This is a genomic window from Pseudomonas sp. RA_35y_Pfl2_P32 (assembly GCF_963970735.1).
Taxonomy (GTDB): Bacteria; Pseudomonadota; Gammaproteobacteria; order Pseudomonadales; family Pseudomonadaceae; genus Aquipseudomonas.
Genome location: NZ_CAXAQF010000030.1, coordinates 1 through 53,962 on the forward strand (window position 1 = coordinate 1; position 53,962 = coordinate 53,962).

The 53,962-nt window shown below is 60.6% G+C and carries 53 protein-coding genes, 1 tRNA gene and 1 pseudogene; 20 read left to right on the plus strand and 35 right to left on the minus strand.

The window, feature by feature from the left end; genetic code table 11:
- Positions 1-207 precede the first annotated feature (207 nt).
- The 3 genes from AACY45_RS24465 (at position 208) to AACY45_RS24475 (ending at position 2,457) form a co-directional block, all read left to right on the plus strand.
- Positions 208-867: a tetratricopeptide repeat protein gene (locus AACY45_RS24465; protein WP_339547859.1), complete on the plus strand. Its 660-nt coding sequence runs from the start codon at positions 208-210 to the stop codon at positions 865-867.
- A 283-nt stretch (positions 868-1,150) separates the two neighbouring features.
- Positions 1,151-1,990 (plus strand): tetratricopeptide repeat protein, encoded by an 840-nt coding sequence (locus AACY45_RS24470; RefSeq protein ID WP_339547939.1) that lies wholly within the window; start codon positions 1,151-1,153, stop codon positions 1,988-1,990.
- On the plus strand, positions 1,987-2,457 hold the full coding sequence (locus tag AACY45_RS24475) for a hypothetical protein (RefSeq protein WP_339547861.1): 471 nt from the start codon (positions 1,987-1,989) through the stop codon (positions 2,455-2,457). The genes AACY45_RS24470 and AACY45_RS24475 overlap by 4 nt, the downstream gene beginning before the upstream one ends.
- 368 nt (positions 2,458-2,825) lie before the next feature.
- Here AACY45_RS24475 and AACY45_RS24480 read toward each other — a convergent pair.
- The 18 genes from AACY45_RS24480 to AACY45_RS24565 all read right to left on the minus strand — a co-directional run bounded on the left by AACY45_RS24480 (position 2,826) and on the right by AACY45_RS24565 (position 16,707).
- Positions 2,826-2,901 (minus strand) — tRNA-Lys (locus tag AACY45_RS24480).
- Between the two features lie 63 nt (positions 2,902-2,964).
- Entirely contained in the window at positions 2,965-3,657 is a 693-nt protein-coding gene (gene queC / locus AACY45_RS24485) for a 7-cyano-7-deazaguanine synthase QueC (RefSeq protein WP_339547863.1), read from the minus strand.
- 1 nt (position 3,658) lies between these two features.
- On the minus strand, positions 3,659-4,306 hold the full coding sequence (gene queE, locus AACY45_RS24490) for a 7-carboxy-7-deazaguanine synthase QueE (RefSeq protein ID WP_339547865.1): 648 nt from the start codon (positions 4,304-4,306) through the stop codon (positions 3,659-3,661).
- A gap of 167 nt (positions 4,307-4,473) precedes the next feature.
- Complete coding sequence (gene ybgF / locus AACY45_RS24495) at positions 4,474-5,289, minus strand: tol-pal system protein YbgF (RefSeq protein ID WP_339547867.1); 816 nt, start codon at positions 5,287-5,289, stop codon at positions 4,474-4,476.
- A gap of 6 nt (positions 5,290-5,295) precedes the next feature.
- A complete protein-coding gene (pal, locus tag AACY45_RS24500; RefSeq protein WP_003178634.1) occupies positions 5,296-5,793 on the minus strand; it encodes a peptidoglycan-associated lipoprotein Pal in 498 nt (165 codons plus the stop codon).
- Positions 5,794-5,845: 52 nt separating this feature from the next.
- Positions 5,846-7,126, minus strand: a complete 1,281-nt coding sequence (gene tolB / locus AACY45_RS24505) for a Tol-Pal system beta propeller repeat protein TolB (RefSeq protein ID WP_174244593.1) — start codon at positions 7,124-7,126, stop codon at positions 5,846-5,848.
- A 17-nt stretch (positions 7,127-7,143) separates the two neighbouring features.
- Positions 7,144-8,223, minus strand: a complete 1,080-nt coding sequence (gene tolA, locus AACY45_RS24510) for a cell envelope integrity protein TolA (RefSeq protein ID WP_339547869.1) — start codon at positions 8,221-8,223, stop codon at positions 7,144-7,146.
- Complete coding sequence (gene tolR, locus AACY45_RS24515; RefSeq protein WP_339547941.1) at positions 8,223-8,675, minus strand: protein TolR; 453 nt, start codon at positions 8,673-8,675, stop codon at positions 8,223-8,225. The genes tolA and tolR overlap by 1 nt, the downstream gene beginning before the upstream one ends.
- A gap of 23 nt (positions 8,676-8,698) precedes the next feature.
- On the minus strand, positions 8,699-9,394 hold the full coding sequence (tolQ, locus tag AACY45_RS24520) for a protein TolQ (protein WP_034149144.1): 696 nt from the start codon (positions 9,392-9,394) through the stop codon (positions 8,699-8,701).
- The gene (ybgC, locus tag AACY45_RS24525) at positions 9,384-9,851 is read right to left on the minus strand and encodes a tol-pal system-associated acyl-CoA thioesterase (protein WP_027619828.1); all 468 of its coding nucleotides are present in this window, start codon (positions 9,849-9,851) and stop codon (positions 9,384-9,386) included. Before ybgC ends, tolQ begins: the two co-directional genes overlap by 11 nt.
- A gap of 136 nt (positions 9,852-9,987) precedes the next feature.
- On the minus strand, positions 9,988-11,049 hold the full coding sequence (gene ruvB / locus AACY45_RS24530; RefSeq protein WP_339547872.1) for a Holliday junction branch migration DNA helicase RuvB: 1,062 nt from the start codon (positions 11,047-11,049) through the stop codon (positions 9,988-9,990).
- On the minus strand, positions 11,050-11,661 hold the full coding sequence (gene ruvA, locus AACY45_RS24535; protein WP_339547874.1) for a Holliday junction branch migration protein RuvA: 612 nt from the start codon (positions 11,659-11,661) through the stop codon (positions 11,050-11,052).
- Positions 11,662-11,780: 119 nt separating this feature from the next.
- Positions 11,781-12,305 (minus strand): crossover junction endodeoxyribonuclease RuvC, encoded by a 525-nt coding sequence (ruvC, locus tag AACY45_RS24540; protein ID WP_008147379.1) that lies wholly within the window; start codon positions 12,303-12,305, stop codon positions 11,781-11,783.
- A 157-nt stretch (positions 12,306-12,462) separates the two neighbouring features.
- Complete coding sequence (locus tag AACY45_RS24545) at positions 12,463-13,209, minus strand: YebC/PmpR family DNA-binding transcriptional regulator (RefSeq protein ID WP_339547877.1); 747 nt, start codon at positions 13,207-13,209, stop codon at positions 12,463-12,465.
- 113 nt (positions 13,210-13,322) lie between these two features.
- Positions 13,323-15,098 carry an aspartate--tRNA ligase gene (aspS, locus tag AACY45_RS24550; protein WP_166591764.1) on the minus strand — a complete coding sequence of 592 codons (1,776 nt, stop codon included), beginning with the start codon at positions 15,096-15,098 and terminating at the stop codon, positions 13,323-13,325.
- A 107-nt stretch (positions 15,099-15,205) separates the two neighbouring features.
- Complete coding sequence (locus tag AACY45_RS24555) at positions 15,206-15,427, minus strand: FmdB family zinc ribbon protein (protein WP_010457489.1); 222 nt, start codon at positions 15,425-15,427, stop codon at positions 15,206-15,208.
- A gap of 175 nt (positions 15,428-15,602) precedes the next feature.
- Complete coding sequence (locus tag AACY45_RS24560; RefSeq protein WP_339547880.1) at positions 15,603-15,938, minus strand: ribbon-helix-helix domain-containing protein; 336 nt, start codon at positions 15,936-15,938, stop codon at positions 15,603-15,605.
- A 295-nt stretch (positions 15,939-16,233) separates the two neighbouring features.
- Positions 16,234-16,707, minus strand: coding sequence for a Dps family protein (locus AACY45_RS24565; protein ID WP_339547882.1), 474 nt, complete (start codon positions 16,705-16,707; stop codon positions 16,234-16,236).
- Positions 16,708-17,087: 380 nt separating this feature from the next.
- Here AACY45_RS24565 and AACY45_RS24570 point away from each other — a divergent pair, with 380 nt between their 5' ends.
- The gene (locus AACY45_RS24570) at positions 17,088-17,693 is read left to right on the plus strand and encodes a cold-shock protein (RefSeq protein WP_339547884.1); all 606 of its coding nucleotides are present in this window, start codon (positions 17,088-17,090) and stop codon (positions 17,691-17,693) included.
- Positions 17,694-17,790: 97 nt separating this feature from the next.
- On the opposite strand, the gene AACY45_RS24575 is transcribed toward AACY45_RS24570, so the two are convergent.
- Positions 17,791-17,997, minus strand: coding sequence for a SlyX family protein (locus tag AACY45_RS24575; RefSeq protein ID WP_339547886.1), 207 nt, complete (start codon positions 17,995-17,997; stop codon positions 17,791-17,793).
- A 3-nt stretch (positions 17,998-18,000) separates the two neighbouring features.
- Positions 18,001-18,426 carry an HIT family protein gene (locus tag AACY45_RS24580; RefSeq protein ID WP_339547888.1) on the minus strand — a complete coding sequence of 142 codons (426 nt, stop codon included), beginning with the start codon at positions 18,424-18,426 and terminating at the stop codon, positions 18,001-18,003.
- Between the two features lie 913 nt (positions 18,427-19,339).
- Between AACY45_RS24580 and AACY45_RS24585 the strand changes: the two genes are divergently transcribed.
- Positions 19,340-20,638, plus strand: coding sequence for an OprD family porin (locus AACY45_RS24585; RefSeq protein WP_339547890.1), 1,299 nt, complete (start codon positions 19,340-19,342; stop codon positions 20,636-20,638).
- A 247-nt stretch (positions 20,639-20,885) separates the two neighbouring features.
- Here AACY45_RS24585 and AACY45_RS24590 read toward each other — a convergent pair whose 3' ends face one another.
- Together AACY45_RS24590 and AACY45_RS24595 are read right to left on the minus strand one after the other, a co-directional pair.
- Positions 20,886-21,722 (minus strand): mechanosensitive ion channel family protein, encoded by an 837-nt coding sequence (locus tag AACY45_RS24590; RefSeq protein WP_339547892.1) that lies wholly within the window; start codon positions 21,720-21,722, stop codon positions 20,886-20,888.
- A 136-nt stretch (positions 21,723-21,858) separates the two neighbouring features.
- Entirely contained in the window at positions 21,859-22,344 is a 486-nt protein-coding gene (locus AACY45_RS24595) for a YajQ family cyclic di-GMP-binding protein (protein ID WP_166591756.1), read from the minus strand.
- 144 nt (positions 22,345-22,488) lie between these two features.
- On the opposite strand from AACY45_RS24595, the gene AACY45_RS24600 reads away from it, so the two are divergent.
- Genes AACY45_RS24600 through AACY45_RS24610 form a run of 3 tightly spaced genes read left to right on the plus strand, consistent with a single transcriptional unit; the run spans position 22,489 to position 26,072 of the window.
- Positions 22,489-23,406 carry a putative 2-dehydropantoate 2-reductase gene (locus AACY45_RS24600; protein WP_339547894.1) on the plus strand — a complete coding sequence of 306 codons (918 nt, stop codon included), beginning with the start codon at positions 22,489-22,491 and terminating at the stop codon, positions 23,404-23,406.
- A gap of 45 nt (positions 23,407-23,451) precedes the next feature.
- Entirely contained in the window at positions 23,452-25,488 is a 2,037-nt protein-coding gene (locus tag AACY45_RS24605; protein WP_339547896.1) for an ATP-binding protein, read from the plus strand.
- A 2-nt stretch (positions 25,489-25,490) separates the two neighbouring features.
- On the plus strand, positions 25,491-26,072 hold the full coding sequence (locus tag AACY45_RS24610) for a cob(I)yrinic acid a,c-diamide adenosyltransferase (protein ID WP_339547898.1): 582 nt from the start codon (positions 25,491-25,493) through the stop codon (positions 26,070-26,072).
- Between the two features lie 75 nt (positions 26,073-26,147).
- On the opposite strand, the gene AACY45_RS24615 is transcribed toward AACY45_RS24610, so the two are convergent.
- From AACY45_RS24615 to secA, 4 genes are all read right to left on the minus strand, one after another.
- Positions 26,148-27,092 (minus strand): Nudix family hydrolase, encoded by a 945-nt coding sequence (locus tag AACY45_RS24615; protein WP_339547900.1) that lies wholly within the window; start codon positions 27,090-27,092, stop codon positions 26,148-26,150.
- Positions 27,089-27,721: a glutathione S-transferase family protein gene (locus AACY45_RS24620; protein WP_339547902.1), complete on the minus strand. Its 633-nt coding sequence runs from the start codon at positions 27,719-27,721 to the stop codon at positions 27,089-27,091. Before AACY45_RS24620 ends, AACY45_RS24615 begins: the two co-directional genes overlap by 4 nt.
- A 100-nt stretch (positions 27,722-27,821) precedes the next feature.
- A complete protein-coding gene (gene argJ / locus AACY45_RS24625; RefSeq protein WP_339547904.1) occupies positions 27,822-29,039 on the minus strand; it encodes a bifunctional glutamate N-acetyltransferase/amino-acid acetyltransferase ArgJ in 1,218 nt (405 codons plus the stop codon).
- Between the two features lie 138 nt (positions 29,040-29,177).
- Entirely contained in the window at positions 29,178-31,913 is a 2,736-nt protein-coding gene (gene secA / locus AACY45_RS24630) for a preprotein translocase subunit SecA (protein WP_339547906.1), read from the minus strand.
- Positions 31,914-32,220: 307 nt separating this feature from the next.
- Between secA and AACY45_RS24635 the strand changes: the two genes are divergently transcribed.
- Positions 32,221-32,676, plus strand: a complete 456-nt coding sequence (locus AACY45_RS24635) for a DUF721 domain-containing protein (protein WP_095165711.1) — start codon at positions 32,221-32,223, stop codon at positions 32,674-32,676.
- Between the two features lie 41 nt (positions 32,677-32,717).
- Here the strand turns inward: AACY45_RS24635 and AACY45_RS24640 are convergent, their stop codons facing one another.
- On the minus strand, positions 32,718-34,205 hold the full coding sequence (locus AACY45_RS24640) for a helicase HerA-like domain-containing protein (protein ID WP_339547908.1): 1,488 nt from the start codon (positions 34,203-34,205) through the stop codon (positions 32,718-32,720).
- A gap of 191 nt (positions 34,206-34,396) precedes the next feature.
- Here AACY45_RS24640 and AACY45_RS29360 point away from each other — a divergent pair.
- Both AACY45_RS29360 and AACY45_RS29365 read left to right on the plus strand, forming a co-directional pair.
- A pseudogene (locus tag AACY45_RS29360) lies at positions 34,397-35,428 on the plus strand (HAMP domain-containing protein); the annotation flags it as partial.
- A 93-nt stretch (positions 35,429-35,521) separates the two neighbouring features.
- Complete coding sequence (locus AACY45_RS29365; RefSeq protein ID WP_445261220.1) at positions 35,522-36,286, plus strand: methyl-accepting chemotaxis protein; 765 nt, start codon at positions 35,522-35,524, stop codon at positions 36,284-36,286.
- An 18-nt stretch (positions 36,287-36,304) separates the two neighbouring features.
- Here AACY45_RS29365 and AACY45_RS24650 read toward each other — a convergent pair whose 3' ends face one another.
- The gene (locus tag AACY45_RS24650) at positions 36,305-36,478 is read right to left on the minus strand and encodes a hypothetical protein (RefSeq protein ID WP_339547912.1); all 174 of its coding nucleotides are present in this window, start codon (positions 36,476-36,478) and stop codon (positions 36,305-36,307) included.
- A gap of 72 nt (positions 36,479-36,550) precedes the next feature.
- The gene (gene purU / locus AACY45_RS24655) at positions 36,551-37,399 is read right to left on the minus strand and encodes a formyltetrahydrofolate deformylase (protein WP_095165714.1); all 849 of its coding nucleotides are present in this window, start codon (positions 37,397-37,399) and stop codon (positions 36,551-36,553) included.
- A gap of 346 nt (positions 37,400-37,745) precedes the next feature.
- Between purU and mvaT the strand changes: the two genes are divergently transcribed.
- On the plus strand, positions 37,746-38,120 hold the full coding sequence (mvaT, locus tag AACY45_RS24660) for a histone-like nucleoid-structuring protein MvaT (RefSeq protein ID WP_005790963.1): 375 nt from the start codon (positions 37,746-37,748) through the stop codon (positions 38,118-38,120).
- 100 nt (positions 38,121-38,220) lie between these two features.
- Here the strand turns inward: mvaT and sbcB are convergent, their stop codons facing one another.
- Positions 38,221-39,648, minus strand: coding sequence for an exodeoxyribonuclease I (gene sbcB / locus AACY45_RS24665; protein ID WP_339547914.1), 1,428 nt, complete (start codon positions 39,646-39,648; stop codon positions 38,221-38,223).
- Positions 39,649-39,833: 185 nt separating this feature from the next.
- On the opposite strand from sbcB, the gene AACY45_RS24670 reads away from it, so the two are divergent.
- The 6 genes from AACY45_RS24670 to AACY45_RS24695 are packed head-to-tail and all read left to right on the plus strand — an operon-like array spanning position 39,834 to position 46,588.
- The gene (locus AACY45_RS24670) at positions 39,834-40,559 is read left to right on the plus strand and encodes an RDD family protein (protein ID WP_339547916.1); all 726 of its coding nucleotides are present in this window, start codon (positions 39,834-39,836) and stop codon (positions 40,557-40,559) included.
- Positions 40,556-41,536 carry a stage II sporulation protein M gene (locus tag AACY45_RS24675; RefSeq protein ID WP_339547918.1) on the plus strand — a complete coding sequence of 327 codons (981 nt, stop codon included), beginning with the start codon at positions 40,556-40,558 and terminating at the stop codon, positions 41,534-41,536. The genes AACY45_RS24670 and AACY45_RS24675 overlap by 4 nt, the downstream gene beginning before the upstream one ends.
- Entirely contained in the window at positions 41,523-43,061 is a 1,539-nt protein-coding gene (locus AACY45_RS24680; protein WP_339547920.1) for a DUF4129 domain-containing protein, read from the plus strand. The genes AACY45_RS24675 and AACY45_RS24680 overlap by 14 nt, the downstream gene beginning before the upstream one ends.
- Positions 43,058-44,218, plus strand: a complete 1,161-nt coding sequence (locus AACY45_RS24685) for a DUF4350 domain-containing protein (protein WP_339547922.1) — start codon at positions 43,058-43,060, stop codon at positions 44,216-44,218. The genes AACY45_RS24680 and AACY45_RS24685 overlap by 4 nt, the downstream gene beginning before the upstream one ends.
- Positions 44,215-45,216 carry an AAA family ATPase gene (locus AACY45_RS24690; RefSeq protein ID WP_339547924.1) on the plus strand — a complete coding sequence of 334 codons (1,002 nt, stop codon included), beginning with the start codon at positions 44,215-44,217 and terminating at the stop codon, positions 45,214-45,216. Before AACY45_RS24685 ends, AACY45_RS24690 begins: the two co-directional genes overlap by 4 nt.
- A gap of 40 nt (positions 45,217-45,256) precedes the next feature.
- Complete coding sequence (locus AACY45_RS24695) at positions 45,257-46,588, plus strand: DUF58 domain-containing protein (protein WP_339547926.1); 1,332 nt, start codon at positions 45,257-45,259, stop codon at positions 46,586-46,588.
- Positions 46,589-46,606: 18 nt separating this feature from the next.
- On the opposite strand, the gene AACY45_RS24700 is transcribed toward AACY45_RS24695, so the two are convergent.
- Positions 46,607-46,966 (minus strand): PilZ domain-containing protein, encoded by a 360-nt coding sequence (locus AACY45_RS24700; protein ID WP_339547928.1) that lies wholly within the window; start codon positions 46,964-46,966, stop codon positions 46,607-46,609.
- A gap of 231 nt (positions 46,967-47,197) precedes the next feature.
- The gene (locus tag AACY45_RS24705) at positions 47,198-47,569 is read right to left on the minus strand and encodes a tetratricopeptide repeat protein (protein ID WP_339547930.1); all 372 of its coding nucleotides are present in this window, start codon (positions 47,567-47,569) and stop codon (positions 47,198-47,200) included.
- Positions 47,570-47,725: 156 nt separating this feature from the next.
- On the opposite strand from AACY45_RS24705, the gene pyk reads away from it, so the two are divergent.
- Positions 47,726-49,177, plus strand: a complete 1,452-nt coding sequence (pyk, locus tag AACY45_RS24710) for a pyruvate kinase (RefSeq protein WP_095165807.1) — start codon at positions 47,726-47,728, stop codon at positions 49,175-49,177.
- A 100-nt stretch (positions 49,178-49,277) separates the two neighbouring features.
- Here pyk and AACY45_RS24715 read toward each other — a convergent pair whose 3' ends face one another.
- The 3 genes from AACY45_RS24715 to AACY45_RS24725 are packed head-to-tail and all read right to left on the minus strand — an operon-like array spanning position 49,278 to position 52,089.
- On the minus strand, positions 49,278-50,027 hold the full coding sequence (locus AACY45_RS24715; RefSeq protein WP_339547932.1) for an enoyl-CoA hydratase-related protein: 750 nt from the start codon (positions 50,025-50,027) through the stop codon (positions 49,278-49,280).
- A 27-nt stretch (positions 50,028-50,054) separates the two neighbouring features.
- A complete protein-coding gene (locus tag AACY45_RS24720) occupies positions 50,055-50,990 on the minus strand; it encodes an iron-sulfur-binding ferredoxin reductase (protein ID WP_339547934.1) in 936 nt (311 codons plus the stop codon).
- Positions 50,983-52,089: a GGDEF domain-containing protein gene (locus AACY45_RS24725; RefSeq protein ID WP_339547936.1), complete on the minus strand. Its 1,107-nt coding sequence runs from the start codon at positions 52,087-52,089 to the stop codon at positions 50,983-50,985. The genes AACY45_RS24720 and AACY45_RS24725 overlap by 8 nt, the downstream gene beginning before the upstream one ends.
- 312 nt (positions 52,090-52,401) lie before the next feature.
- Here AACY45_RS24725 and AACY45_RS24730 point away from each other — a divergent pair, with 312 nt between their 5' ends.
- A complete protein-coding gene (locus AACY45_RS24730) occupies positions 52,402-53,925 on the plus strand; it encodes a fumarate hydratase (RefSeq protein WP_007945624.1) in 1,524 nt (507 codons plus the stop codon).
- The last annotated feature ends 37 nt before the right edge of the window (positions 53,926-53,962 follow it).

A 53,962-nucleotide genomic window follows, 5' to 3' on the forward strand; every position in this document is an offset into this window, starting at 1 on the left:
ACAAGGGGCGGTGTGATGCAGAGGCAAACTTCGATGAATGGAATTACGTGATGGATACAAACTGGAAAAATAAAAACAAAAATGAACCGCTGATCGCCCACTTGACACGCTTCTGGGATGTGGAGACACCGTATGCCAAAGCGATCGACTAAAGCGATCTCACTTTGTGCCCTCATTTTTTCCACCTTGTTGAGCGGAGCTCCGGCTATGGCCTATCCCACGTTTACCTGTGCGTACGAAAAAGACCATAACCCACCGCTGGATGCGGAAGCTGAACGCTGGTTTCAACAGGCCCGCGCGCTCGAAAAAACTCGAGGGGTAAAAAACTGGCGAAGCATCGTCGGGCTGTACGAGAAAGCCATCGCTAAAGATCATTGGAAGGCGATGCACAACCTGGCGGGGCTCTATCGCACGGGCTGGCCCGGACAGCCTGGCGTTGAAAAAGATATCAGCAAGATGCTCGACCTCTACGAGCGTATGGTAAAGCTCAAAGTCCCGCTGGGTTATTACAATTGGGCTGTGGTGGCGGAGCGTGGGCGTGGGGTGTTGAAATCGGCCCGGATGGCCAGTTCCTATATGTTTCAGGCTGCGCAGTTAGGTAGTCCTCTGGCACAAGTTAGAATCGGAAACTACTTCTCATTTGAGTTGCCGCGAGATAAGCAAGACGACCAGATGGCCGAAGCATACTTTCGATGCGCTGGAGCTCAACACGTCCCAGAAGCGATTATAGAAACGGCCTCGTTTTATAAAATCGTTAAAAAAATAAACCTCTTGCATTGTTTTACTATCAACGTGCCGCATCGCTGGGTAGTTCAACGGGATTTAGCTATCTTACTGGAGCATTTTCGGCTCAGCCGGAACCTATAGATAACTTCGGTTATCAACCGGACCCAAAGCTTCATGAGCTGTATGTCAGCCTATGGGAGCAGCTAGATGCTAATCCAGACTTACGCTTCCCTAACCTCATGAAAGACCACCCATTGCCTGCTCACCCAAGACAAGGTTTTGACGCCGAGCATCCGGACCGCCGACCTGAAATATGAGTTATTTCACTCAGCCGGAAAAGCCTCGGCTCCTGCGTGGGCGGTTCATTAAGGCGACGTTTTTTTGTGCCGCCGGCCTGTTGGGAATACTCAATGGCACTTCGGCTATGGCCTATCCCACGTTTACCTGTGCCCACGAAAAAGACCATAACCCACCGTTGGATGCGGAGGCTGACCAATGGTTTAAACGGGCTCGTTATCTGGAGGGAGAGTTGGGGCATTGGCCCGAGGTAGTCGCACTCTATGAAAAAGCCATTGCTAAAGATCATTGGAAGGCGATGCATAATCTCGCTCAGCTGTATCGCGTCGGTGAGCCGGGATCAGAAAAAAACCCCGGAATAGCAATCGATACCAGCAAGATGCTCGACCTCTACGAACGTATGATAAAACTCAAAGTCCCGCTGGGTTATTACAATTGGGCTGTGGTGGCGGAGCGTGGACGTGGGGTGTTGAAATCGGACCGGATGGCTAGTTCCTATATGTTCCAGGCTGCGCAATTGGGCAGTCCCTTAGCACAGGTTCAATTAGGCCGGTACTTCGCTTTTGCGCTCCCAAGGGATAAACAGGATGATGACATGGCCGAGCGTTATTACCGATGTGCGGGCGCTCAGGAAAATCCTGATGCGATAGAGAAAACCGCCAGCTTTTATGACACAGCTAAAGAGAACAAGCCACGCTCGCTGTTCTATTATCAGCGTGCGGCATCGTTAGGTAGTTTTACGGGGTTAAGCAATTTAAAAGGAGCATTCGAAGCTATACCTCGACCAATACACAACTTTGGATATAAGCCAGACCAAGCGCTTCATGAGTTCTACTCCGATCTATGGAAACAGCTTCGAGCCAACAGAAGTCTACGCTTTCCCAATCTGATGAAAGACCACCCGCTACCCGCTCACCCCATACAAGGTTTTGACGCCGAGCATCCGGATCGCAGGCCGGAGATATGAGCGATCTCACCAAACTGGAAAGTCGTAGGTACCTGCCTGGACGGTTCATTAAGGCGACGTTTTTTTGTGCCGTCGGCCTGTTGGGACTACTCAATGGCACTCCGGCCCTGGCCGATCCCACCACCTGTACCTACGAACAAGGCGACAACCCAGCGCGGGATGCGGAGGCTGAACCCTGCCTCCAGCAGACGCGGGCTTTGGAGGCGCAGCGCTCAGTTGATGATCGTGAGATTCCTCTCAAGGCTGGCCAACTGGCCATCATCGAGGCCGGCGCAGAGCACAGGGTGAACCTGAGCGCGGTGCTCAGCCCGTTACCGGGGCTGCCGGGGTACACCGATGAGCCGTACACCCTGTTTGCCGATGGCGTGGAGATCCAGGAGGATCTGGCTGGACGCCGATGGCGTGATTCGGTTCGAGCACGTTCCAGGCACTCAGGCCTATACGGTAGAACTGGTGAACGGTCATAGCTTCGAGATCATGGTCGAGGTCGAACCCAAAACACAAAGCACAGACACCGTGCCTGCAAACCAGCAACGGGCACGCTAGGCCGCCGCGACTATCACCCGCAGAACGACCAGCTCGAACCGCCGGGCTCGACGGATGATTAGCGTACCGCGGACTTGAACCCGGCAAGCGTGCCGCAGAACCTCTGGGTGCAGGGAGCCATCGAATCACGCCTTAAGCACAAGTCGATCGCCTTGACCATGGACTGGTTCGCTAAAAAAGCCGCCCCAATACACACCATCCAGCCCCGCCCCCCACTGAATCGCAGGCAAAAAAAAACCCGGAAATCCTCACTTTCGTGGGCCTTCCGGATTTTCTAAACCGCCAAATATGGTGGGTCGTGTGGGATTCGAACCTACGACCAATTGGTTAAAAGCCAACTGCTCTACCAACTGAGCTAACGACCCGCTTCGTTGTGGTGCGTATAATACTGATTTTTAAGGACTATTCAACACCTAAGTGAAAATAAATCAAAAATAGTTGGTAGGGTCGCTGATTCCGGCTGCCGCAAAGCCTTCCGCACGCAGGCGGCAGCTGTCGCATTTGGCGCAGGCACGGCCTTTATCGTCCGCCTGATAGCAGGAAACGGTCAGCGCGTAGTCGACCCCAAGCTTCACGCCAGCCTCGACGATTTGCGCCTTGCTGAGGTTCTGCAGCGGGGCCTGGATGCGGAAACCATTGCCCTCGACCCCGGCCTTGGTCGCCAGGTTGGCCATGCGCTCGAACGCCTCGACGAACTCCGGGCGGCAATCCGGGTAACCGGAGTAGTCCACCGCGTTGACCCCGATAAAGATGTCTCGCGCGCCCAGCACTTCCGCCCAGCCCAGAGCCAGGGACAGAAACACCGTGTTGCGTGCCGGCACATAGGTCACCGGGATGCCTTCACCCGGGGTCTCAGGCACGTCGATGCTGCTGTCGGTCAGGGCCGAACCGCCGATCCCGTTCAGGTTCAGGCCAATCACCTTGTGCTCGACCACCCCCAAGTCCCGGGCCACCCGCGCAGCGGCGTGCAGTTCGGCGTGGGAACGCTGGCCGTAGTCAAAACTCATGGTGTAGCAGCTGTAGCCTTCGGCACGGGCCATGGCTACCACGGTTGCCGAGTCCAGGCCACCGGACAGCAGGATGACCGCACGTTTTTCTAGAGTATTCGTTTGTTCAGTCATGTCAGCGCCCCGGCTCGTCGTTCCAAAGATATTTGTGCAGCTGCAATTGCAAGCGCACCGGCAGGTTGTCGGCAACCACCCAGTCCGCCAGGTCACGCGCATTGAGGTCGTGATGGCTCGGTGAGAACAGGACCTCACCGGCTCGCTGGTCGAGACCGTACTGGATCAACTTGGAGACTGCCCAGTCGTAGTCCTCGCGGGAACAGATCACAAACTTGACCTGGTCGTTGAGCGTCAGCAGCTCGATGTTCTCGTAGCGGTTACGGTGCGCTTCCTTGGAGCCCGGGGTCTTCAGGTCGACCACCCGGCTGACCCGCGGATCCACCGCCGAGATGTCGATGGAACCACTGGTTTCCAGCGACACTTCGTAACCGGCGTCACACAGCTGCTTGAGCAAAGGGATGGCGTTAGGCTGGGCCAGCGGTTCACCGCCGGTCACACAGACATAACGCGGGCGGAAACCGGCCACCTGCTCGAGGATGTCATCGAGTGGTCGCACGGTGCCACCTGTAAAGGCATAGGCACTGTCGCAGTACTGGCAACGCAGCGGGCAACCGGTCAGGCGCACAAAAACAGTGGGCAGCCCGGCAGTGCGCGTTTCACCCTGCAACGAGTAAAAAACTTCGGTAATTCTCAATGTGTCTTGCATAGTCGCCACGGGCGTAACAGCTAAACAGGCTGTCCGCCTCCGTCAGGCACTTGATGAAACCCCGCCAACGCGCAGATCCCAAAAAGCGGTGTTGCTAAAAAGGGCGTGAATTCTAACGAAAAAACCCGCGACAAGCGCGGGTTTCTTGAAACACGGGTCAAACTGCCTTACATGCGCTGCAGATCACGCTGGGCCAACTGCGCAGCGGAGGTACCAGGGTACTGGCTGACCACCTGCTGCAGAATGCCCTTGACCTTGTCGGCGTGACCCAGGCGACGTTCGACGTCAGCCAGCTTGTACAGCGAGTCCGGCACCTTGTTGTGCTTGGGATACACCTGCGAAACTTTGGCGAATGCCTGGCCGGCGCCTTGCAGGTCGCCTTTGGCCAGGTTCACTTCACCCAGCCAATATTGGGCATTACCCGCGTACTGGCTGTTCGGGTATTTGCGCAGGAACGCGGCAAACGCCAGGCTGGCCTTGTCGAAGTCCTTGGCTTTGATCAGGTCGAAGGCCGCATCGTAGTAGAGCTTTTCCTTCGCCGGATCGCCCGGTTCGCTGCTGGCGGCAGGGGCTTGCGTCGCAGCGCCCGCACCGGCGGCGCTATTGCCACCGGCTGGAGAATTTTCAGGAGCCGCAGCGGGTGCACCGCCCGTTCCAATGCGCCGGTCAAGATCCTGGTATCGCTCCAGGGCTTCTTGCTTCATGCGCGAAACATCATTTTGCAAAACTTCGATCACGCCTTGTTGGCGCGCGATCTGTTCCTGCATCTGTTGCAGTTGGTTGAACAGCTCGCCCTGTGCCGAAACAGGGGCCGTAACCCCTCCCCCGGCATAGGCGCCGTTCGTACCGTAACCCGCAGGCGGATAACTGCTCCCGCTATTGTTATAACCGGAATCGTTATCGACCACAGGAACCGCAGCCCACGCCGCAAGCGGCGCGAGACTGAGAGCCAGGACAGTTACAGCACGACGGCACGTTCGCATGACGAATTACTTACGCAGTTCGACGCGACGGTTTTGAGCCCAGGACTGCTCGTCGTTGCCGGTAGCAACTGGACGCTCTTCGCCGTAGGAAACCAATTCCAGCTGAGCTGGGGAAACACCTTGCAGTACCAGGTAGCGTTGAACGGCTTTCGCACGACGCTCGCCCAGCGCCATGTTGTACTCACGAGTACCACGTTCGTCGGTGTTGCCTTCCAGAACAACGCGAGCGCCGTTTGCTTTCAGGTCTTTGGCGTGAACGTCCAGAGCGCGCATGGCTTCTGGCTTCAGGTCCGAGCTGTCGTATTCGAAGTAGAAGGTGGTGATTGCGCGCAGAGCAGCTTCTTCGCTCAGGGAGCCGTCAACAGCACCAGTGTTAGCGCCGTAACCAGCGTTTGGATCAACAGCGCCTTCACCGGCGTTGTCGCCGCCTTTGGACGAGCAACCTACAGCTACAGCCATGGCCAGAGCCAGCGCAGCAAACTTACCAAACTTCAGCATTTCCATCGTGAAACTCCTAATGAACCCCAATGTGTTAAGTACAACGTATAGCGCCGCGTCAGTTCAGGTAAGGGGACCAGGAAGGTTCTCTGACTTCGCCTTGTGCGGTAGGAAGCGGGAGCCTTACGCGTCCATTGATGGACACGAGCATCAAGACTCCCCGGCCCTGCTGGCGGGTGGCGTAGATTACCATGGTGCCGTTGGGCGCAACAGTAGGCGACTCGTCCAGAGTGCTATCAGTTAGGATTTTTACGCTACCGCGTTGCAAATCCTGAGCCGCCACCTTGAAATTGGTGAAACCTTGCTGACGATGGATCATCACCAGGGTCTTTTCGTCGGCCGACAGTTTCGGGTTGGCGTTGTAGTTACCGATGAAGGTCACACGCTCGGCACCGCCGCCACTGGCGCTGGTCTTGTAGATCTGCGGCTTGCCACCACGGTCGGAGGTGAAGTAGATGGTCGAGCCATCCTTGCCCCAGAACGGCTCGGTGTTGATGCCAGGTCCTGCGGTCACTCGGGTGATCTGACGGGAACCCAGGTTCATCACGTAGATATCCGGGTTACCGTCCTTGGACAGCACGAACGCCAGGCGCGAACCGTCCGGCGACCAGGCTGGAGCACCGTTGAGGCCTTCAAAGTTGGTGATCTGCTCACGACGACCGGTGTCGATGTTCTGCATGAAGATCCGCGGACGCTTCTGCTCGAAGGAGACATAGGCAATACGTTTGCCATCGGGGGCAAAACGCGGCGACAGGATCGGCTCACGGGACTGCAGCAGGGTCACTGCACGTGCACCGTCATAATCCGAGCGTTGCAGGGTGTAGCGGGTGTTCTTCTCGGAGAAACGCTCGGCCGTCACATACAGCAGACGAGTCGAGAACGCCCCCTTGATGCCCACCAGCTTTTCAAACGACTGGTCCGAAATGTAGTGCGCCATGTCGCGCAACTGGTCAACGCCGCCGGAAACGCTGCCGGTCAGCACTTGCTGCTCGGTGTTGACGTTGAACAGGGCGTACTGCACCTGCAGGCGACCGCCGGCCGGAACAATGCTGCCGACCATGATGTACTGGGCACCCAGGGCCTTCCAGTCGCGGTAGATGACTTCGCTGGCCTGGGTTGGCTGGCTGATCATGTTCTGCTTGGGAATCGGCGAGTAGTAACCCGAGTTGCGCAAATCGTTACCAATGATTTCCGCCATGTCGTCTGGCAACACGCTACCGCCCTGCCAGCCGAACGGCACTACCGCGATCGGGGTCGCCCGATCACTGCCGCTGGTAACCAGAATGTTCTTTTCATCCGCCGCCGCTATCCCTGCCATGCAGCAAATAACGACAAGCATTCCTCGAAGAAGGTTTCTCACAAGGCTAGATCCTCAGGTGTGAATGTCATCTTGAATGAACGATAGGGAGCGAAATCGCTCGGCTTCATTCCCTGCATTTCTGTCAAACGTCCAATGTTTTTGACCGCTGCTACAGCCGAGCTGTCGAACGGACCATCGCCACTGGACTTGGCTACCGTGACCGAAGTCACCGTACCATCGGGCAACATGCCAATTTGCAGCACGACCGTCATGTTCTTGCGTGCCGAAGGAGGACGCGCCCAGCCTTCCGCTGCCCGTGCACGAATCAGGTCGTCGAAACTGCCTGCGACTTCATCGCCTCGTTCATCGGCCAAGGCCTGCTGACGCTGCGGCGTGTCGGAAAGCAAATCTGCCAGGGCCTGGGCCTTTTTCTCTTCGGCGGATTTACGTGCCGCTTCCTGCGATTTTTTCTTCGCAGCGTCGGCAGCAGCTTTCTTCTTCGCATCCTCGGCGACTTTCTTCTTCGCCTCGTCCGCCTCAGCTTTCTTCTTGGCGTCGTCCGCGGCTTTTTTCTTCGCGTCTTCGACTACTTTCTTCTTCGCTTCTTCAGCGGCCGCTTTCTTGGCCTCTTCTTCAGCTTTCTTCTTGGCTTCTTCTTCGGTTTTCTTCTTGGCTATATCAGCCAATTGTTTCTCTTCTGCCTTCTTGGCTTCGGCGGTCTTCTTCGCTTCATCGGCTTTCTTGGCTTCATCAGCCTTTTTCGCTTCTTCGGCTTTCTTCGACTCGTCGGCCTTCTTGGCTTCCTCGGCCTTTTGAGCCGCCTCTTCTTTCTTTTGTTCCGCAGCCTTCACCGCTTCCTGCTCGACCTTCTTCTGTTCCATCTGTTCGACTTCGGTCTGGCGCGCAGCGGACTTCTTCGCTTCACCCGCAATCTTCTGATTGGTCTGGGTGGTCGCCTGACTTTTCGATTTCAACTGGTACAGGGTCGCCTGGACAATCGGCTTGGCCGGCGGCAACTCCGGGGTAAAGGCAAAGCTGACGAACAGCATGCCGAACACCAGCACGTGCAAGCCAATTGCCCAGACACTAGGCCAGAAGTAGCTTTCCGAGGCTGTTGGCTCTCGCTGTTGCTGCATCAGGGCGCCTCGGTAATCAAGCCAACGTTACCGACTCCGGCTTTCTGCAGCCCACCCATCGCGCCCATGACGGCGCCGTAGTCGACGGTCTTGTCGCCACGAATGAACACTTGGGTCTGCTTGCCACCTTCGTTGCCGGCGCGAATGATCTTGGTCACCGCATCCGTCATCTGCGGCAGGGTCATTGCCCTGTCCTGCTGCTTCTCGGTGTCGACTTCGCTGCCAAGGTTCCAGTAGTAGGTCTTGTCAGCCTTGATCGAAATGGTCAGGACCTGGGTGTTGTTGTCTTGCGGCAAGGCTTCGCTGGAAACCTTGGGCAGATCAACTTTCACGCCCTGATTGAGCATCGGCGCGGTCACCATGAAGATGACCAGCAGTACCAGCATCACGTCGATGTAAGGCACCACGTTCATCTCGGCGACCGGCTTGCGCTTTTTGCGAGCTCGAGCGATTAAAGCCATTGGGAAATACCTGCTTATTCTTCGCTGGTGTGCACTTTACGGTGCAGGATCGCCTGGAATTCATCGGCGAAGGTGTAGTAGCGGCTGATCAGGGTTTCGCTGCGCGCGGCAAAGCGGTTGTACGCGATAACGGCCGGGATGGCGGCGAACAGACCGATGGCGGTGGCGATCAGTGCCTCGGCGATACCCGGGGCCACGGTGGCCAGGGTCGCTTGCTGGGCAGTGGCCAGGCCGCGGAAGGAGTTCATGATGCCCCAGACGGTACCGAACAGGCCGATATAGGGGCTGACCGAACCAACAGTGGCAAGGAATGGCAGGCTCTGCTCGAGCTTCTCTTCTTCACGGGAAATGGCCACGCGCATGGCACGGGCCACACCTTCCATGACCGCTTCCGGGTCTACACCCGGTTGCTGGCGCAGGCGGGAGAACTCTTTGAAGCCGGCACGGAAGATCTGCTCGACGCCCGAATCCGGATCAGGGTTGCTGCCGGCCTGACGGTACAGCTTGGACAGGTCGATACCCGACCAGAAGCGCTCCTCGAAGCTCTCCAGGGCACGTCGACCGGCGCGCAGCAGGTTGCTGCGCTGAAAGATCATGATCCATGAGGTCACCGATGCGGCTACCAGGGTCAGCATTACCAGTTGCACCACGATACTGGCATTGCTGACCAGGCTCCACATGGAGGAATGGTCGACGACGTTAGCTTCCACGCTTTATCTCCTGCTTTGAGTGTGTACCCGCGCCGCTCACGTCGGCAAAGGCCGCACGTAGAGCTTCGGGAATGGCCCGGGGTTTCAAACTATGGGTGCGCACACAGGCCACCAAAAACTGCCCTTCGCAGAGCAGTGCATTATCCGTGGCTCGCCTGACCTGCTGCTTGAAGCGCAGGCTGACACGGTTCAATTCGATTACTTCAGCACTTACCACAAGCTCGTCGTCCAGTCGCGCCGGCGCGTGATAGCGCGCTTCGCTGGAATGCACGACAAACAACAGGTCCTCGCCTGCCAGCTGCGACTGGGCAAAGCCCAACTCACGTAGCCGCTCGGTCCGAGCCCGTTCCATAAACTTGAGGTAATTAACGTAATACACGATGCCGCCGGCATCGGTGTCCTCGTAATAAACGCGACAACGATGTGCGAACGACTCTAGCCCGTTTTGCGCGCGCATACTCTAGTGCTTACTCCTCAGGTTGCCAATCCGGCCAGGCAACTGTTTTTCATTCTTCTGCGCCTTTGCTGCCAAACAAGGGTTCGTCAGCCACCTAGGACCACACAAAACCCGAATTAATCGGCGCAGACCGTCATTAATCGTCCACTGCATCCAGAAACGCGTCTACTGTGGGCATTTCACCCATACGCGTCGGAATGTTCAGGCCAAAGTGCAAATACGCATGCCGCGTCACTACCCGTCCACGGGGAGTGCGCATGATGTAGCCCTGCTGGATCAGGTACGGTTCCAGCACGTCCTCAATGGTGTGCCGCTCTTCACTGATGGCCGCCGCCAGACTGTCCACCCCCACCGGGCCACCATCGAACTTCTCGATCATGGTCAGCAGCAAACGCCGGTCCTGATGATCAAAACCACGCTCATCGACATCCAGCAGGTTGAGTGCCAGGTCGGCGATCGGCTTGGTGATATGGCCCTTGGCCCGGACCTCGGCAAAATCCCGTACCCGCCGCAGCAGGCGGTTGGCAATGCGTGGTGTGCCGCGGGCCCGGCGGGCGATCTCGAACGCCCCCTCAGGGTCCAGCGGCAGCCCCAAGATGCCGGCCGAACGACTGACGATGGTCGCCAGGTCGGCGGTGCTGTAGAACTCCAGGCGCTGGACGATGCCGAAGCGGTCGCGCAATGGGTTGGTCAGCATGCCGGCACGAGTGGTCGCCCCCACCAGGGTGAAAGGTGGCAGGTCGAGCTTGATGGAACGTGCCGCCGGGCCTTCGCCAATCATGATGTCGAGCTGGAAGTCCTCCATGGCCGGGTACAGCACTTCCTCGACAATCGGCGACAGGCGATGGATTTCATCGATGAACAGCACGTCATGGGGTTCGAGGTTGGTCAGCAACGCCGCCAGGTCGCCTGGACGCTCCAGCACCGGGCCCGAGGTGCTTTTGATCGAGACGCCCATTTCCTGGGCGATGATGTTGGCCAGCGTGGTCTTGCCCAGGCCTGGTGGACCAAAGATCAGCGTATGGTCCAGTGATTCGTTGCGCCCGCGCGCCGCCTGGATGAACAGCTCCATCTGCTCGCGAACGGTCGGCTGGCCGATGTATTCAGCCAGGCTGACCGGGCGGATGGCCCGGTCCTGGACTTCTTCGCGGTCACGGGGGCCACCAGTGGCGGCAATCAGACGATCAGCTTCAATCACTTAGATCATTCCCTTCAGGGCACGACGAATCAGGTCTTCACTGCTCAAGCCTTTCTCCTTGATCGCGGAAATCGCCTTGCTGGCTTCCTGCGGCTTGTAGCCCAGGGAGATCAGCGCGCTGACCGCATCAGTCTCCGCCGAAGCCACCGGCTGCGCGGGACCATCGGGCTGGTTCGGCACCAGGGCAAACATGCTCGGCACGGCCTCCCAGGCCTTGAAGCGGTCCTTGAGCTCCACCAGCAAGCGCTCGGCGGTCTTCTTGCCGACACCCGGCACCTTGGTCAGCGCCGACGTGTCCTGGGCCTGCACACAACGCACCAGTTCGTCGACCTCAAGGCTCGACATCAATGCCAGCGCCAGCTTCGGACCCACACCATTGAGGCGGATCAGCTCGCGGAAAAAGTCCCGATCACGCTTGCCGATGAAACCATAAAGCAGCTGGGCATCTTCGCGCACCACCAAATGGGTGTGCAGGGTTATCGGCTCACCGATAGACGGCAGTCGATAGAGGGTGGTCATCGGCACTTCCAGCTCGTAGCCCAGGCCGTTGACATCCAGTATCAGGTGCGGCGGCTGTTTCTCAGCCAAGGTGCCGCGCAAACGTCCAATCACGTTTCAAATCCTTAAGCGTTAGCCAGATCAGGCGTTCGAAGAGCAAAGTGAGCGAGATCGCCGACAGTACAGGCACAAAACGCTCAACCAATAAAAACTCGTGGGTGGATGCTATCAGATCACAGGCGCAGGCGACCGCCACGACTGCGCGCCGTCCCCAGGCCGTGGGGCAGCAAGCTGGAACGGGTATGGGCATGACAAATCGCGATGGCCAGGGCGTCCGAGGCATCGATTTGCGGTTTGCTGGTGAGCTTGAGCATGTGCATGACCATCATCTGCACCTGCTCCTTGTTGGCCGCGCCGGTACCGGTGACCGCCTGCTTGACCTGGGTAGCGGTGTACTCGGCGATTTCCAGACTCTCTTCGGCACCCGCCACAATAGCGGCACCACGGGCCTGGCCAAGCTTCAGCGCGGAGTCGGCGTTGCGGGCCATGAAGACCTTCTCGATGCCCATGGTCACCGGACCGTAGGTCTGGATCACCTCACGCACGCCGCGATAAACAATTTGCAACCGCTCATGTAACTCACCGCTGCCGGTGCGAATACAACCCGACGCCACGTACACGCAGCCACGACCGGTATCGCGTACCACGCCATAACCGGTAATGCGTGAACCGGGGTCGATACCAAGAATTAAAGTCATAACGCCTGCGGGTCAAAAAAGCACGATATACGATTATGCGAATAAACAAATGTGGGAGCGAGCCCGCTCGCGAAAGCGGTTTCCTATTCAGCAACGATGTTGCCCGAAAGTCCGCATTCGCGAGCAAGCTCGCTCCCACAGTAGATCCTAGTCGCCTTTAACCGAGCTGTGCAGCCACCGACTCAGGAATATCGGCGTTGGAATAGACGTTCTGCACGTCATCCAGATCCTCCAGCATGTCGATCAGCTTGAGCACCTTCTCGGCGCCTTCCAGGTCCAGTTCGGCACTGGTGGTCGGCAGCATCACGATTTCCGCGTCGTCGGCCTTGAAGCCCGCCGCTTCCAGGGTGTTACGCACCGCATAAAAACCGGCGAACGACGTAAACACATCGATCGAACCGTCTTCGTTGGTCACCACGTCATCGGCGTCAGCCTCCATCGCGGCTTCCATCAAGGCGTCTTCATCGACACCCGGGGCAAAGGAGATCTGCCCCTTGCGTTCGAACAGGTAGGCCACCGAGCCGTCCGTGCCCAGGTTACCGCCGCACTTGCTGAAAGCATGTCGAACTGCCGCCGCCGTGCGGTTGCGGTTATCGGTCATGCACTCGACCATCACCGCCACGCCACCCGGGCCATAGCCCTCATAGCTCAGCTCGACCATGTCATCGGTGTCGGCAGCGCCAGCCCCACGGGCCACCGCGCGATCGATGATGTCACGGCTCATGTTCGCACCCAGGGCCTTGTCCAGCGCCAGGCGCAACCGCGGGTTGGAGCCGGGATCGCCGCCGCCCTGACGGGCCGCGACGGTCAGCTCACGAATCCACTTGGTGAAAATCTTGCCTTTCTTGGCATCCTGACGTTCTTTGCGGTGCTTGATGTTCGCCCACTTCGAATGACCCGCCATAACTCGCTCCGAATTCTCTTTAAAACAATGCCCGCACACCCTGGAAGGCGAGCGGGCAATACACGCTGGATCTGCCCCCTGGCGTATCCACGGATACGCCAGGGTGGCCAGCCTTACTCAGCCTTTGGCTGTTCGCGCAAACGGATATGCAGCTCGCGCAGCGCCTTGGCATCCACCAGGCCGGGGGCCTGGGTCATCACGCATGCCGCGCTCTGGGTTTTCGGGAACGCGATCACTTCACGGATCGACTGGGCGCCGGTCATCAGCATTACCAGGCGATCCAGGCCGAAGGCCAGGCCGCCGTGGGGCGGTGCGCCGTACTTCAGGGCGTCGAGCAGGAAGCCGAATTTCTCTTCCTGTTCCGCTTCGCTGATACCCAGCAGGCGGAATACCGATTGCTGCATTTCCTTGCGGTGGATACGGATCGAACCGCCACCCAGCTCAGTGCCGTTGAGGACCATGTCATAGGCACGCGACAGCGCGGTCGCCGGGTTGGCTTCCAGCTCTTGCGGCGTGCATTTCGGCGCGGTGAACGGGTGGTGCAAGGCGGTGAAGCTGCCGTCGTCGTTCTCTTCGAACATCGGGAAGTCGACGACCCACATCGGGGCCCACTCGCAGGTCAGCAGGTTCAGGTCGTGACCGAGCTTGATCCGCAGGGCGCCCAAGGCTTCGCTGACGATCTTGGCTTTGTCGGCACCGAAGAACACGATGTCGCCGTCCACTGCACCCACGCGATCGAGGATCACGTTCAAGTTGTCTTGCGGGATGTTTTTCACGATCGGCGATTGCAGGCCGTCAACACCGGCAGCGCGCTCGTTGACCTTGATGTAGGCCAGGCCCTTGGCACCGTAGATGCCGACGAACTTGGTGTAATCGTCGATCTGCTTGCGTGGCATGCTCGCCCCGCCTGGAACGCGCAATGCCGCGATACGGCATTTCGGGTCGTTGGCCGGGCCGCTGAACACCTTGAATTCAACGTCCTTGAGCTGGTCGGCAACGTCAACCAGTTCCAGCGGGTTACGCAGGTCCGGCTTGTCGGAACCGTAACGACGCATGGCCTCGTCCCAGGTCATGTGTGGGAAATCGCCGAATTCCAGACCCAGCACTTCCTTGAACAGGTTGCGGATCATGCCTTCGGTCAGGCCCATGATGTCTTTTTCATCAAGGAAGCTGGTTTCGATGTCGATCTGGGTGAATTCCGGCTGGCGGTCGGCACGCAGGTCTTCGTCGCGGAAGCACTTGGCGATCTGGTAGTAACGATCGAAGCCGGCGACCATCAGCAGTTGCTTGAACAGCTGTGGCGATTGCGGCAAGGCGAAGAAGCTGCCAGCGTGAGTACGGCTTGGCACCAGGTAGTCACGGGCGCCTTCCGGTGTAGCACGGGTCAGGATCGGCGTCTCGACGTCGAGGAAGCCGTTCTCGTCAAGGTAACGACGGATGCTGGTGGTCATGCGCGAACGCAGGCGCAGCTTCTCGAGCATTTCCGGACGACGCAGGTCGATGAAGCGATAGCGCAGGCGGGTTTCCTCGCCGACGTCGGAGAACTCGTTGAGCGGGAACGGCGGGGTTTCCGCTTCGTTCAGCACTTCCAGCTCGTAACCCAGGACTTCGATCATGCCCGAGGCCATGTTGGCGTTGCCGGCACCGGCCGGACGCAGGCGCACCTTGCCGGTGACCTTGACCACATACTCGCTGCGCACGCGGTCGGCGGCGGCGAAGGTTTCAGCACGATCCGGGTCGAACACCACCTGGGCCAGACCATCACGATCACGGATATCGAGGAAAATCACCCCGCCGTGGTCACGACGACGATGGACCCATCCGCAAAGGGTAATTTCCTGACCTTCCAGGCTTTCGTTCAGTTGGCCGCAATAATGGCTGCGCATCATGGTAGTGGTTTCACTTCTCGTAATTCGAAATTCGATGGGAGGTCTTGCTGCACCGCCGCACTTGAATGAAGTGCCAGATAATGCAAGAGCTCGGTGTGTCGTTCAACTTAGTCAGCTTTGTCGCCACCGGCCAGATTCTTCTTCGAACCGGTCTTGAAGTCGGTTTCGTACCAACCGGTACCGCTCAGGCGAAAGCCCGGCATCGACAACATTTTTTTCAGTTCGGGCGCCTGGCAGGCAGGGCAGTCGACCAACGGTGCTGCGCTGATCTTTTGAATGGCTTCCAACTGATGACCACAGGAAGCACATTGATAGTCGTACATCGGCATGGGGTTGTCTCGGCGATCAGGTTCATCCCGCGCAAACAATGGGTTTGGCGGCAAAGAGCGGGATTATATCGATTAAATCGAGCCTGTGCAGCCGTAACGCTGCACAGGGCCCCATCCGGGCCGGATGACGACCGGCACTGGGGTGTGCCGGCCGCCCTGCCCCGGCACCCCGGATTCATTCAATGCCCACGGGATCCTGGCTCAAGCTGTGCACCACACACATCACCCGTACCAGGCCGCTGAAGTTCTTCACCCCACCGTGGCGCAGATGCACCTCGCGATCGACCCGGGACAGCAATGCGTTGACCGAGCAGCGATTGTTCCTGGCAATACTGGCCAGGATGTTCCAGTACACCTGCTCCAGCCGCAGGCAGGTGGCGAACCCATTCAAGCGCACCGACCTGGCCAATGGCTGCGCCAGGCCCATGTCAAACTCACGAACGAAGGGGTCAATCTTTATATCCTGAGGCCTGGAAACTCCATCAGCACCTGTCGCTGAGATTCTCACCATATGACTGACACTCCTTTGTCATTCCATTTATAACAACGCTCCGAGTCGTTATAAAAACGTAAGCAGATACATATTTCCAGATGCATTTATAACGACAGATGTAGGACAAGCCGACAGCGGCAACAAGACTATTGACCCCCCCCTAAATGCAACAGCGAAACGGAAAGATGGCGCAGGAATAATCTCGCAAGAGCCTGGGAAAATTAAGAATCACGCATGGGACATTTTCCGACTCCAGGCGCGACACCCCACACGGATAGCGCCGACAGGTCGGCGCCATCCGTCAGGTTCCGGGTTACTGGCCGTCCAGCAGCGAGCGCAGCATCCAGGCGGTTTTCTCATGGACTTGCATGCGCTGCGTCAGCAGGTCCGCAGTGGGTTCGTCGCTGACTTTTTCCAGCAGGGGAAATATCCCGCGCGCCGTACGGGTGACCGCCTCCTGCCCCTGGACAAGTTGCTGGATCATCTCTTCGGCACTGGGCACACCCTCCTCTTCTTTAATGGAAGACAGTCGCGCGTAGATGGAATAGGCGCCAGGGGCCGGAAAACCCAACGCTCGAATACGCTCGGCAATCAGGTCCACCGCCAGGGCCAACTCGTTATATTGTTCTTCGAACATCAAGTGCAGGGTACGAAACATCGGCCCTGTGACATTCCAGTGGAAGTTATGGGTTTTCAGATAGAGCACATAAGTGTCCGACAGCAATCGCGAAAGCCCATCGACGATGGACTTGCGATCCGCCTCGCTGATACCAATATCAATTGCCATGCTGTTCCCCTTGTCAGTGATGAAGTCCGTTGCACGGTTGCGCCCTCACTGTAGCAAGAGTCCGGGCACTGTGCTGGCCGCGCCTGCTCCGGCCGATTGGCACCCGAAAATACGGCCTGAAGCGTCTAGAACAAGCCTTCACCCAAGACCGCTGCCAGCCCCGGCACCAATCACTGGCCACCCGGGCGCACGCGTCCTTTGCACTGATTTGAGAAGGTACGGCCTTTGCTGTTAAATAGACGCCGTGTCACTGCCGCTATTTCCCCGCGTGCCGTGCATAGGCTGATACCGGGTGCGTGTCCACCGCCTCCCATTGTTCAGAAGCGAACCGTACTCAATCAGCTCTTCCTTGCGATCCGTCTTAACGTGAGTCAATTAAAATGTTGAAAATCGTCCACCTGCTAACGGGCGCAGCAGCCTTGCTGTTGTCCTTCATCCCTAGCTTGCGAACCGAAGCCGTACCCTACCTGCAACAACCTGACGCGCTGTACCTGGCGTTCTTCGGTCTGCTCAACCTGACCCTCGCTCCGGTAATCCCTTACTGGAACAAAGGCCCTCGCCATCAACTGCAAAACCTGGTCAGCGCCTTGCTGGTGCTTGCCGTTGTCCTGCAAACCCTGACCCTGCTGGCACCAATGCCGGAAATCGGCGGTCACCCAGCGGTGCTGTTCAGCCTCATCGTTGCTTTGGTCGCGGTCCTGCTGCATCTGGCCATTAGCTTCTATCGATCTTCACCCGCTGCCGCGACCCATCAAAACTACGACATGACCAACCGGGATACCGGCACCGTGAAGTGGTTCAACACCTCCAAGGGTTTCGGTTTCATTTCCCGCGACTCCGGGGATGATATTTTTGTGCACTTCCGCGCCATTCGTGGCGAAGGTCACCGCGTCCTGGTCGAAGGCCAGCGCGTGGAGTTCTCGGTGATGAACCGGGATAAAGGCCTGCAAGCTGAAGACGTGATTGCGGCCCTGCCGCGCCGCTGATCCCAGCCTCGCTACCCGCTCGAAAAAAAACCGCGATGCAGCCAGGCTGCTCGCGGTTTTTTTCGCCTGCCAATGGGCATGCGCCACTGACGCTTACTTAATAGTGCGGCGGCGGCGCTTCCTCTTCGAAGGTTTCGAACTGGCCGGCCATTTCTTCCTGACGCTTGAGCAGCGCCGTCATCTGCAACTGCAGACGCTCGACAACCCGCTGCTGGGTCACCAACACATCGTTCATCGCCTCGATGGCGTCATCCTGAAACGCCAGGCGACTTTCCAGATCCATAACACGCTCTTCCAGGCTCATGACTCAACCCTCCAGGAACGTGAAACCATCGCTCAACACCAGACGCAGGCGCTCACGAATCGCCGCCACTTGTTCGGCGGTGTAATGACGTGCCGGATGTTTGCCCCAGACCGGTGCCGGCCAGGCGGCATCCTCACGTTTGCGCACGATGACATGCATGTGCAACTGGCTGACCACATTACCCAGGGTCGCCACATTCAACTTGTCGGCGTCGAACGAATCCTTGAGTGTTTCGGCCAACAGTGTTGTTTCCCGCCACAACTGCTGTTGATCGGCCGCCTCTAACTGAAACAACTCACTGATATCCGCACGACGCGGCACCAGAATGAACCAGGGATAATTCGAATCATTGGACAACAGCAAGCGGCTGAGCGGGAAATCCCCAATGGTCAGGGTGTCTTGTTCAAGTCGTGAATCTAAAGCAAACACCGCGGGCACTCCTGCATAGTCGATGATTGAAGCCTGGCGCCAGCCTTACAAGGCGACTGCGCCGGCCATACATGAGCAGCATACCCGCGAACCCGACGCGGTTCACGGCGAAAAATCAGCCCCGCGCGCTACAAACCCAGACACCCTGCCTTTCTCGACCCGGCAAACGCCCCAGCACGGGACATTGGCCATCGGCGCGCACCATGACGGAACCACCGCCCTGGTACCCACAACAGGGAGCATCCCCAGGCCCCGTGCCAGACCTGCAAAAAGTGTGAACTCCATGTAAAAGTTGAGAAATAATCCGGCAAAAAACCGATCCCCGTCTAAGCTGATTTCTCCGAGCATCCGCCGTTTACACACCCTAAAGGGTGAACCGGTAACATCTTGTGTGTTCACCTATGCACAGTCATGGTGCAACACCAGAAGCGCTACGGAGTCAAGCGCAAACAAATCGGTCTCGAAAGCCCCGTGTTTATTCGGTTTTGTGAGGTCAAACGGGCGCTTGAGAAAAAACCACAGGCAAAAATCGGATTTGTGCACGCTTGTTGCATTCATTCCCACATCGTCTATAAGGCGTCCGCTGGAAGTGGAACCTTTTAGACCTATAAGAATAGCGGCAAGGTAGCCCACGGAGATTCAAGTGCAAGCCAAGGACACTTTTTTCTGACACGCACGCCTTGTAAAACAGCGCTGAAGTTGTCAGTCCGAATGCACAGATTTTGCAAAAATACGACCTCCAACGCGCATTTTGCGACAGGGCCGTAAAGAAGCTGAAAGGATGAAAGCGCAAGTATCGCCAACATTGTCGGCGTGATATAAGTTTGCGCCGACACAAAAAGAAAGAGCCGCCCAGATAAAAAAACAGGTGGGACGGCAGAACTCTTCAAAAAAACCAAAGGAGCAAATCACGATGCGCGTGATGAAGTGGAGCATGATCGCACTGGCTGTTTCAGCAGGCACCTCGCAGTTCGCAATCGCGTCCTCCCAGGACGAAGCCAAAGGCTTTATTGAAGACCAAAGTCTGAAAGCCAAGACTCGTATCGAGTACATGAACCGTGACTTCCGTAACGGCGCTGGCAACATTGCCAAGCCAGGTGGCGGCTTCAAGAGCGGCTATCGCCAGGACACCGGTATCAGCGAACTGATCACCTACGAGTCCGGCTTCACTCAAGGCACCGTCGGCGTAGGTGTTGACGCCTTTGTTGGCGGTACTGCCAAGCTGGATGGCGGCGCAGGTCGCGCTGGCAACGGTCTGTTTGCCCGCGACAGCGATGGCAACCCGGAAGACACCCAATCGAAAGGCGGCGCGGCAGTCAAATTCCGTCTGTCCGACACCACTCTGAAATACGGCCGTCAATTCGTTGCCAGCCCGGTTTTCTCGACTGACGACAGCCGCCTGCTGCCAGAAGTTGCTGAAGGCACCATCATCACCAGCAAAGAAATCAAGGGCCTGGAAGTCAACCTGGGTCGCTTGACTGCGCTGAGCTCGCAGACTGGCATGGGCAAGGACAGCATCAACGGTGCGCACACTCCTGGCCTGACCAGCGCCAACATCGGCGGTGCTACCTACCAGTTCACCGATAACTTCGTAGCCGGCTTTGCTGCTTCCGACGTAGATGACTACTTCAAGAAGCAATACATCAACGCCAACTACACCCTGCCGATCAATGACGATCAGTCGCTGAACTTCGACCTGAACGCCTACAAGACCAAAGACCAGGGCGCAGCGCTGTACGGCCCACTGGACAACAAACTGTGGAGCTTGGCAGCTGCCTACAGCCTGGGCGCGCACAAATTCACCCTGGGCTACCAGCAGTCTTCCGGTGACACCAACTACCTGTACGGCGTTGATGGTAACGGCACGATCTACGTAGCCAACTCCATCCAGATCTCCGACTTCATCGGTAAGGACGAGAAGTCGTACCAGGCTCGTTATGACCTGAACATGGCCACCTACGGCGTACCTGGCCTGAGCTTCATGTCCCGTTATGTCTACGGTAACAACATCGATACCGCTAGCGGTTCGGAAGGCAAGGAACACGAATTCAACTTCGAAACGAAGTATGTGTTCCAGGAAGGTCCGGCCAAGGATCTGTCCCTGCGCCTGCGTAGTGCAATCTACCGTGCAAACAACGCTTACAACGCTGAATACACCGCCGACAACAACGACGTGCGTATCATCGCTGAATACCCTCTGAACATTTTGTAATCAGTGGTTATTGCCTAACGTCTTGAGCCTGGCTCAAATAAAAGCCCCTCACCCGAAAAGGTGAGGGGCTTTTTTATTGCAACTTGATGACAAGCACACCTATTCGCCAGAAACAATTGAGTAGCAAGCTAATAGTAAGCAAGCACTCTATATGTGAACTACCGATATAAAAAAACCCAAGGGGTTTATCGCCCCTTGGGTTCTAACTCACTGCCTGGCCAGCAAGCCAAGCTGTAGAGCTTTTACTTTACGCAGTTTCCTGAACCACACGAATCACACGCTGTGGAAACGGAATATCAATACCCGCCTCTTTCAGGCGATCACGGGAGTGTTCATTAAAGTGGAACATCACATCCCAGTAGTCCGCTGTCTTCACCCAAACCCGCAGCGATAGCGTGATCGCGCTGTCACCCAGGACCGAAACCACGGCCACCGGCTCAGGGTCGGCCAGTACGCGCGCGTCCTTGGCCAGCTCCAGCAGCACGGCACGGGCCTTCTGCAGGTCCGCTTCGTAGTCCACGCCCACGTCGAACACGACTTTGCGGGTCAACTGACGGTTGGTGTTGGTGATGATGCCGTTGGACAGCACGCCGTTAGGCACGATGACCGTCTTGTTGTCGCCAGTGCGGATGATCGTATGGAAAATCTGGATGCTGTCGACAGTACCCGCTGTGCCCTGGGCTTCAATGAAGTCGCCGATCCGGAACGGACGGAACAGTAGAATCAGCACCCCACCGGCGAAGTTCGCCAGGCTACCTTGCAACGCCAGGCCAATGGCCAGGCCTGCGGCACCGATGGCGGCGACAAAGGAGGTGGTCTCGACGCCGATCATCGACGCAACACTGACCACCAGCAGCACCTTGAGGACGATGTTCGCCAGGTTACTGATAAACCCCTGCAAGGCCAGGTCGGCATTGCGCAACGCCAGCAATTTGCCGACCTTGTGGGTCAACTTGTTGATCAACCACCAGCCAACGGCCAGGGTGAGGACCGCCAGCAGCACCCGGCTGCCATATTCCATGATCATCGGGATCCAGGCCTGGGAAGCCTTGACCAGGTTGTCCACTTCAGCGTTCAAATCCATCTTTCTCTCCTGATTCCCGGCTACCCGGCACTTAAAAACCAAGCAGCAGAAAGATCGAACCGTTCAGGGCTCAATCATTTCTGCTGTTGCTTGGGCCTCGGACGTCAATTGCGCCGAGAGGTTCCCCGATGACTGATCAGTCGCGGAAGTTGTTGAACTGCAGCGGCATGCCGAATTCCTTGGCGCGCAATGCGGCGATCGCGTCTTGCAGGTCATCGCGTTTTTTGCCGGTAATACGCACTTGCTCGCCCTGGATGGCGGCCTGGACCTTGAGTTTGGCGTCCTTGACGTGAGCCACGATCTTCTTCGCCAGCTCTTTGTCGATGCCTTCCTTGAGGACGGCTTCCTGCTTCACCAGCTTGCCCGAGGCGAAGGCATCCTTGACCTCAAGGCACTGTACGTCGATCTTGCGCTTGACCAGCGCCAGCTTGAGGATCTCGATCATCGCCTCAAGCTGGAAGTCGGCCTCGGCGGTCAGGTTGACGGTCAGGTCCTTTTCCTTGAACTCGAAGCTGCCTTTGCCTTTCAGGTCATAACGACGGTCGAGTTCCTTGACGGCGTTTTCGACCGCGTTGGTGACTTCGTGTTTGTCCAGTTCGGATACCACGTCGAACGACGGCATGTAATCTCTCCAATTAAAAAAGGGCGCGCACAATAACGCAGGTGCACGCCTGGCTTGCGGTTAAAATCCGCGCTGATTATAACGGGTCTTTCCCATTCGAATCTGCGAGCCGCACATGCACCTGCCAATCAGAGCACAAAACTGATGTCCACCACCTGGCATATCCTCGGCGCGGGCAGCCTCGGCACCCTGTGGACCACTCGCCTGGCGCGCGCTGGCCTGCCCGTACGGTTGATCCTGCGCGATGCGGCACGCTTACAGGCCTATCAGGCAGCCGGCGGCCTGACCCTGGTAGAACAGGGCCAGGCCCAGCGTTATCCGGTGCCGGCCGAAACCCTCGCCAACGACGCGCCGATCGAGCGCCTGCTGGTGGCCTGCAAAGCCTATGACGCCGAAGCCGCCGTCGCGCAACTGGCCCATCGCCTGACTCCAGCTGCCGAGTTGATCCTGCTGCAGAACGGCCTCGGCAGCCAGAACGCCGTCGCCACACGGGTGCCCCAGGCGCGCTGCATTTCTGCCTCCAGCACCGAAGGCGCATTTCGTGATGGCGACTGGCGGGTGGTGTTCGCCGGCCACGGCTACACCTGGCTGGGCGACAGCAGCCATCCAGTGGCACCAATCTGGCTCGACGACCTCGATGCCGCCGGCATCCCCCACGCCTGGAGCGTGGACATCCTGACCCGGCTGTGGCGCAAACTGGCGCTCAACTGTGCAATCAATCCGCTGACGGTGCTCCACGACTGCCGCAATGGCGGCCTGCAACAGCACCAGTGCGAAGTCGCCACCCTGTGCAGCGAACTCGCCCAGTTGCTCGAACGCTGTGGCCAGCCCGCGGCGGCGCAAGACCTGCAGCAGGAAGTCGAACGGGTGATCCTGGCCACCGCCGCCAACTACTCGTCCATGTACCAGGATGTGGCCAACCAGCGTCGCACCGAAATCAGCTACCTGCTGGGCCACGCCTGTGAGGTTGCCGCGCGCCACCAACTGGTGTTGCCGCACCTCAACCAGTTGCAGCAGCGTCTGATCAAGCACCTGCGTACACGCGGATTGCCCAGCGACTGAGCAGCGGCTACGCTGGCCTCCTGTTCTTCTTTAGCGACGACCCCAATGCCTTTGCGCCAGCGCCTTGAAAACCTACCGGTCGGCCAGAAACTACTGGCTGCCCTGTTGGTGCTGCTGATCACCGTTCTGCTGGTGGCCAACCTGATCTTTATCAGCGCCGCCTATTGGATCTCCCAGGAAAGCATGGCGCCACAGGCCTTGCAGACCATCGGCCGGCTGGTCGCCAATCCGTCGATTGCCAGCCAGGCCCTGAACTCGCCCGCGGACGGGGAAAAACTGCTCAACGAACTCAACAGCTATACCCCCTTGCGCGCCGCCGCGCTGTACGACGCCCAGGGTCGACTGCTGGCCCAGGTGCAGCGCGGCGACCCCCTTGAGCTGCCCAAGCGCTATCGCCACATTGAAGGCTGGCAGGCCACCGAGTTTCGCAGCAATCAAGTCATCACCCTGTTGCGTCCGGGCCAGGACCCCGGTCATTTGCTGCTGGTGGCCAGTAGCGAATTGCCGGTGGCGTTCTACACCGGCACGCTCACCGCCAGCCTGGGTATCCTGATTTTCAGCGTGCTGCTGTGGCTGCTGATCGCCCAGCAAATCAAACGCCTGATTACCCAGCCGATTCACCAACTCGAAGAGCTGTCCCGCCAGGTCACCCGCGAGGAGAACTATGCCCTGCGTGCCTCCCGGGGCAACCTCGACGAAATCGGCAGCCTCGCCGAGGCCTTCAACACCATGCTCTCGCGTATCGAAGCCCGCGAGCAGCAACTCAAGCGCGCCCGGGACGACTCCCAGGCCGCCTACGACCAGGCCCAGGGCCTGGCCGAGGAAACCCGGCACACCAACCGCAAGCTGGAACTGGAAGTCCAGGTACGCAGCAAGATCGAGAAGAAACTCACCGGGTTCCAGAACTACCTCAACAGCATCATCGACTCCATGCCCTCGGCGCTGATCGCCCTCGATGAGCAGCTCTATGTGACTCAGTGGAACCAGGAGGCCAGCGCGCTTTCCGGGACCCGCCTGGACGAAGCGCTGAACCAGCCGATCTTCCTCGCCTTTGAACCGCTCAAGCCGTTCCTGCCGCAGCTCAAGGAAACCGTCGAGCAGCACAGTGTGGTCAAGATCGAGCGAGTCACCTGGGTCAAGGACGATGAAGCCAGGCACTACGCCCTGACGTTTTATCCGTTGATGGGTGGCGCCGGGCGTGGCGTGGTGATCCGTATCGACGACATCACCCAGCGCCTGTCCCTGGAAGAAATGATGGTGCAGTCAGAGAAAATGCTCTCGGTCGGCGGCCTGGCAGCGGGCATGGCCCACGAAATCAACAATCCCCTGGGCGCCATCCTGCACAACGTGCAGAACATCCGTCGGCGCCTGTCGAGCGATCTGCCAAGAAACGTCGAGACGGCCGAACAGGTCGGTGTCGAACTGGACAACGTCAATCAGTACCTGCGCAGCCGAGAAGTCCCGCAACTGCTGGATGGCATCCAGCAGGCCGGCGTCCGCGCCGCGAAGATCGTCACCCACATGCTCAGTTTCAGCCGCCGCAGTAACCGGCAGATGGCCCCTTGCGACCTGCCGGCCCTGATCGACCAGGCCGTGGAGATTGCCGGTAACGACTTCGATTTGGCCATCGGCTTCGACTTCAAGGGCCAGGCCATCATTCGCCAGTTCGACCCGCAACTGGGCCCGGTGCCCGGCACCGCCAACGAGCTGGAACAAGTGCTGCTCAACCTGCTGAAAAACGCAGCCCAGGCGATTCACCTGCGCGAAGACGACAGCGAACCCGGGAGGATCATCCTACGTACCCGCCTGAACCCGCCCTGGGCCGAAATCCAGGTCGAGGACAACGGTATCGGCATGAGCGAGAACGTGCGCAAACGCACCTTCGAGCCTTTCTTCACCACCAAGGAAATCGGCCAGGGCACCGGCCTGGGGCTTTCGGTGTCGTACTTCATCATCACCAACAACCACAAGGGCCAGATGGAAGTGCAGTCGACCCTGGGCCAAGGCACCTGCTTTACCTTGCGCCTGCCCCTGGCCGGCTCCCCCCTTGCCTCTCACGAACTCAAACAACTGGAGCGCTAAGCATGGGCTTTCGCCTGTCGAAGATTTACACCCGCACCGGCGACGCCGGTGAAACCGGGCTGGGCGACGGTCGCCGCGTGCCCAAGGACCATCCACGGGTCGAAGCAATCGGCGAAGTCGATACCCTCAACAGCCAGCTCGGCCTGCTGCTGGCGGCACTGGCTGAGCAGAGCCCGCATTGTCCAGGCCTGAGGCAAATCAGCGAAGTGCTGGAGCCATGCCAGCATCGCCTGTTCGACCTTGGCGGCGAACTGGCGATGCCGGTGTACCAGGCGCTGAATGGGGCGGAAGTCGAACGTTTGGAAAACGCGATCGATACCTGGAACGAGGAGCTGGGGCCACTGGAGAATTTCATTTTGCCGGGCGGTTCGGCGCTGATTGCCCAGGCCCACGTCTGCCGCAGCCTGGCCCGCAGTGCCGAACGCCGTTGCCAGCAGTTGAACGCCATCGAGCCTTTGGCCGGGGTGGGCCTGGCCTACATCAATCGTTTGTCGGATCTGATGTTCGTGGCGGCACGCCTGATTGCCAAGCGCCAGGGGATAAACGAGATTCTGTGGCAGGCGGCGGCTAAACCTGAGGCTTAGCCCCGCAGATGAGTCGCCCATTCAAGGCCCCATCGCGAGCCTGCTCGCGATGGGGCCGGAAAATGCAACAACCCATCAGGCCCCAGGCCAGAACGCCCGAATCCCCGCGACACCCTGGGCCCCTGCGGTCCAGGCCTTCTGCCGTTCTTCAGGACCGACCCCGCCCAGCAGGAACACCGGTTTGCTGAAACCGGCGATCAACTGCGACGCCTGCTCCCAACCCAATGGCACGGCGTCAGGATGAGTCTGGGTCGGCTGCACCGGCGACAGAGTGACGAAGTCCACGCCCATCTGCTCGGCCAGGCTCAATTCCTCGGCATTGTGACAGGACGCCGCCAACCAGCGCGAAGCCGGTAGCGGACGCCCGGCGCTGGCGTACTTGCGCAACTGCGCCGCCGTGACGTGCCAGCCGGCCGAGGGGAAATCTCCCAACCACTCGAACGGCCCCTTGAGCATCAATTGTGCCTTGCCGGCACACAAGCCCACCGCATCCACCGCCAGATCGCGGTACTTGGGGTCATAACCGTTGGGTGCCCGCAGTTGGATCAACTTGATGCCGCCGGCGATGGCTTTCTGGATCCCGCGCAACAGCACCGGGGTTTCCAGGTCCTCTGGAGTAATCAGGTAATCCGCGGGCAAGCGCGCTGCGGCGACAATCGGCTGGTTGGCCGCGGGAAACTCGTAGTCGCCCAGCTCCCGTGCAGTCACCCAGGCCAATGGCTGGCCTTCGGCACCGTGGGGTTCGCCGTTGAAGGCCGACACTTCCCAGACGTCCAGCAACACCTGCTTGTCCGGATAGTCATGCTGGACCTTGATCAACGGCCGCGCAGCCATGACCTCGATGCCCAGCTCCTCCTGCAGTTCGCGGGCGAGCGCGGCCTGTACCGCTTCACCCTCCTCGACCTTGCCCCCGGGAAACTCCCACAGGCCGCCCTGGTGCTGGCTATCGGCGCGACGCGCGATCAGGATCTTGCCGCTGGCATCACGGATCACCGCTGCGGCTACATGGACTCGTTTCACCGCGCTACTTCCTCCAGGCCGGCTTGCTGCCAGGCCTTGAAGGCTGGCCATTGGTAAATCGTCTCGACATAGGCCGCGTCGACCGCCGGCAATTGCACCTGATAGGTACGCAGGCGCACGGCAATCGGGGCAAAAAACGCATCGGCCAGGCTGACCGTGCCGAACAGGAACGGCCCGGCTTCGGTGGCGGCGGCGCGACACTCGGCCCACAGCGCCAGCATCCGCTGGATCTCTGCCTGCACCTCGGCCGGCATCGGCGTCAGCGGCGCGTCACGGCTCAGGTCAAACGGCATGCTGCCACGCATGGCAAAAAAGCCGCTGTGCATCTGTGCGCACGCTGAACGCGCCTGGGCGCGGGCGGCGATATCCTTGGGCCAGAGGCCGGCTTCAGGGAAGCGCTCGACCAGGTACTCGGCAATCGCCAGTGAGTCGGCAATGGTGCCGTGCTCGGTCTTGAGCAGTGGCACCTTGGCCGTCGGCGAATGCTTGAGCAGCCGCTCGCGGGTATCGGGCTGGTTGAGTTTGATCAGTTCTTCGGTGTAGCTCGCACCCGCGAGATTCAGTGCCAGGGCACCGCGCAGGGACCAGGAGGAGTGCAGTTTGTCGCCGATGATCAGGTGGTAGCTCATGTTCGGGGACCTTTGGCTGAGGGGACAAGCAGGAGGCCTGCGGCCTCCATGGTGGGCAAGCCTTGCGCCTACAGGAGGAGCGCAGCCTGCCCGGCGTGCATTAGGTGCGGTATTCGGCGTTGATCTTCACGTACTCGTGGGACAGGTCGGTGGTCCAGATGGTTTCGCTGCAGTCACCCCGGCCCAGTTCGATACTAATGGTGATTTCTTCACGCTGCATCACCGCCGAGCCCTGGGCTTCGGTGTAGCTGGCTGCACGTGCGCCACGACTGGCAATGCACACCTCGCCAAGGAACACGTCGATCTTGCTCACGTCCAGGTTCGGTACGCCGGCACGGCCGACAGCGGCCAGGATCCGCCCCCAGTTCGGGTCGGAGGCGAACAGCGCGGTCTTGATCAGCGGCGAGTGCGCCACGGTGTAGCCGACGTCCAGGCATTCCTGGTGATTGCCACCGCCGTTGACTTCGACGGTGACGAACTTGGTCGCCCCTTCGCCGTCACGCACGATGGCCTGCGCCACGTCCATGCACACCTCGAACACCGCCTGCTTGAGCGCCGCGAACAACGGGCCGCTGGCCTCGGTGATTTCCGGCAGAGCCGCCTGGCCGGTGGCGATCAGCATGCAGCAGTCGTTGGTCGAGGTATCGCCATCGATGGTGATGCGGTTGAACGACTTGTTGGCGCCGTCCAGCATCAGGTTCTGCAGCACTTCGCGGGAGACTTTGGCGTCGGTGGCAATGTAGCCCAGCATGGTCGCCATGTTCGGACGAATCATCCCGGCGCCTTTGCTGATGCCGGTCACGGTGATAGTCACGCCGTCGTGCTGGAACTGCCGGCTGGCGCCCTTGGGCAGGGTGTCAGTAGTCATGATCCCGGTGGCCGCGGCTTCCCAGTTATTTTCCGAGAGGTCATCGAGGGCGGCCTGCAGCGCGCCTTCGATCTTCTCCACCGGCAGCGGTTCGCCAATCACCCCGGTGGAGTACGGCAGCACCTGGCTGGCATCGACGCCAGTCAGTTGGGCCAGCTTGGCGCAGGTGCGCTCGGCAGCGGCCAGGCCGGGTTCACCGGTACCGGCATTGGCATTGCCGGTGTTGGTCAACAGGTAACGCACCGCACCCTGGACCCGTTGCTTGGCCAGAATCACCGGCGCGGCGCAGAAGGCGTTCAAGGTGAACACCCCGGCGACGGTCGAGCCTTCGGCACAACGCATGACCACGACATCCTTGCGCCCAGGGCGCTTGATGCCAGCCGAGGCGATACCGAGTTCAAAACCGGCAACCGGGTGCAACGTGGGCAAAGGACCAAGACCAACAGCCATGAATGCGCTCCTCACTAGATAATGTCTGCACCCGGGGCGCCGCGTTTTTTGGCGCGCGGCGTCGGTGCTTCGAATGGTAAAACGCCGCGACGGCTGATGCCGGTCGCGGCGTGGGTATTTCAGCGTTGACGACGGGTTTTACTGGATCTGCCCGTGGCAATGCTTGAACTTCTTGCCCGAACCGCAGTAGCACAGCTCGTTGCGGCCCAGCTTCTGCTCGTTGCGCACCGGCGCGGTGGCGAGGGCCACATCGACCTCTTCACCCAACAGCTCCGGTTGCTCCAGGCCTGGCGCATCGTCGTGCAGGAACTGCATGCGGGCGGCCAGCGCCTCGGCTTCCTGGCGCAGGCGTTGCTCTTCTTCGATCGGATCTTCGCGACGTACCTGAACGTGGGACAGGACCCGGATCGAGTCGCGCTTGATCGAATCCAGCAACTCGGAGAACAGCGTGAACGACTCGCGCTTGTATTCCTGCTTCGGGTTCTTCTGGGCGTAGCCACGCAGGTGGATACCGTGACGCAGGTGGTCCATGGTCGACAGGTGGTCTTTCCACAGGTCGTCCAGCACGCGCAACACGATTTGCTTCTCGAAGGTGCGCAGGGCATCGGCGCCCGCCTGGTCTTCTTTTTCGTTGTACGCGGCGATCAGCGCTTGCATCAGCTTCTCGCGCAGGGTCTCTTCGTACAGGTGATCGTCTTCGTCGAGCCATTGCTGGATCGGCAACTTCACCCCGAAACCGCTTTCCAGCTCCGCTTCCAGACCGGCAACGTCCCACTGCTCAGGCAGCGATTGCGGAGGAATGTGCGCCGAAACGGTGGCGTTGAGTACGTCCTGGCGGAAGTCGGCGATGGTTTCGCCAATGTTGTCGGCGGCCAGCAACGTGTTACGCATGTGATAGATCACTTTACGCTGTTCGTTGTTGACGTCATCGAACTCCAGCAATTGCTTGCGGATGTCGAAGTTACGACCCTCGACCTTGCGCTGGGCCTTTTCGATGGCGTTGGTCACCATGCGGTGCTCGATCGCTTCGCCAGGCTGCATGCCCAGGGCCTTCATGAAGTTTTTCACCCGGTCAGAGGCAAAAATACGCATCAGGCTGTCTTCCAGCGACAGGTAGAAGCGGCTGGAACCGGCATCACCCTGACGACCGGCACGACCACGCAACTGGTTGTCGATACGACGCGATTCATGACGCTCCGAGGCAATCACCTGCAAGCCGCCCGACTCGAGCACTTGCTGGTGACGCTTCTGCCAGTCGGCCTTGATCTGGGCGATCTGTTCCGGCGTCGGGTTCTCCAGGGAAGCCACTTCCACTTCCCAGTTGCCGCCCAACAGGATGTCGGTACCACGACCGGCCATGTTGGTGGCGATGGTCAGCGCGCCAGGGCGACCGGCCTGAGCAATGATCTCGGCTTCCTTTTCGTGGAACTTGGCGTTCAGAACCTTGTGTTCGATGCCTTCCTTGTCGAGCAGGCGCGACATGTGCTCGGAGGTTTCGATGGTCGCGGTGCCCACCAGTACCGGGCGCCCCGCGGCCATGCTTTCCTTGATGTCGGTGACGATGGCGGCGTACTTCTCGTCCGCGGTGAGGAACACCAGGTCGTTGTAGTCTTTACGCGCCAGCGGTTTGTTCGGCGGGATGACCATGACCTGCAGGCCATAGATCTGGTGGAATTCGAACGCTTCGGTGTCGGCTGTACCGGTCATGCCGGACAGTTTGTTGTACAGACGGAAGTAGTTCTGGAAGGTGGTCGATGCCAGGGTCTGGCTCTCGGCCTGGATGTTCAGGTTTTCCTTGGCCTCGATGGCCTGGTGCAGGCCTTCGGACAAACGACGGCCCGGCATGGTGCGACCGGTGTGTTCGTCGACCAGGACGACCTGGCCATCCTGCACGATGTATTCGATGTTGCGGTGGAACAGCTTGTGCGCGCGCAGGCCGGCATACACGTGGGTCAACAGGCCCAGGTTGTGCGCCGAGTACAGGCTCTCGCCTTCCGCCAGCAGACCGATGCGGGTCAGCACTTCTTCAATGTACTGGTGACCGGCTTCGTTGAGCTCGACCTGGCGGGTCTTCTCGTCGACGCTGTAGTGACCGGCCTTGGTGACGACCCCTTCCACTTCCTCGACGTGCAGCTCCAGTTGCGGGATCAGTTTGTTGATCTCGATGTAGAGCTTGGAGCTGTCTTCGGCCTGACCGGAAATGATCAGTGGGGTACGGGCTTCGTCGATGAGGATCGAGTCGACTTCGTCGATCACGGCAAAATTGAGTTCGCGCTGGAATTTTTCTTCCATGCTGAACGCCATGTTGTCGCGCAGGTAGTCGAAACCGAATTCGTTGTTGGTGCCGTAGGTGATGTCGCAGGCGTAGGCCGCGCGCTTCTCTTCCGGCGGCTGGAACGGCGTGACCACGCCGACCGTCAGGCCGAGGAATTCATAGAGCGGACGCATCCAGTTGGCATCGCGGCGGGCCAGGTAGTCGTTCACCGTGACCACGTGCACGCCTTTGCCGGACAGTGCGTTGAGGTAAACGCCCAGTGTCGCCACCAGGGTCTTGCCTTCACCGGTACGCATTTCGGCAATCATGCCTTCGTGCAAAGTCATGCCGCCGATCAACTGGACGTCGAAGTGGCGCATGCCCATGACGCGCTTGCCGGCTTCGCGGGCTACCGCAAAGGCCTCAGGCAGCAGTTTGTCGAGGGACTCCCCTTTGGCGAAGCGAGCCTTGAACTCGTCTGTCTTGGCACGCAATTGATCGTCCGAAAGGGCCACCATTTGCTCTTCGAAGGCATTGACGAGTTGCACCGTCTTGAGCATGCGTTTGACTTCACGCTCGTTCTTGCTTCCAAAAAGTTTCTTTAACAAAGGCGCAAACATATCGGCAGGATCTTCCACACTAAAGGGATGGAGGGCGGCCCCGTGAGTCGCCCGAGCAGCCCTCATGGCCGCATGCGAACGAGCATTCTACCCGGAAACGGTGGTGAGGAAAGTGGCGTTATTCCACGATGCTGGCACAGCGCTGTGACGGGGCTCACTTAAAATAAGGGCTTTTTACTGAACTTCAAGCCATTTGCAGCAGAAGTTACTCATTGATTTAATGAGCAAAGCGGTGACAAAGCAATGGGTCGGGTGTGTCCAGCACTTTCTGCTACCATGGCGGCTCTGTTACCTAAGGTGTCTGATCATGGCATTTCGCCCTCTTACGGCCAGAGCACCCGCCGTTCTGCTACGAGAAGCCAAACCGTTAAAAGCCATATTCGGCCACGCACAACGCCTGGGTCATTTGCAGCGCTTGCTCGAAAGCCAGTTACAGCCGGCCGCCCGGGAACATTGCCACGTGGCTTCCTGGCGCGAAGGCAGCCTGCTGTTGATCGTCACCGACGGACACTGGGCCACCCGCTTGCGCTACCAGCAAAAACGCCTGCAACGTCAATTGCAGGCCTTCGACGAGTTCGCCAGCCTGACGCGGATTCTGTTCAAGGTTCAACCGCCCACCGTGCAGCAAGGAGCGGCGGGCCACACCATGGACCTGTCCAGCGACGCGGCGGCCACCATCCAGGCCACGGCCGACGGGATCACCGATCCCAATCTGCGGGCGGCCCTGGAGCGCCTGGCAGCACACGCCAAGCCCAAGGCCTGAGCGATTCATTGATGAGGGTGGAAGCAAGCTCGCGCCGAACCTCAGCGGCGCTTGCTGCCCCCCAGCAACGACCCCATCAACCCGCGAACCAACTGCCGGCCCAACTGATTGGCGGCCTGGCGCATCGCTGATTTGAGCGCTTGCCCGGCGGCGGTGCCGAGAAACTCGCCGGCCTGCTCGGTGAAGCTCGGTCCCTCTGCCGCGGGCTTGTCCGGCACCGCCTCGGCCTCCGGGGCCAAGCCCTTGCGCCCCACCAGCACTTCATAGGCGGACTCGCGGTCGATCGGCTTGTCGTAGCGCCCGACCAACGGTGAATGGGCAATCAGCGCGGCACGTTCAGCCTCGTTCAATGGCCCGATACGCGATTGCGGCGGTGCCACCAGCACCCGCTGGACCATCTCCGGCGTGCCTTTCTCCTGCAAGGTTCCCACCAGTGCCTCGCCAATCCCCAGGTCCGTCAGCACCTGCAGCGCACTGAACGCCGGGTTGGGCCGGAAGCCGTCCGCCACCGCTTTCAGGGATTTCTGCTCCTTGGCGGTAAATGCCCGCAGCCCGTGCTGGATGCGCAAGCCCAGTTGGGCCAGCACGTCATCGGGCAGATCGCCCGGCGACTGGGTGACGAAATACACCCCCACGCCCTTGGAGCGGATCAACCGCACTACCTGCTCCAGGCGCTCCTGCAGGGCCTTGGGTGTACCGGCGAAGAGCAAGTGAGCCTCATCGAAAAACAACGCCAGCAGCGGTTTCTCGGCGTCGCCACGCTCCGGCAGTTGCTCGAACAGTTCGGCCAGCAACCACAGCAGGAAGGTCGCGTAGACCTTCGGCGCCTCGTGCACCAGGCGGCTGGCATCGAGCAGGTGGATGCGCCCGCGACCATCGCTGGCCGGCGCGAGGATGTCCTGCAGTTGCAGCGCCGGCTCGCCGAACAACGCCTCGGCGCCCTGCTGTTCCAGGGTGGCCAGGCGCCGCAACAGTGCCTGGCTGGAGCCGGTGGTCATCAGGGCGGCGTCATCGCCAAGCAGTTCGGGATTGTCCTTGAGGTGATTGAGCAGGGCCTTGAGGTCCTTGAGGTCCAGCAGCAACAACCCCTCGCGATCGGCCACCTTGAAGGCGGCATACAGCGCCGACTGCTGACTGTCGGTCAGTTCCAGCAGGCTGCCGAGCAACAACGGGCCCATTTCACTCAAGGTTGTGCGCAACGGATGACCGGACTGCCCGTGGATATCCCACAACGTCACCGGATAGGCCGCGGGTTGGTAGTTGAGCCATGGCATGCCGGCAATCCGCTCGGCCACCTTGCCCTGGGGATTGCCCGCCGCCCCCAGCCCGCACAGGTCGCCTTTGATATCGGCGGCAAACACCGCGACCCCGGCATCACTGAACGCTTCGGCCAGGCGTTGCAGGGTGACGGTCTTCCCGGTCCCGGTGGCGCCCGCCACCAATCCGTGGCGGTTGGTCAGGCGCATGGCCTGGGCAATCGGCTGGCCTTGAAGGTCGGCACCAATAACGAGTTTTAATGAATCAGGCATTTTGTCACCCATGATTAAGCTTTGGCCCTACACAGCCGATAGAGATAAGCGAGAGACCAGACTGAATATCAGGTCGGATAATTCCCTAAGGAACTACGGAAATATCAGCTTATGTGCCACAGCGCCTATCGTGCGCGCTTTTTTGTCGCAACACGCCCCACACAATAAGACATTAGCGGACACCACAAGCCATGAACAACAATCTGCGCTTCAGCCACAAAATCCTGCTTGCCGCCGCCCTTATCGTCATTGCCGCGTTCGCTACCTTTACGCTGTACAACGATTATTTGCAGCGCAATGCGATTCGCCAGGACCTCGACGGCTACCTCAATGAAATGGGGGATGTCACCGCGAGCAACATCCAGTCCTGGCTGTCAGGGCGCATCCTTTTGATCGATAACCTGGCGCAGAACATCGCCATCAATGCCGATGATGCCCACGTCGCCGAGTTGCTGGAACAAAAAGCCCTGACTTCAACTTTCATGGCCTCCTACCTGGGTAATGCCAGTGGCAGCTTCACCATCCGCCCGGAGGTGAAAATGCCCGACGGCTTTGACCCGCGCGGGCGGCCCTGGTACACCGGCGCACAGAGCAGCGCCAGCGCCACACTGACCGAACCCTATGTCGATGCGGCCACCGGCCAGACCATCATTTCCATTGCCAGCGCCTCGAAAAAAGCCGGCAGCAATGTCGGGGTGGTAGGCGGCGACCTGAGCCTGCAGACCCTGATCGACAACCTCAAGGCCGTGGATTTCGACGGCATGGGCTATGCCTTCCTGGTCAACGCCGACGGCAAGATCCTGGTGCACCCGGACAAATCCCTGGTGATGAAGTCGCTCAGCGAGGCGTATCCGCACAACACCCCGCGCATCGGTGGCGATTTCAGCGAGGTCGAGGTGGACGGCAAGCCGCGCATTTTCACCTTCAGCCCGATCAAGGGCCTGCCCTCGGTCAACTGGTACATCGGTCTGTCCGTGGACAAGGACACGGCCTTCGCGATGCTGAGCGAGTTCCGGACCTCGGCGATCATCGCCACGGTGATTGCCGTGACAGTGATTATCGCCCTGCTCGGCATGCTGATCCGCTTGTTGATCCAGCCGCTGCACGTCATGACCCGTGCCATGCAGGACATTGCCGACGGTGAAGGCGACCTGACCCGCCGCCTGACTATCCAGAACCACGATGAATTCGGCACCCTGGGCGTTGCCTTCAACCGCTTCGTCGAGCGCATCCACGGCTCGATCCGCGAGGTCTCGTCGGCCACCGAACAGGTCAACGAAGTCGCCTTGCGGGTGGTCAGCGCCTCGAACTCGTCGATGCTCAACAGTGACGAACAATCGAGCCGCACCAACAGCGTGGCGGCCGCCATCAACCAGTTGGGGGCCGCCACCCAGGAAATCGCCCGCAATGCCGCACAAGCGTCGCACCAGGCCAGTGATGCCCGCAGCCTGGCCGAAGATGGCCAGCACGTGGTCGATCGCAGCATCGCCGCGATGAATCAACTGTCGAGCATGCTCAGCGCCTCCAGCAGCAACATCGAGTCGCTCAACAGCAAGACCGTGAACATCGGGCAGATTCTCGAAGTGATCACCAGCATCTCCCAGCAAACCAACCTGCTGGCGCTCAACGCAGCCATCGAGGCCGCGCGAGCCGGTGAGGCCGGACGCGGTTTTGCGGTGGTGGCCGATGAAGTGCGCAACCTGGCGCACCGCACCCAGGAGTCGGCGCAACAGGTGCAAACCATGATCGAGGAGCTGCAAGTCGGCGCCCGTGAGTCGGTCAGCACCATGGGCGACAGCCAGCGCCATAGCCAGGACAGCGTGGAGATCGCCAACCTGGCCGGTGAACGCCTCAACAGCGTGACCCTGCGCATTGGCGAGATTGACGGCATGAACCAGTCGGTGGCCACGGCTACCGAGGAGCAGACTGCCGTGGTGGAGTCGATCAACGTCGACATCACCGAGATCAACACCCTCAATCAGGAAGGCGTGGAAAACCTGCAATCGACCTTGCGGGCCTGCTCCGACCTGGAACAACAGGCGGCGCGCCTCAAGCAATTGGTGGGCAGCTTCCGCATTTAAACGCTCCAGCAGGCGTTGTCAGGACTTGCCTTCAGGCTCGGGTTTTTCCTGCAACTGCTGCCACAACTCGGCTGCACCGGGAAACTCGGTGCCGTCTTCACTGCTCAAGTCATCGGGGTCGTAACGGCTCAGGCAGCCCTCGCCCAAGGTGGCGGGGGCTGTGGAGGTGGCCTTGTCCAGTGGATCGCTCATGGTCCGCACCCAGCAACAAAAAAGGGCCTCAAGCGTACAACGCTTGAGGCCCTTGTGCCTGTCGGCGGCGAATCAGAACACCACGGTCTTGTTGCCATGCACCAGCACGCGGTCTTCCAGGTGATAGCGCAGGCCGCGGGCCAACACCATCTTCTCGACGTCACGGCCGAAACGCACCATGTCTTCAATGCTATCGCTGTGGCTGACGCGCACCACGTCCTGCTCGATGATCGGACCTGCGTCCAGCTCTTCGGTGACGTAGTGGCAAGTGGCGCCAATCAGCTTCACACCGCGCATCGAGGCCTGGTGGTAAGGCTTGGCCCCCACGAACGACGGCAGGAAGCTGTGGTGGATGTTGATCACTTTGTGTGCGTACTCGCTGCACAGCTCAGGCGGCAGGATCTGCATGTAGCGCGCCAGCACCACCACTTCGGCATCGTGTTGCTTGACCAGGCGCGACACTTCGGCAAAGGCCGGTTCTTTGTTCTGTGGATCCACCGGCACGTGGTAATAAGGAATGCCGTGCCACTCGACCATGCTGCGCAGGTCGTTGTGGTTGGAAATCACGCAGGAAATCTCGCAGTCCAGTTCGTCGCTGTGCCAGCGGTGCAGCAGGTCGGCCAGGCAGTGGGACTCGCGGCTGGCCATCAGCACCACGCGTTTTTTCTGCGCGGTGTCGGTGATCCGCCAGTTCATCGAGAACTCTTCGGCGATCGGGGCAAACGCTTCACGGAAGGCCTCCAGACCGAACGGCAAGGAGTCGGCCCGAATTTCGTGACGCATGAAGAACCAGCCACTGAGATTGTCCGAGTGATGGCTCGCTTCAGTGATCCAGCCATTGTGTGACGCCAGAAAGTTACTGACCTTAGCAACGATGCCGACGCCGTCCGGGCAAGCGATCACTAGCCGAAAAGTGCGCATAGGGGGAAAACTCCAGAACTTCGCAAAGGCCGCCATTCTAGCGATTGCGCAGCAAAACTGCAGTATTGATCAGCAATCGCCCCGCCTGCCGCCGCTACACACTGGCTTTTATCGGTCAATTGGTGACGTTTCACGCCAACGCAGGACGTCTTGAGAAATACGCAAGAAGGGTTTTGTGAATAACTGTGATCATTGCCGCTGATATTTTAACTGTGAGTGTATTTTTCGCCTCAATCACTCTAATCGAATCAAATAAAAGTCCGCTTATATGTTTACTTGATGAAACACCCTGACTATTATTGCGCCACTGTCCCCTGCATCCTGTGCCTAACATAAGGTAGTCCTCATGTCCCTGATCAACGAATACCGCGCCACCGAAGAAGCGATCAAAGAGCTGCAAGCCCGTTTGAAGAACCTGTCCCAAGACGACAAGCTGCAAACTGAGCTGGAATTCGAAGGCAAACTGCGCACCCTGATGGGCGAGTACTCCAAATCCCTGCGCGATATCATCGCCCTGCTGGATCCGGAATCCAAAGTTAAAGCCCCACGCGGCGCAGTGAAAACTACCGGCACCAAGCGTGCACGCAAGGTTAAACAATACAAGAACCCGCACAACGGCGAAGTCATCGAAACCAAAGGTGGCAACCACAAGACGCTGAAAGAGTGGAAAGCCAAGTGGGGCGGTGACGTGGTTGAAGGCTGGGCAACCCTGCTGGGCTAAGCCGCAACCCGTCTCGCAGGTTCACTTGCGAACAGAAAAAACGCCAGCTTGCGCTGGCGTTTTTTTATGGATGTTATTCAACACATTTCATCAGGGTTTTTCAAAGATTCAAACGTTTGCGCAATAGCGCCACGTACTCGCGCCATTCCTGCAGAACCTCAAGCGTTCCGCCCGCGGCATTCTGCGACCATTGCTCGCACGCGTCTTCAAATGCCTGCACGGTATTAGGCGCCCCCCATCGAGCATCGCTCAAACGCTGCTGGCAGAATAATTTCCAGCGCTCTTGCTCCTGTTCATTCAAGGTTTCGGGAAAGTTACGCGCGCGATATCGAAATAATAATTCCGGTAAACGCTCATCATCGAACGGCCATTGTTCTTGCGCTAATTGCTGGGGATCGGCCGTTCTCACTTGCTCGCATAAACGTCGGTCACGGTCGCCAATGAAACCATCGTACAACTGTTGCTCAGGGTCATCGCTGGGAGTGAAATCCTCCTGGGCATAAATGGCCTGGACTTTATCTCGCCAAAGTTCCTGTGCGTCACTTAGCCGCAGCGCCCGCGCCTGATAAAGCGCCATGTCCAGTTGCAGTCGTTGCTGATCCTCAGCGCGCAATACCGACAACGGTGCGACCACCGGGCAGCGGTTGATATGAATCAGCTTGAGCGGCACTGGCAGCGCGCCCTCGGGCAAGTCTGCATGGCGGCTATACAGGCGCTGACGCAAGGTTTCGACATCGTCAGCCAGCAAGCCCTCAGGGTCCAGGTGCAGGTCGCAGACAATCAGGGCATTACGATTGCGTGGATGCCAGGCCAGCGGCAGGACAACCCCCACGTAGCGGCGGTCGACAGAAAAGCGCCCGGAAATATGCACCATCGGATGCAGCAGGCGAATCTGGTCCATGACTTTTTGTTTGCTACGCAACGTGAACAGCCAGTCATAAAGCTTGGGCTGCCGGTCTCGGATCAGCCGCGCCAGGGCGATGGTGGCGCGCACATCGGACAAGGCTTCGTGGGCCTGGCCATGGTCCAGGCCATTGGCCGCCGTCAGGCGTTCGAGCTTGAGCGTGACACGCCCCTCCTCCTGCGGCCAGACGATACCGTCCGGGCGTAACGCATAGGCCGCGCGCACCACGTCGATCAAGTCCCAGCGGCTGTTACCGCCCTGCCACTCGCGGGCATAGGGGTCGAAAAAGTTGCGATACAAGCTGTAGCGCGTCATTTCATCGTCGAAACGCAAGGTGTTGTAACCCGCGCCACAGGTCCCCGGGGCCGCCAGTTGGGCGTGTACCCGAGTCATGAAATCCGCCTCGCTCAAGCCCTGCTCGGCCAGGCGGCTCGGGGTGATCCCGGTGATCGCGCAGGCGGCCGGGTGCGGCAGGATGTCGTCGCTGGGCTGACAGTAGAGGTTGACCGGCGCATCGATCTCGTTGAGTTCGAAGTCGGTGCGGATCCCGGCCACTTGCAGCGGGCGGTCGCAACGCGGGGTGATCCCGGTGGTTTCGTAGTCGTACCAGAAGATGGAGGTCACGGGCTATTCCTGAACTTGAGACCGACGAAGTCTAGGCGCTCAGGTGCAACGCCGGCCAGCTATCTTGCGATAGAACATTGCGTGGCCACGTCCAGGTCTGCCATAGACAGGTCGTTTGCACTGGCGAAGGCTGCTAGCATCGAGCCCAGGTAACGTCCCGAACTGGCTCCATCACCAGGCTGCCCATGATCCCGACCTCAGCACTGCCAAGGAAAGCACCGCTGCCCCCGCCACTGGATACGCGGCACCAGGTCGAAACGCCCGAAGGCATCGACCTGCCGCTGCGCCCGGCCGGGTTGCCATCCCGCGCCCTGGCATTTGCCATCGACCTTGGGGTGCGCGCGATGGTCCTGGGCCTGCTGTTCCTCGGCCTCGCCTTTCTCGGCAAGCTGGGCATGGGGCTGGGCTCGGTGCTGCTGTTTGTTATCAGTTGGTGGTACATGGTGCTGTTCGAAGTCCTCAACCAAGGCCGCTCGCCCGGCAAACAACTGATGGGATTGCGGGTGGTGCAGGATGACGGCACCCCGGTCGGCTGGTCGGCCTCGCTGATCCGCAACCTACTGCGATTCGTCGACATGCTGCCCCTGGGCTACGCCCTGGGCGCCATCAGTTGCCTGCAACACCCGACCTTCAAGCGCCTGGGGGACATGGCCGCCGGTACCCTGGTGATCTATTGCCAACAGCCGGTACACCGCCCGCAACTGCCAGCCGCCCAGCCCTTGCGTGCGCCTTTTGCCTTGAGCCTGGATGAGCAACGCGCGGTGCTGGGTTTCGCTGAGCGCCAGGCGCAGCTCTCCAGCGCACGGGTCACTGAACTGGCGGCGCTGCTCGCCGAGCCGCTGCAGGTCGCACCCGCACACGCAGCCGCCGAGCTCAATGGCATCGCCCGTGGCTTGATGGGGCCGACATGAAACAGAGCCAGTTCGAAAGCCGCCATCAAGCCCACTGGCAACAGTTTGCCCGCAGCCTCGACCTGCTGGAACGCGGCAAGGCCAGCGCCCAGGAGGCCCGCGCATTCCCCCGGGACTATCGGCGCCTGTGCCAACACCTGGCATTGGCGCAGGAACGCGGCTACAGCAGTTACCTGGTCGATCCCTTGCAGCACCTGGTTCTGCGCGGGCACCAGCAGTTGTACCGGCATCGCAGCCACCTCGGCGCCCAGTTGCTGGCCTTTGTCCTGGCCGGCTTTCCGCGCCTGGTGCGTGAGCAATGGCCGTTCGTGCTGGCGGCCAGCCTGCTGTTTTTCGGCTCGCTGCTGGGCACCGGCCTGTTGGTCTACCTGTTCCCCGACCTGGTCTACAGCATCATGCCGGTCGAGCAGGTCGCGCAGATGCAAGGCATGTACGACCCGGCCGCCGGGCACCTGGGCCGCGACACCGAGCGCGCCGCCAGCGATGACTGGGTGATGTTCGGCTACTACATCATGCACAACATCGGCATTGCCTTTCAGACCTTCGCCAGCGGCCTGTTGTTTGGCCTGGGCAGTGTGTTTTTCCTGATGTTCAACGGGCTGCTGATCGGGGCTATCGCCGGCCACCTGACGCGCATCGGCTACGGCGAAAACTTCTGGTCGTTCGTTGTCGGCCACGGCGCGTTCGAGCTCAGCGCCATCGCCCTGGCCGGCGCCGCTGGCCTGCAACTGGGCTGGGCGCTGATCGCCCCCGGGCGGTTACCCCGGGGCGAGGCACTGCGCCTGGCCGCGCGCAAAAGCGTACTGATGATCTGCGGGGTCATGCTGTTCTTGCTGATAGCGGCGTTCATCGAGGCCTATTGGTCTGCACGCACCGGGCCTGCGCCGCTGAGCAAATACCTGGTCGGTGCAGCCCTGTGGCTGTTGGTGGGGCTCTACCTGATCGGTGCGGGACGGAGTCGCCATGCGCCTGAATGACGCCAGCGTGGTGATTCGTCCGCGCACCACCTGGGAAGCCATGGACCTGGGGATCCTGCTGAGCCAGCGCCATCGCCGGGTGCTGATGAGCAGTTGGGCGCTGGTCACCCTGCCAGTGTTTGCCCTGCTCAGCGTGCTGCTGTGGGACTCCCCGGCACTTGCCCTGGGGCTGTTCTGGTGGCTGAAACCGGCGTTCGAGCGCCTGACGCTGTACATCCTTTCCAACGCGCTGTTTGGCCAGGCGCCCACCGTGCAGCAGGCCTTGCGCCAATGGCCGCGCCTGCTCAAGCCGCAGTTGCTCGCCAGCCTGACCTGGCGGCGCCTGAGCCTGAGCCGCAGCTTCACCTTGCCGGTGGTGCAACTGGAGGGGCTGGGCGGCGTGGCTCGCCAGCAGCGCCTGGCGGTGTTGCAACAACGCGACGCCGGGGCGGCGCGCTGGCTGACGCTCATCGGGGTGCTGCTGGAAAGCGTGCTGTGGATCGGTTCCATGAGCCTGTTCTACCTGTTCCTGCCGGGACAGATCGAACTGGATTGGGATTGGCAAACGTTGATCGCCAGCAGCGCACAGGATTGGCTGTGGCTTGAGCACCTGACCAACGCGCTGTACGTGCTGATCCTGATCGTCTGGGAACCGGTGTATGTGGCCTGCGGTTTCAGCCTGTACCTGAACCGGCGCACCACCCTGGAAGCCTGGGACATCGAGCTGGTGTTCCGGCGCCTGCGCCAACGCCTGAGCACAGTCGTCGCCAGCCTGCTGCTGCTCGGGCTGCTGGGATTGCCTGCCGCACAACCGGTGCTGGCCGCCGAATCGAGCGCTGCCCCCGCCAGCCCGCGCCTGCTCCAGCAACCCCTGAACAGCCAGGCCTCCAGCACCGCCATCCATGCCATCCTCGATGCCCCGCCGTTCAAGAACACCCAGACCCTGACCCGCTATCGCCTGGGTGATGCCGAACCCGAACAACCCCAGGCGGGCCAAGCACCCGGCTGGCTCAAGGCGCTGTTCGAGCTGCTCGACAGCCCGCACTTGGCCGGCCTGGCGTCCATCATCGAGGTCCTGTTGTGGACGACGGTCATTGGCCTGCTGGCGTTGCTGGCCTGGCACTACCGCGAGTGGCTGCAGACCTTCGTCAGCCGTCGCCCGGCACTGCCGCGCAGCGCCCAGCGCCCGCTGCCAGCGCAGATGTTCGGCCTCGACCTGGGCCGTGAGTCGCTGCCGGACGACGTGGCCGCCGAGGTCGAGCGGCTCTGGGCCAGCCGGCCCCGTGAGGCCCTAGGCTTGCTGTACCGGGCGCTGTTGGTGCGCTTGCTCCACGACTACGCGCTGCCATTGACCAGCGCCGACACCGAAGGCCAGGTGCTGGGCCATATCCAGCGCCTGCAGCAGCCGCAACTGCACGCCTTCAGCAGCATCCTCACCAAGCATTGGCAGAACATCGCCTACGGTCACCGCGTCCCGCCGCCTGCCCTGCAAGCACAACTCTGCGCCGGCTGGCGCGCGCTGTTCGACCGCGGAGTTGGGCAATGAACCGGCGCCAGATGGCCCTCGGCGCACTGCTGGCCGGGCTGCTCGCGGCAGTCGCGGTCTACCTGTACCTGCAGGCCACACCCTATACAGAAACCATCGACCACGGCCCTTCCCCCGAAGCCCAGGCCAACCCGTACCTGGCCGCCGAGCACTTTTTGCGCCGGCAAGGGCTGAGCGTCACCCACGCCAACAGCCTCGAAACATTGCCCCCGCTGCCCTCCCGGCAACATAGCCTGTTGCTCCTGGGGGAGCGTGTCGACATGACCCCGGCGCAAGTCGAGCACGTGCTTGCCTGGGCCCACGCCGGAGGCCGCCTGCTGCTGGTTGCCGAAGCCCTGTGGGATGCCAAGGCGGGCAAAAGCGCCGACCTGCTGCTGGACCGGGTCCAGGTGCAGCAATCCATGAGCAAGGACCTCAAGGCCCCCCCCCCCGAGGCGGCAACAGATCCCTATCCAACCCTGACCAAGCTTTACCTGGAGGACGAACAGGCGCCTGCCTATGCCAGCTTCGATCCGCAGTTCCATCTCGAAGACCCGTACAACCTGGCCCAGGCCTGGGCCAACAGCGCCCTGGCCACGCACATGATGCAACGGCCCTACGGCGAAGGCCTGATCACCGTGATCACCGATGCCGAACTGTGGAAAAACCCCAACATCGGCCACTATGACAATGCCTGGCTGCTCTGGTACCTGACCGCCGACACCGAGGTCACCCTGCTGTTCGACATTGACCGCGAGCACCTGCTGACCCTGCTGCTGCGGTATTTCCCCCAGGCGCTGGTGGCCCTCGCTGCGTTGCTCGGCCTCTGGTGCTGGCACGTCGGCTGGCGCCAGGGCCCATTAAAGGCCCCCACAACCAAGGCTCGCCGCCAGTTGCTGGAGCACGTGGGCGCCAGTGCCGACTTTCTGCTGCGCCACGCTGGGCAACACAGCCTCCTGCAAGGCCTGCAACACGATGTACAACGCCGCGCCCGACAGCGCCACCCGGGCCTGGAACAACTGGAAACGGCCGAACAATGGCAGGTCATCGCACGTTTGAGCGGCCAACCGGCCGACACCGTCGGCCAATTGCTCGGCCCCTTGGCTAAACGCCGGCTGTCCAGCAGCGAATTCAGCCGCCAGGTCGCCCACCTGCAACTCCTCAGGAATGCCTTATGAGTGAAGCCTTCGAACCGCCCAGCCAGACCCGCGCAGCGCAACAACGGCAACGCGCCAGCCAACTGGCACAAGCCCTGCGTGGCGAGTTGAATAAAGCCGTGATCGGCCAGCAAAGCGTGATCGACGATGTGTTGAGCGCCTTGATTGCCGGCGGGCATGTGCTGCTCGAAGGCGTACCGGGCCTGGGCAAGACCTTGCTGGTGCGCGCCCTGGCCCGCTGCTTTGGCGGTGACTTCGCGCGAATTCAATTCACCCCCGACCTGATGCCCAGCGATGTCACCGGGCATGCCGTGTACGACCTGCAGACCGAGCAGTTCAAGTTGCGCAAGGGCCCGCTGTTCACCCATCTGTTGCTGGCCGACGAGATCAACCGCGCCCCGGCCAAGACCCAGGCCGCCCTGCTCGAAGCCATGCAGGAACGCCAAGTGACCCTGGAGGGTCGCGCCTTGCCGATCGCCCAGCCGTTTATGGTCCTGGCCACGCAAAACCCCATCGAACAGGAAGGCACCTACCCCCTGCCGGAAGCCGAGCTCGACCGGTTCATGCTCAAGGTGCGCATGGACTACCCCGAGGCCGAGCAGGAGCTGGACATGGTGCGCCAGGTCACTCGTTCGACCCGCGCCGACATGCTCGACGTGCAACCGCTGCGCACCCTGCTGCAAGCCAAGGACATCCTCGCCCTGCAACGGATCGCCAGCGACCTGCCACTGGACGAGCAGGTCCTGGACTATGCCGTGCGCCTGGCCCGCACCACCCGCAGTTGGCCGGGACTGATTCTCGGCGCAGGCCCACGTGCCTCCATCGCGCTGGTGCGGGTGGCGCGGGCGCGGGCACTGCTGCGCGGCGGCGAGTTCGTCATCCCGGATGACATCAAGGACTGCGCGCTGGCGGTGCTGCGCCACCGCGTGCGCATTGCGCCGGAGCTGGACATCGAAGGGCTGGACGTCGACCAGGTGCTCAAGCTATTGCTTGACCAGGTTCCGGCGCCCAGGGTGTGAACAGCGCCATGACGATGATCGCCCCCGGGAAACCCCGGTCATGAAGCCGAGCCGCCTGCTGCTGAGCTGGCTCGCCACGCTGTTGGGGCTAAGCATCCTGCTGGGGGCATGTCGGGCCCTGGGCGTCTACGTGGCACCGAGTCTGCAGGCGATCAATTGGGGCTTGCTCCTGGCCTTGCTACTGCTGGCCGTGCTCGATGCTGCGCGCCTGATCCGTCGGCCCTCCCCCCGGGCGCAACGCCAACTGCCCGGCAGCCTGGCACTGGGGCGCTGGAGCGAGGTGCAGATCAGCCTGGACCATGATTACGCGCTGCCCCTGAGGGTGCAGCTGTTCGATCACGTTCCTGATGGGCTGGGTTTCGAGGGGTTGCCGCAGACGGTCGAACTGCACCCTGGCCAGACTCACTCGCTCAAGTACCGGTTGCGTCCCCTGCGCCGCGGGCACTTCAATTTCGAACGCTGCGAAATCAACCTGCCGGGGCCCTTGGGGCTTTGGTCGGCCCGGCGTTATCTGGCACTGCACGACAGCACCCGGGTCTACCCGGATTTCGCCCACCTGCATGGCGCACAGTTGCTGGCGGTCGACAATTGGCTCAGCCAACTGGGCGTACGCCAGCGCCAGCGGCGCGGGCTGGGACTGGAGTTTCATCAACTGCGCGAGTTTCGCGAAGGCGACAGCCTGCGCCAGATCGACTGGAAAGCCACGGCCCGGCAACGCACACCGATTGCCCGGGAGTACCAGGACGAACGCGACCAGCAGATCCTCTTCATGCTCGACTGCGGTCGTTCGATGCGCAGCCAGGACGGTGAACTCTCACACTTTGATCACGCCCTCAATGCGTGCCTGCTGCTCAGTTACATCGCCCTGCGCCAGGGCGATGCGGTTGGCCTGATGACCTTCGCCACCGAGCAAGCCCGCTACCTGCCCCCAGGTAAAGGCAGCGGTCAGTTGAACGTGCTGCTCAACAACCTCTACGACCTGGACAGCAGCCAACGCCCCGCAGACTACCAGGCAGCGGCCAGCCAACTGCTGGCCCGCCAGCAGCGCCGGGCGCTGGTCGTGCTGGTGACCAACCTGCGCGACGAAGCCGACGAAGCCCTGCTGGGGGCGGTCCAGCGCCTGGGCCGACAGCACCGGGTACTGGTGGCCAGTCTGCGCGAGGAAGTCCTCGACCGGCTACGCCAGGTCCCGGTGCAGACCCTGCCCGAAGCCCTGGCCTACTGCGGCACGGTGGACTACCTGAATGCCCGGGCCGACCAGCATGAACGCTTGAGCGCCCATGGCATACCAGTGCTGGACACCCGCCCCGGCGAACTGGGCACCGAACTGGTCACCCGTTACCTGAGTTGGAAGAAAGCCGGGGTACTTTAGTTCTTTCATTGCCTGGGACTAGGCAGACGCCGACACCGGATAAAAACTGAAATAGCGCTGCAGTGCGCTGACCAGTTTGCCGTACTCAGGCGGGGCGTTGTGCAGGGAAAATCCGGCATCGTAATGATGGGGCGTGGCGTCTTCATGGCACCACAGGCAACAGGCTCGAAGGTCGATCACCTGGCAGAGGCCATTGCTGTCGGGGATCTTCAAACGCAACTCAAAGACTGCCCCCAGCATCATTGGCAAATGGCTGATCAGCATCAGCCCGTCCTCCGAGACATTGCCGATGTAGCCAATGGGTTTGTCGGTGATACGGTTGAAGACTTTGAGAAAATACGGCAACTGGTGCCGCTCGATCCGGCGTTCTGTGAACATGCTGAGTATCGCTTTGCCATGGCCCTTGAGCAGGGTCGCACTACTGCTTCGCAACGAGCCTGCAGTGCGGGCTCGCTGTCCCCTATTGCGGTGCGAACGTCCTTGTCTTGCGCTCGCGCTACCTCTGCCGCTCTCAGGTACCAACGACGTTCAGGGTCGACCCGCTGAAACGTCTCAGTAGGAGGTTAGCTCAAGGCTGAAACACAGCCAGTGGCTAAATGAGCCTCGACATTATAAAGATGCCGGCAAGCTTCTGGCGCTGCGCGGCGGGTACCAGCCCAGCGACTGCAAGGTTTCCAGGCGCGCACGGGCACGGTAGGCGTACTCGTTGTTCGGGTACTGGGCCATGATGAACTGGTAGGTCTGGGCGGCATCGACGTAGAGTTTCTGCCGCTCCAGGCACTGGCCGCGCAACATCGACACTTCTGGCTGGATGTAGCGTCGCGCCCGACTGTTGCGATCGACCTGGGACAGTTCGAGCATTACCCGCTCGCAGTTACCGGCGTCGTAGGCACGGTAGGCGGTGTTCAGGTGATGGTCCATCGACCAACGGGTACAGCCCACGACACTCAGGGCCAAGGCAGCTAAAAGCACGAATCGCATGAGGGTTCTCCTGTCTTGGGCTTTGTATCGACCCGGCGGCAAAAATCTTCAGTGCGGCGTGTTCAATAAAGAATCCAATAAGTAGTGCAAACGAACAATGACTACAACTTCCCAGCATAGTAGCCTCACTCAGCGCTTGAACTCAGGAGTCTTTGCATGTCCGTCCGTCGTACCAAAATCGTCGCTACCCTTGGCCCGGCCAGTAACTCGCCGGAAGTTCTCGAACAGCTGATTCTCGCTGGCCTGGACGTCGCCCGCCTGAACTTCTCCCACGGCACCCCCGACGAGCACAAGGCTCGCGCCAAGCTGGTCCGTGACCTCGCGGCCAAGCACGGGCGCTTCGTCGCTCTGCTGGGCGACCTGCAAGGCCCGAAAATCCGTATCGCCAAGTTCGCCAACAAGAAGATCGAGCTCAAGATCGGTGATCAATTCACCTTCTCCACCAGCCATCCGCTGACCGAAGGCAACCAGCAAGTGGTCGGCATCGACTACCCGGACCTGGTCAAGGACTGCGGCGTCGGCGACGAGTTGCTGCTCGACGACGGCCGCGTGGTCATGCGTGTTGATACCGCCAGCGCCACCGAACTGCATTGCACCGTGACCATCGGCGGTCCGCTGTCGGACCACAAGGGCATCAACCGTCGTGGTGGCGGTCTGACCGCGCCGGCCCTGACTGAAAAAGACAAGGCTGACATCAAGCTCGCCGCCGAAATGCAAGTCGACTACCTTGCCGTGTCCTTCCCGCGTGACGCGGCCGACATGGAATACGCCCGTCAATTGCGCGACGAAGCCGGCGGCACCGCCTGGCTGGTGGCCAAGATCGAACGCGCCGAAGCCGTGGCCGATGACGAAACCCTCGACGGTCTGATCAAGGCTTCCGACGCCGTGATGGTTGCCCGTGGCGACCTCGGCGTGGAAATCGGCGACGCCGAGCTGGTAGGTATCCAGAAGAAGATCATCCTGCACGCACGCCGCCACAACAAAGCGGTGATCGTCGCGACCCAGATGATGGAGTCGATGATCCAGAACCCGATGCCGACCCGTGCCGAAGTGTCCGACGTAGCCAACGCCGTGCTCGACTACACCGACGCCGTGATGCTCTCGGCCGAAAGCGCCGCCGGCCTGTACCCCCTGGAAGCTGTGCAGGCGATGGCGCGTATCTGCGTCGGCGCGGAAAAGCACCCGACCAGCAAGACCTCCAGCCACCGTATCGGCAAGGTCTTCGAAAGCTGCGACCAGAGCATCGCCCTGGCCGCCATGTACACCGCCAACCACTTCCCGGGCGTCAAGGCGATCATCGCCCTCACCGAAAGTGGCTACACGCCGTTGATCATGTCGCGTATCCGCTCCTCGGTGCCGATCTACGCGTTCTCCCCGCACCGCGAAACCCAGGCCCGCGCGGCAATGTTCCGTGGCGTCTACACCGTCCCGTTCGACCCGGCGTCCCTGCCACCTGAGCAAGTCAGCCAGGCGGCCATCGACGAGTTGCTGGCGCGCGGCGTGGTCGAGAAAGGCGACTGGGTCATCCTGACCAAGGGCGACAGCTACCACACCATCGGCGGCACCAACGGCATGAAAATCCTGCACGTTGGCGACAAGATGGTCTGATTGACCGAGCGCTGAAAAACCAAAGCCCCGCCATGTGAATGGCGGGGCTTTTTGCTTTCCGATCCCGTGATCGCGATGGGGCCGCGCGATCACCGCCGATTCATGACCGTTTGAGAAACCCCGACAACGCCGCCAACGCCTCCGGCGAACGCAGGCGTTGGACGAACAACTTGCCCTCCTCCTCGACCACCCTGCGCAGCAATTCGCGGTCCGGGGCTTTCATCAGTTGTTTGCTGATGCGCACGGCCTCCGGCGGCAGTTGATCGAAGCGCAGCGCCATCTCCCGTGCCTTGGCAAAGGTCGCCTCAGCGCTTGGCAACGCCTGGGTGGCAATGCCCCAGGCGGCGGCCTGCTCGCCCGTAAAGGCTTCGCCCAGCAGCAACAGCTCGGCCGCCTTGGCCTGGCCGAGCAAGCGCGGCAGGATCAGGCTGGAGCCGAACTCAGGGCACAGCCCCAGGTTGACAAAGGGCATGCGCAACTTGGCATCGGCACTGATGTACACCAGGTCGCAATGCAGCAGCAGCGTGGTGCCGATGCCTACCGCGGCCCCGGCAACGGCGGCGACCACCGGCTTGCGGCACTCCAGCAGGCTGCGCATGAACTGGAACACCGGGCTGTCGAGATCGCTCGGCGGCTCCTGGAGGAAGTCGGCGATATCGTTGCCGGCGGTAAAGCACTGGTGGCTGCCGGTAATCAGGACCGCCTTGATCCCAGGGTCGGCATCGGCCTGCTGCAGGGCTGCGCCCAATTGGCTGTACATGGCGCGGGTCAGGGCGTTTTTCTTGTCCGGGCGATTCAGGCGCAGGGTCAGCAGCCCGCCTTCGCGTTCCAGCAAAATGGCATCGGTCATGGTCAATCTCATGAAAAGAAAGTCAGCTCAACCGCGCGGCAGGAACACATCGGCCAGCAGTTGGTTACGCGGCAGCCCCGCCAGGTACAAGCGCCGGGCAAAGGCGTCGACCCGCTCAGGGCCCCCGCAGAGTAAGGCCAGGGTTTGCCGGGAAACAAGGCGCAATTGCGCCAAAGCCGCTGACAGCTCGGCCGCCGTCCACAGCTCGACGCTCAGGTTGGCGCGGTTGGCTGCCAGCGCCGCCAGGGGTTTGGCCAGGTAATGCTCTGCCCCATCATGGGCAAGGTGAATCACCCGGATAGGCCCTTGGTGATCCTGGCGCAGCGCTTCACGCAGCACCCCGAACAGCGGCGCCAGTCCCGTACCGGCGGCCAGCAGCCACAGTGGCCGGGTCTGCCAGTCAGGGTCGTAGTGCAAGGCGCCGCCGCGCAATTCACCGAGGCGGATCGAGTCACCGATCTTCAGCGCCCGGGCGGCATCGCTGAAGGCCCCGGGCAGGCGGCAGTCAAGGTGAAACTCGAGGAAGCGGTCCTCCTGCGGCAGGCTGGCCAGGGAGTACGGGCGCGCTACGTGACCGGCCCACAGCACCAGGTGCTGACCAGCCTGGTAGCGCAACGGGCGCTCGGCCAACAAACGCAGGCGCAGGACGCTGGGGCTCAACCAGTCCAGCGCCTCGACCACGGCGGGAGCGCCGTCACGCAGCGGATCGAACACCGCCACCTGCAGGTCATCCAGCACCTCGCACTGACAGGCCAGCCGCCAGCCCTGCTGGCGCTGCGCGGCACTCAGGGCATCCGGGCGCCGGTCGCCGACCTCACCACGCAGGCACTGCACCAGGCACGCGTGGCAACTGCCGGCCCGGCAGCTGTAGGGTACTTGCAGACCTTGCTGGTTCAAGGCATCGAGCAGGTTGCTGCCCGCCGCTACCGTCCATTGACGCTCACCGACAGTCACTTCAGGCATCGACGTTTTCCCAGGCCGCCGCACAGCGATTACGGCCATCGCGCTTGGCCCGGTACAACGCCTGGTCGGCACGTTGCAAGGCGTCGTCGAGGTCATCGCCGACAGCCAGCAGGGTCATGCCCGCGGACAGGCTCAGGTCCGGCACATTCAGGCCGATCAACTGCACTTCGGTGAAGGCCAGGCGCAGCCGCTCACAACAGGAGGTCAGGCGCTCGGGATTGCAATCAGGTAACAACAATACAAACTCCTCACCGCCATAGCGGGCCAATACATCGCCCTCACGCAAACAGGCCGTGGCGACTCCGGCAAAGGCCTGCAGGACCTGATCGCCGGCGGCATGGCCGTGCAGGTCGTTGATCCGCTTGAAGTGGTCCAGGTCGATCAGCGCCAGGCCATGCTCCACCCCGGGCTCCAGGCTTTGCAGTTCACGGCTGGCCAGGCGCAGGAAATGCCGACGGTTGAACAAGCCGGTCAACTCATCGGTGGCCACCAGGTCTTCAAGCTGGCGCATCATCCCGCGCAGCGTATCCTGATGCGCTTGCAAGGCAAACCGGCGCTGGCGCATACGCAGGCGTGAAGCCTGCACATAGCTGGCATACAGCGCCAGCCAGACCAGCACAATAAACAGCACGCAGACCTGCAATGCCGCCAATGTCGGGTCGACCAGTTCGAAATGGTAGCCTTCCCACAGGTTGAGGCTGGCAAAGCTGAAAAACACCAGGGCCGCACAGCGCACAAACGCCCGCCGCGTCAGATGGAACAGGCCGAACATCAGAATCAGTACATAAAAGATCAGGAAGGCGCCACGGGCCACCTCAAGATGGGCGATCAACCAGGTTTGCCAGCCAATGCCCAGCAGCACCTGGACTTCGGTCAAGCTGGGGTCGGAGAACCGCAGGTTGCGCCCGCTGAGGAAGATCGCGAACAACAGCGACTGACTGAGCGTCACCAGTACCGTGGCAATCAGCGCACTGCGCACCGAACCCTGGAAATGCCCGCTGAGGATCGCCAGCCACAGCAGCAATAACGCCAGCGCATAGGTGCCTGCCGCCAGAACAAAGCGCTTGAGCAATAGATTCTGGATCGCGTTATGGGTCAATCGTTGACTCACCGTGCAAAGGGGGGCTGATAAGAGTGTCCTACCCTAAAGGCCTTGGATCACTGTAGTGTTGCTGCTCGAAAATGACCATCCAATTTTTGCGCGGCGGCCACGGGTCGTACCTTGAGTCTTATGCGACCTTGGTTTGACTGCCGGCGGGTGTGCCCGGCGGCGAGGCGCGCTATACTGCCGCGCCTTTTTAGCGTCGCGCCAGCAACCCCGGCGTGCCCTGAAAGGTGTTTGCAGCCGACCGATGCACCCCACTGCAAGCACCTTTATTAAATGTTCCCGTCTTTTAGAGGAGCGCGACTCATGACCGTGATCAAGCAAGACGACCTGATTCAGAGCGTTGCTGACGCCCTGCAGTTCATTTCTTATTACCACCCCGTGGACTTCATCCAGGCGATGCACGAGGCCTACCTGCGCGAAGAATCGCCAGCGGCCCGCGATTCGATCGCGCAGATCCTGATCAACTCGCGCATGTGCGCCACCGGCCACCGCCCGATCTGCCAGGACACCGGCATCGTCACCGTGTTTGTCCGCGTGGGCATGGACGTGCGCTGGGATGGCGCGACCATGGGCCTGGACGACATGATCAACGAGGGCGTGCGTCGCGCCTACAACCTGCCGGAAAACGTCCTGCGTGCGTCTATCCTCGCCGACCCGGCCGGTGCTCGCAAAAACACCAAGGACAACACCCCGGCCGTGATCCACTACTCGATCGTCCCGGGTAACACCGTGGAAGTCGACGTGGCAGCCAAGGGTGGCGGTTCCGAGAACAAGTCGAAGATGGCCATGCTCAACCCGTCCGACTCGATCGTCGACTGGGTACTCAAGACCGTTCCGACCATGGGCGCCGGCTGGTGCCCACCGGGCATGCTCGGCATCGGCATCGGCGGCACCGCCGAAAAAGCCGCTGTGATGGCCAAGGAAGTGTTGATGGAGTCCATCGACATCCACGAGCTCAAGGCTCGCGGCCCGCAGAACCGCATCGAAGAAATGCGCCTGGAGCTGTTTGAGAAGGTCAACCAACTGGGCATCGGCGCCCAGGGCCTGGGTGGCCTGACCACCGTGCTCGACGTGAAGATCATGGACTACCCGACTCACGCCGCCTCCTTGCCGGTGTGCATGATCCCCAACTGTGCCGCCACCCGCCACGCGCACTTCGTGCTCGACGGTTCCGGCCCGGCCTCGCTGGAAGCGCCACCGCTGGACGCCTACCCGGAAATCGTCTGGGAAGCTGGCCCATCGGCCCGTCGCGTCAACCTCGACACCCTGACCCCGGAAGAAGTGCAGAGCTGGAAGCCGGGTGAAACCGTGCTGCTCAACGGCAAGATGCTCACCGGTCGCGACGCGGCGCACAAGCGCATGGTCGAGATGCTGAACAAGGGCGAAACCCTGCCGGTCGATCTCAAGGGCCGCTTCATCTACTACGTCGGCCCGGTTGATCCGGTGCGCGAAGAAGTGGTCGGCCCGGCAGGCCCGACCACCGCGACGCGGATGGACAAATTCACCCGCCAGATCCTCGAGCAGACAGGCCTGTTGGGCATGATCGGCAAATCCGAGCGCGGTCCGACCGCCATCGAAGCGATCAAGGACCACAAAGCCGTTTACCTGATGGCAGTCGGCGGCGCGGCTTACCTGGTGGCACAAGCCATCAAGAAGTCCCGCGTGGTGGCGTTTGCCGAACTGGGCATGGAAGCGATCTACGAGTTCGACGTAAAAGACATGCCAGTGACCGTTGCGGTCGACAGCAAGGGCGAGTCGGTACACATCACCGGTCCTGCCATCTGGCAGAAAAAGATCAGTGACAGCCTGGCGGTGGAAGTGCAGTAAACACTGACAGGGCACAACAAGAACCGGTATGCAGGCA

What these genes read in the sequence shown, in the direction of transcription:
- AACY45_RS24465 (WP_339547859.1), top strand. Translation starts at nt 208, where the DNA reads ATGGCCTATCCCACGTTTACCTGTGCGTACGAAAAAGACCATAACCCA.
- AACY45_RS24470 (WP_339547939.1), top strand. Translation starts at nt 1,151, where the DNA reads ATGGCCTATCCCACGTTTACCTGTGCCCACGAAAAAGACCATAACCCA.
- AACY45_RS24475 (WP_339547861.1), top strand. Translation starts at nt 1,987, where the DNA reads ATGAGCGATCTCACCAAACTGGAAAGTCGTAGGTACCTGCCTGGACGG.
- queC (WP_339547863.1), bottom strand. Translation starts at nt 3,657, where the DNA reads ATGACTGAACAAACGAATACTCTAGAAAAACGTGCGGTCATCCTGCTG.
- queE (WP_339547865.1), bottom strand. Translation starts at nt 4,306, where the DNA reads ATGCAAGACACATTGAGAATTACCGAAGTTTTTTACTCGTTGCAGGGT.
- ybgF (WP_339547867.1), bottom strand. Translation starts at nt 5,289, where the DNA reads ATGCGAACGTGCCGTCGTGCTGTAACTGTCCTGGCTCTCAGTCTCGCG.
- pal (WP_003178634.1), bottom strand. Translation starts at nt 5,793, where the DNA reads ATGGAAATGCTGAAGTTTGGTAAGTTTGCTGCGCTGGCTCTGGCCATG.
- tolB (WP_174244593.1), bottom strand. Translation starts at nt 7,126, where the DNA reads ATGCTTGTCGTTATTTGCTGCATGGCAGGGATAGCGGCGGCGGATGAA.
- tolA (WP_339547869.1), bottom strand. Translation starts at nt 8,223, where the DNA reads ATGCAGCAACAGCGAGAGCCAACAGCCTCGGAAAGCTACTTCTGGCCT.
- ybgC (WP_027619828.1), bottom strand. Translation starts at nt 9,851, where the DNA reads ATGCGCGCGCAAAACGGGCTAGAGTCGTTCGCACATCGTTGTCGCGTT.
- ruvC (WP_008147379.1), bottom strand. Translation starts at nt 12,305, where the DNA reads ATGACTTTAATTCTTGGTATCGACCCCGGTTCACGCATTACCGGTTAT.
- AACY45_RS24545 (WP_339547877.1), bottom strand. Translation starts at nt 13,209, where the DNA reads ATGGCGGGTCATTCGAAGTGGGCGAACATCAAGCACCGCAAAGAACGT.
- aspS (WP_166591764.1), bottom strand. Translation starts at nt 15,098, where the DNA reads ATGATGCGCAGCCATTATTGCGGCCAACTGAACGAAAGCCTGGAAGGT.
- AACY45_RS24555 (WP_010457489.1), bottom strand. Translation starts at nt 15,427, where the DNA reads ATGCCGATGTACGACTATCAATGTGCTTCCTGTGGTCATCAGTTGGAA.
- AACY45_RS24560 (WP_339547880.1), bottom strand. Translation starts at nt 15,938, where the DNA reads ATGGTGAGAATCTCAGCGACAGGTGCTGATGGAGTTTCCAGGCCTCAG.
- AACY45_RS24565 (WP_339547882.1), bottom strand. Translation starts at nt 16,707, where the DNA reads ATGGCAATTGATATTGGTATCAGCGAGGCGGATCGCAAGTCCATCGTC.
- AACY45_RS24570 (WP_339547884.1), top strand. Translation starts at nt 17,088, where the DNA reads ATGTTGAAAATCGTCCACCTGCTAACGGGCGCAGCAGCCTTGCTGTTG.
- AACY45_RS24575 (WP_339547886.1), bottom strand. Translation starts at nt 17,997, where the DNA reads ATGAGCCTGGAAGAGCGTGTTATGGATCTGGAAAGTCGCCTGGCGTTT.
- AACY45_RS24585 (WP_339547890.1), top strand. Translation starts at nt 19,340, where the DNA reads ATGCGCGTGATGAAGTGGAGCATGATCGCACTGGCTGTTTCAGCAGGC.
- AACY45_RS24590 (WP_339547892.1), bottom strand. Translation starts at nt 21,722, where the DNA reads ATGGATTTGAACGCTGAAGTGGACAACCTGGTCAAGGCTTCCCAGGCC.
- AACY45_RS24595 (WP_166591756.1), bottom strand. Translation starts at nt 22,344, where the DNA reads ATGCCGTCGTTCGACGTGGTATCCGAACTGGACAAACACGAAGTCACC.
- AACY45_RS24600 (WP_339547894.1), top strand. Translation starts at nt 22,489, where the DNA reads ATGTCCACCACCTGGCATATCCTCGGCGCGGGCAGCCTCGGCACCCTG.
- AACY45_RS24605 (WP_339547896.1), top strand. Translation starts at nt 23,452, where the DNA reads ATGCCTTTGCGCCAGCGCCTTGAAAACCTACCGGTCGGCCAGAAACTA.
- AACY45_RS24610 (WP_339547898.1), top strand. Translation starts at nt 25,491, where the DNA reads ATGGGCTTTCGCCTGTCGAAGATTTACACCCGCACCGGCGACGCCGGT.
- AACY45_RS24620 (WP_339547902.1), bottom strand. Translation starts at nt 27,721, where the DNA reads ATGAGCTACCACCTGATCATCGGCGACAAACTGCACTCCTCCTGGTCC.
- argJ (WP_339547904.1), bottom strand. Translation starts at nt 29,039, where the DNA reads ATGGCTGTTGGTCTTGGTCCTTTGCCCACGTTGCACCCGGTTGCCGGT.
- secA (WP_339547906.1), bottom strand. Translation starts at nt 31,913, where the DNA reads ATGTTTGCGCCTTTGTTAAAGAAACTTTTTGGAAGCAAGAACGAGCGT.
- AACY45_RS24635 (WP_095165711.1), top strand. Translation starts at nt 32,221, where the DNA reads ATGGCATTTCGCCCTCTTACGGCCAGAGCACCCGCCGTTCTGCTACGA.
- AACY45_RS24640 (WP_339547908.1), bottom strand. Translation starts at nt 34,205, where the DNA reads ATGCCTGATTCATTAAAACTCGTTATTGGTGCCGACCTTCAAGGCCAG.
- AACY45_RS29365 (WP_445261220.1), top strand. Translation starts at nt 35,522, where the DNA reads ATGCTCAACAGTGACGAACAATCGAGCCGCACCAACAGCGTGGCGGCC.
- AACY45_RS24650 (WP_339547912.1), bottom strand. Translation starts at nt 36,478, where the DNA reads ATGAGCGATCCACTGGACAAGGCCACCTCCACAGCCCCCGCCACCTTG.
- purU (WP_095165714.1), bottom strand. Translation starts at nt 37,399, where the DNA reads ATGCGCACTTTTCGGCTAGTGATCGCTTGCCCGGACGGCGTCGGCATC.
- mvaT (WP_005790963.1), top strand. Translation starts at nt 37,746, where the DNA reads ATGTCCCTGATCAACGAATACCGCGCCACCGAAGAAGCGATCAAAGAG.
- AACY45_RS24670 (WP_339547916.1), top strand. Translation starts at nt 39,834, where the DNA reads ATGATCCCGACCTCAGCACTGCCAAGGAAAGCACCGCTGCCCCCGCCA.
- AACY45_RS24675 (WP_339547918.1), top strand. Translation starts at nt 40,556, where the DNA reads ATGAAACAGAGCCAGTTCGAAAGCCGCCATCAAGCCCACTGGCAACAG.
- AACY45_RS24680 (WP_339547920.1), top strand. Translation starts at nt 41,523, where the DNA reads ATGCGCCTGAATGACGCCAGCGTGGTGATTCGTCCGCGCACCACCTGG.
- AACY45_RS24685 (WP_339547922.1), top strand. Translation starts at nt 43,058, where the DNA reads ATGAACCGGCGCCAGATGGCCCTCGGCGCACTGCTGGCCGGGCTGCTC.
- AACY45_RS24690 (WP_339547924.1), top strand. Translation starts at nt 44,215, where the DNA reads ATGAGTGAAGCCTTCGAACCGCCCAGCCAGACCCGCGCAGCGCAACAA.
- AACY45_RS24695 (WP_339547926.1), top strand. Translation starts at nt 45,257, where the DNA reads ATGAAGCCGAGCCGCCTGCTGCTGAGCTGGCTCGCCACGCTGTTGGGG.
- AACY45_RS24700 (WP_339547928.1), bottom strand. Translation starts at nt 46,966, where the DNA reads ATGTTCACAGAACGCCGGATCGAGCGGCACCAGTTGCCGTATTTTCTC.
- AACY45_RS24705 (WP_339547930.1), bottom strand. Translation starts at nt 47,569, where the DNA reads ATGCGATTCGTGCTTTTAGCTGCCTTGGCCCTGAGTGTCGTGGGCTGT.
- pyk (WP_095165807.1), top strand. Translation starts at nt 47,726, where the DNA reads ATGTCCGTCCGTCGTACCAAAATCGTCGCTACCCTTGGCCCGGCCAGT.
- AACY45_RS24715 (WP_339547932.1), bottom strand. Translation starts at nt 50,027, where the DNA reads ATGACCGATGCCATTTTGCTGGAACGCGAAGGCGGGCTGCTGACCCTG.
- AACY45_RS24720 (WP_339547934.1), bottom strand. Translation starts at nt 50,990, where the DNA reads ATGCCTGAAGTGACTGTCGGTGAGCGTCAATGGACGGTAGCGGCGGGC.
- AACY45_RS24730 (WP_007945624.1), top strand. Translation starts at nt 52,402, where the DNA reads ATGACCGTGATCAAGCAAGACGACCTGATTCAGAGCGTTGCTGACGCC.